The organism is Streptomyces sp. NPDC059909 (genome assembly GCF_042730885.1).
Lineage (GTDB): Bacteria > Actinomycetota > Actinomycetes > Streptomycetales > Streptomycetaceae > Streptomyces.
Genome location: NZ_JBHWKX010000023.1, coordinates 1 through 57,671, shown reverse-complemented (window position 1 = coordinate 57,671; position 57,671 = coordinate 1). Strand labels below are relative to the sequence as shown.

Below are 57,671 nucleotides of genomic sequence, written 5' to 3'. Positions count from 1 at the left end.
CGGTTGCGCTCCTCCGCGCGGGCGTCGTACTCACGCGAGCGGGCCGGGGCGGTGCGGCCGCCGCCGCGCTGCGGGGACTGTTTCGGAGCGCCCTTGGCGCCGCCGCGGGCGGCCGCACCGCGGCCCTTCTTCGGCCCTTCGGAGGAACCGCCCACGTCGTAGCGGCGCTCCTCGGGACGGGGCTTGCCCGCGCGCTTCTGCTTGTCGTCGCGCGAGTTACCGGCACCCCGGTAGTTGCCGCGTCCGCTGCTGTTACTGCCGCTGCTTCGCATCAAAGTTCCGTCGTCGTCTTGTCGTCGTCGTCTGTGTCCGGAGCGTCCGGATCGAACGACGGAACCCCTTCCTGCGTCTCGGCCTCGATCGCGTCCGCCTCCGGAAGGAAGGGAGCGAGCTCCGGGAGTTCGTCCAGACCGCGCAGGCCCATCCGCTCCAGGAAGTAGTTCGTCGTCCTGTACAGGATCGCACCTGTTTCGGGTTCCGCGCCCGCCTCCTCGACGAGACCCCGCTGGAGGAGGGTGCGCATGACGCCGTCACAGTTCACTCCGCGCACGGCGGAGACCCGCGAACGGCTCACCGGCTGGCGGTACGCGACCACCGCGAGGGTCTCCAGCGCCGCCTGGGTGAGGCGGGCCTGCTGGCCGTCGAGGACGAAGCGCTCGACGGCGGCGGCGTGCTCGGGGCGGGTGTAGAAGCGCCAGCCGCCGGCGACGAGGCGGAGCTCGAAGCCGCGGCCCTGCACGGTGTACTCGTCCGCGAGCTCGCGCAGCGCGTCGGCGACCGCGCGGCGCGGCTGCTCCAGCACCTTGGCGAGGTGCTCCTCGGTGGCCGGCTCGTCGACCACCATGAGGACGGCTTCGAGGGCGGGCTTGAGCGCAGGCTTGAGGTCGTCGCTCACGCCTTCTCCTCCGTTTTCTCGGGGCTCTCGGGGGGCCGGTCGAATTCGTCGGTGACCTGCGCGACGGCGTCGCCACCGGCCCAGGTGACGATCAGCTCACCGAGTGCGTCCTCCTGCTCGAGGACGACGGCCTTCTCACGGTAGAGCTCCAGCAGGGCGAGGAAGCGCGCGACGACGGTGAGGGTGTCGCCGACGCCCTCCGTCAGCTCGCGGAAGCTGACCCGTCCCCGGTCGCGCAGCATGCCCACGACCACCTCGGCCTGCTCGCGCACGCTGACGAGGGGCGCGTGGATGTGGTCCACGTACACCTGGGGCTTCGGCTTGGGCTGCATGGCCTTGACGGCGAGCCTGGCGAAGCCCTCGGCGCCGATGCTGATGACGACCTCGGGGAGCAGCTCGGCGTGGTGGTCCTCGAGGCCGACGGTACGGGGGTACCGCCGGGCCTCCTCCTCCAGCCTGGCGTTGAAGATCTCGGCGATCTGCTTGTACGCCCGGTACTGCAGCAGCCGCGCGAACAGCAGGTCCCGCGCCTCCAGCAGCGCGAGGTCCGCCTCGTCCTCCACCTCGGCGGCGGGCAGCAGCCGGGCGGCCTTCAGGTCGAGCAGGGTCGCGGCGACGACGAGGAACTCCGTCGTCTGGTCCAGGTCCCAGTCGGGCCCCATGGCGCGGATGTGCGCCATGAACTCGTCGGTGACCTTGGACAGCGCGACCTCGGTCACGTCCAGCTTGTGCTTCGAGATCAGCTGCAGCAGCAGATCGAACGGCCCCTCGAAGTTCGCGAGCCGCACGGTGAACCGCCCGTCGTCGGCGGCACCGGATTCGTCTGGGGACACGTCGGCGGACCCGCCCGGGGTCTGCTCGCCGACGAGACCCGTGGCGGCCTTGGTGGGCGCCACGCCCACCGCCCGGTGGGTCCCGCGGCCGTCGGTCCCGGCAACCTGTCCCAGCACATCAGGCGCGTGCCCGGGCGGGTCCACAACCTCGGCCGCACCGGCTGCGGCGCCGACCGGCGCGCCGACCGCCCGAGAGCCGTCAGCCCCGTACCCGGGCTCCTCAGGGTCCGTCCCGGAGACCACCGGACCCGGCGCCGAATCGGCCGGGAGGCCGGCGGCGGGGGCCGACGGCCGGGAGCCGATTCGCCCCGCCCCAGGCGTATCGGGCTCATGGCCGTGTTCCACCGCATCAGCAGATCTGACAGGCCCGGTCGTCGCGCCCCCGGGCTCCGCCGGAGCGGCCGGCGCCCCGGCCTCCGCCGTCCCGGCAGGGTCCGCGAGGAATCGCCCGGTTCCGGACGTGACTGCGGGTGCCCCCACGCCCTCGGGGCTCGGCAGGAAGGCGCAGGCAGCGCCTCTGGGCTCGTCGGAGACCACCGGACCCGGTGCCGCATCGGTCGGGAGGCCCACGGGGGCCGACGGGGCCGCCACGGGCGCGGCAGCCGTCTCGGGGGCCGGTGACTCCGCCACAGGCTCGGCAGCCGGGCGCGGCTCCGCCGGAGCGGGCGGCGCCTCGGGCGACAGGGTGGCGGGAGCCGACGGGTCCGCCATGGGCTCGGGGGACGTCTCGGGGGGCTCCGGGGGGAGTCCCGCGGCGTGGGGCCACGAGCGGGATCCGGACGTGCCCGGGCCGCGGCCCAGGGCGCGGCGGGGGCCGCGCGGGGCTGGGGTGGGGGCGTCGTCCGTCGGGGGCATCGTGGTCCAGGGTGCGGAAAAGAAGGGGCGCGCGCAGGCTACCCCGTCAGCGACCGCGCAGCCGCCGCACCAGGATGCTCGCGTCGCCCCGCGACTCCAGGTCCGCGAGCACGACCGCGACCGCCTCGCGGACGATGCGCCCGCGGTCGACGGCGAGACCGTGCTCACCGCGGAGCACGAGACGCGCGTGCTCGAGGTCCATCAGTTCCTCGGCCGAGACATAGACCGTGATCTTCTCGTCGTGGCGCTCGCGCCCGCTGGGCCTCCGGTTGGCGGCCCGCCCCCGGCGTCCCCGCGGCGCCGCGCCCGCCGCGGGGGCGCCGGAGCGCCCCTTCGCAGCGGCAGCGGACGCGGCGGCCGTGGCCGAGCCTGGCTCGCCCTCCGCAGCCGCGGCCGTGCCCCGGCTGCGGGACTCGGCGCTCTCCGCCTCCTCCTCCGCCGGGGAGTGCTCCTCCGGTGACCGCTCCTCCGCCTGCGCCGGCACGCGCGCCTCACCGTTCGCGCCGTTGGCGCCGCTCGTCCCCCGCCTCGGGGACGACGACTGCAGGCCCATGCCCCCGGTCGTACGGAACAGCTCGTCGGCCCCGGGCAGACTCACTCGGCGTGACACCGGGCGAGCACCTCCCTGGCGAGCTGGCGATAGGCGGCGGCACCGACGGAGTTGGACGCGTACGTCGTGATGGGCTCACCCGCGACCGTGGTCTCGGGGAACCGCACCGTGCGCCCGATGACCGTGTGGTACACGTGGTCGTCGAACGCCTCGACCACCCGCGCCAGCACCTCACGGCTGTGCACCGTGCGCGAGTCGTACATCGTCGCGAGGATGCCGTCCAGCTCCAGCTCGGGGTTGAGCCGCTCCTGGACCTTCTCGATCGTCTCGGTCAGCAGCGCGACACCGCGCAGCGCGAAGAACTCGCACTCGAGCGGCACGATCACCTTGTGGGCCGCCGTCAGCGCGTTCACGGTCAGCAGACCGAGCGACGGCTGACAGTCGATCACGATGTAGTCGTAGTCCTGCATCAGCGGCTTCAGCGCACGCTGCAGGGTCGACTCGCGCGCGACCTCGCTCACCAACTGGACTTCCGCGGCCGAGAGATCAATGTTGCTCGGCAGCAGGTCCATGTTCGGCACGGCGGTCTTCAGCAGGACCTCGTCCGCGGACATGCCCCGCTCCATGAGCAGGTTGTAGACCGTGAGGTCGAGCTCCATCGGGTTCACGCCCAGCCCCACCGACAGCGCCCCCTGGGGGTCGAAGTCGACGAGCAGGACGCGCCGTCCGTACTCGGCGAGCGCGGCGCCCAGGTTGATGGTCGACGTCGTCTTGCCGACGCCGCCCTTCTGGTTGCACATCGCGATGATCTTCGCGGGGCCGTGGGAGGTCAGCGGGCCCGGGATCGGGAAGTAGGGCAGCGGCCGTCCGGTGGGACCGATCCGCTCGCGGCGCTGGCGGGCCGCGTCGGGCGCGAGCGTGGCCGCGTACTCCGGGTCCGGCTCGTACTCGGCGTCTGGGTCGTAGAAGTGCCCCTCGGGCACCTCGTCGTAGTCGGCGAAGTGGGTGGACTCTCGGCCACTCTCGTTGCCGGCCATGGCGTTCACGTGTTGGCCGTCCATCATCTTCATCGTGTGGGCTGTCGTCGTCATGTGCTGGTGGGTCGCGAAGGTTCGGACAGCGACAGAGCCGACAGCTTCGAGCCCGGACGCAGAACCCTGGCCCTGCGCAGGCACTCCTGCTTGACCACCCCCGGGAGAAAATGTCGACTCATTCACAAGTCGTCTTACCTCCTTGGACGTGACCAGGAAAATTTATCGATAGGTCAGCGTGGCACCATGCCGACGGTTGGCGACTCTATGGCGTGTCACCGGTCCGCAGCAACACAATCCACCGGACCCGGCCCGATGTGTCGGCAACCGAACACCCCTCTGTCAAGGGTGCACAGCGGTCGGTCCGCGTGTTTCACGGGTGTGCGAAACGGTTAAAGAGTTACGTTCGAGGCGAGTTGAGCGCGTAGTGGGAAGTGTCCGGACACACATCCGGCCGGACCTTGCTCGACAAGGTCCGGCCGGATGCGTGATGTTGACGAGCCGTATTCGACGGATCCGTCGGTCGGCGTCTCAGCCGAGCAGCGAGCTCAGCTCGACGGACTCGAGGCCGTGGGCCTCGGCGACCTCCTTGTAGACGACCTGGCCGTCATGGGTGTTGAGGCCCTTGGCCAGCGCGGGGTCACGGCGCAGCGCCTCGACCCAGCCGTTGTTGGCCAGCGACACGATGTACGGCAGCGTGGCGTTGGTCAGCGCGTAGGTGGAGGTGTTGGGCACCGCGCCCGGCATGTTGGCGACGCAGTAGAAGACCGAGTTGTGGACCTGGAAGGTCGGCTCGGCGTGGGTGGTCGGACGGGAGTCCTCGAAGCAGCCGCCCTGGTCGATCGCAATGTCGACAAGGACACTTCCGGGCTTCATCTTGGCCACGAGCTCGTTGGTGACCAGCTTCGGGGCCTTGGCGCCCGGGATGAGGACGGCGCCGATGACGAGGTCGGCCTCGATGACGGCCTTCTCCAGCTCGTAGGCGTTGGAGACGACGGTCTTCACCTGGGTGCCGAAGATCTTGTCGGCCTCGCGCAGCTTGTTGATGTCGCGGTCGAGCAGGGTCACGTGGAAGCCCATGCCGACGGCGATCTGGGTGGCGTTCCAGCCGGAGACGCCACCGCCGATGACGACGGCCTCGCCGGCGTGGGTGCCCGGGACACCGCCCGGCAGCACGCCACGGCCGCCGACCGAGCGCATCAGGTGGTACGCGCCGACCTGCGGGGCCAGCCGGCCCGCGACCTCGGACATCGGAGCGAGCAGCGGCAGGGCGCGGTTCGGGAGCTCCACGGTCTCGTACGCGATGGCGGTCGTGCCGGACTCGAGCAGGGCGTCCGTGCACTCGCGGGAGGCGGCGAGGTGCAGATAGGTGAAGAGCGTCTGGTCCTTGCGGAGGCGGTGGTACTCCTCGGCGATGGGCTCCTTGACCTTCAGCAGCAGGTCGGCGGTGGCCCAGACCTCGTCGGCGGTGGGCAGGATCTGCGCACCGGCGGCGACGTACTCCTCGTCCGTGATCGAGGAGCCGACGCCGGCGTTCGCCTCGATGAAGACCTGGTGGCCGTTGCGCACGAGCTCGTGCACTCCGGCGGGGGTGATCGCCACCCGGAACTCGTTGTTCTTGACCTCGCGGGGGATGCCGACCTTCACGTCGATCACGGTCCTTGGCTCAGGGGGATTTCTGGTGCACTTCCATACTTACCCGGATGCGCCAGGCGCAACGGGAGAGACCGGGGCGACACCCGGCAGAGCCAGTCTAATGAAGGACTTCTCGCTGTCTAGCCTTGCAAAGCAAAATTCCTCGACGGAAGCACTACGGATTTCGTAGGCCGGAAGCGTCGGTCCCCAGCAGCTGCCCAGCAGCCGCCCGGTGCAGCCTGGCCGCCGCCGGGTCACCGAGCCGGTCCAGCGTGTCGGCCAGTCTGAGCTGCAGCGCCCCCTGGAGCCGTACGTCCCCGGCCCGCCGCGCCCAGTCCACGGCGTCCGCACAGGTCCGCAGGCATTCCTGGGGGCGCCCCGCGTACTCCTGGACCCGGGCCGCCTCGCTCAACGCCCGCGCGTATCCCGGCAGATCGCCCGCCCTGCGGTGGCCGGCCGCGGCCGCGCGCCAGTTCCGCAGGGCCTCGCCGTAGCGGCCGGCGTACGTGTGCACGGCGCCGAGGCGGCCGTAGAGCCTCGCCTCGTCGGCGAGCTCCCCGCGGGCGAGACGCTGCGAGAGGGCGCGGCCGTACCAGTCGGCGGCCCGCTGCCAGTCCCCCAGCTCCTGATAAGCCCCACCTACGGATTCCATTGCGCGACCGGTCGCGTACGGGTCATTTGCTCTGCGCCCGGCGTCCAGCGCTGCCCGGTATCGCGCCAGGGCGTCCTCGGTGCGACCGGTTCCGGCGTCCAGATCGGCGAGGTTCAGCAGGGCCGCGGCCTGCTCGCGGTGGAGCGCGCGACGCTCGGCCACATCGAGGACGAGCTGGTGCAGTCCGTACAGATCGGGCGCGACGGCCACGGTGCCGCGGTGGGCGACCAGGGCGCGTACGACTGCGGCGATCAGCCGGCGGGCCAGGGTGTCCAGCTCGCCGTCGGCGACCGCGAGCCGCGCCGAGGCGAGCAGCGCGGGGCGGCGCGCCAGCAGCCAGGCGTCCGCGGCCTGCGGATTCGGGAAGCGCAGCGCTTTCGGCAGCCCGGCGAGCCTGCGCCGGGCCGCGGAGCCGTCGGGTTCGGTGACGGCCCGGCAGGACTGCAGCAGCCGTACGGTCCGTTCGAGCATCCGGGCGCGGGAGAGCTGGATCTCGGCGGGACGGTCGTGCGTCGTCATCAGGTCGTACAGGAACGGGGCGAGGCAGCCGGGCACCTCGTACGTCTCCCCGGCCGTGCCCGCCCGCAGCAGGCCCAGCGCGACGAAGTCCTCCAGCGTCGACCGGGCCGCCGAGACCGAGCAGCCGGCCAGCGCGGACGCGGTGTGCGCGTCGGCGAGCCCGGCGGGCGCGAGGGCGAGCAGTCGCAGTATCCGGGCGGCGGGCTGCGGCAGGGACTCGTACGCGAGCCGGAAGGCGCGGGCCAGCGGACGGGCGCCGGTGGGCTGGTCGGGGTCGTCCGGCATCCCGCGCAGCTGCTTGGCAGCGTCGGCGACCGAGGCCTTGGGGCGGGCGGCGAGCCAGCCGCCCGCCAGGACCATTGCTGCGGGCTGCCCGCCGCACTGCTCCACGAGCGACTCGGCGGCCTGCGGGTCGACGGTGATCCGCACCTCGCCGGCGTAGCCGCTCAGCAGGTCGATGGCGGACTTCGCGTCCATGCCGCCGATCGTGCAGGGCCGGACGTCGGGGATTCCGGTGAGGGGGCCCTTGGCGACGGCCACGACCAGGCAGTCGGGATTGTCGGGGAGCAGCGGGTCGACCTGTTCGGCGTCGCCGGCGTCGTCGAGCAGGAGCAGACAGCGGCGTACCGCGAGGGCCTCGCGGACCATCTCGGTGAGCTCGTCCTCGCCGGCGCCGGGCGGGGCGTCGATCCCGAGGGTGTCGAGCAGCTCGCGCGCGGTGCGGTCGGTGGGGACGGGGGCGCCGCCCGGCTCGGTGAGCCGGGCCCTCAGCACGCCGTCGGGGTACTCGTCGGTCAGCCGCCGTGCCAGCTCGTCGGCGAGCGCGCTGCGTCCGGAGCCGGGCCGCCCGGCGACGAGCAGCACCCGGGCGCGGGGCGCCTTGCGCCCGGAGATGGTGTCCAGACCGGCCCGCTCGATGTCGGACCGCAGCGCCTTCAACTCACGCTGGCGCCCGATGAATTGCCCAACCACACCGGATACGGTGCCATGGCCGTCCGGCTCCGCGGGCCCGGGGCCCGGGTCGGCCCCCGGCCCGGCCGGCGACGGGTGGCCCTGGGGCGAGGGGCCGTTCCACTCCACCGCCTGCTCCCTCACGGGCCACGCTCCCAGTCCGTCGCCGAACGAGCCGAACCCACCGGGGTTTTCCGTGCGGGCGCTCAGAGCGTAATTCAGTCATCTCGCCGAACCGGGGCGGCCGCGACGGCGCGCGACACGCGTTTCCCCCGATCGGATCAGCCGATGTTCCCACCAGGGGCGGGTGCGGGTGCGGGTGGGCATGCCGCGCGGGCCTTCTCCCCGCCCCGCCCCTTCCCGAACCTGGGCACCGCCCCGGACCCCTGAAGGGTGGCTCCGTCCCCCGCCGGTCCGGCCCACCCGGCCGGCACCGGCCCGCATCACACCCGTCCGGCGCTTGAGGACGGACACACGGGCCGGCCGGACGGTACCGGTCACGCCTCAGGGCCCAGGCCGCCGGCTACGCCGCGAACGGCCTCGCCGGCCAGGGCGCCTCGGCCGGGCGGAGGGACTCCATGCCGTCGCCCGCCAGCGCCGCCGTGAGCGCGAGCACGCCCACCACCAGGCAGTTGTTGTGCAGCTCCCCGGCCAGCACCCCCCGCACCAGCTCCTCCAGCGGCACCCGGGCCAGCTCCATGTCGGCCTCCTCCTCGGCGACCTGGAAGCGCTCGCCCTCCGCCTCGGAGAGGTCACGGGCCAGGAAGATGCGGACAGCCTCGTCGCAGCCGCCGGGCGTGGTGTACACGTCGGCGAGCACGCGCCAGTCGACCGCCTTGACGTGCGCCTCCTCGTACAGCTCGCGCTGCGCGGCCGTCAGCGGGTTCTCGCCGGGGACGTCGAGCAGGCCGGCCGGGATCTCCCAGAGCTTCTGGCGCACGGGGTGCCGGTACTGGCGGAGCACGAGGACGCGTCCGGACTCGTCGAGGGCGAGCACCGCGACCGAGCCGGGATGGACCTGGTAGTCACGGCGCGCGACCGAGCCGTCGGGCATGACCACGTCGTCGGTACGGACACTCGTCTTGTTGCCCCTGAAGGGGGTGGCGGTCGCGGTGACCTGCCACTCCTCGGGGGTGTCCTTGATGGTCATGTACGTCCTCCCAAACGCCGGAACCGGGGCACGGAACCTCTCCCAGTCCGTACCCCGGTCCACCGTAATACCTTGTGGTGCCTTGCCTCAGTTGCCCGTCAGTTGCCCGTCTTGCGCTCGACGGCGGCCTTGATCAGGCCCGCGAACAGCGGGTGCGGGCGGGTCGGGCGGGAGCGCAGCTCCGGGTGGGCCTGGGTCGCGACCAGGTACGGGTGCACATCGCGGGGGTACTCGACGTACTCGACGAGCTTGTTGTCCGGGGACGTGCCCGAGAAGACGATGCCCGCCTTCTTCTCCAGCTCCGCGCGGTAGGCGTTGTTCACCTCGTAGCGGTGACGGTGGCGCTCCTCCACGTACGGCTGGTCGTCGTACACCTCGCGGACGATCGACCCCTCGGCGAGCTTCGCCGGGTAGAGCCCGAGGCGCATCGTTCCGCCCAGGTCGCCCGCGCCCTCCACGTACGCCAGCTGCTCCTCCATCGTCGAGATGACGGGGTGGGCGGTCGCGCTGTCGAACTCCGTCGAGTTCGCCTCCGGGATCTCGGCCAGGTTGCGCGCGGCCTCGATCACGATGCACTGCAGGCCCAGGCAGAGGCCGAGCAGCGGGATCCTGTTCTCGCGGGCGTACCGGATCGCGCCGACCTTGCCGCTGACACCGCGGTCGCCGAAGCCGCCGGGGATGCAGATCGCGTCCACGTCGCTCAGCTGCTTCGCCGCGTCGGCCGGGGTCTTGCAGTCGTCCGACGTGACCCACTTGATCTTGACGCGGGCGCGGTTCGCGAAGCCGCCGGCACGCAGCGCCTCCGTCACCGAAAGGTAAGCGTCGGGCAGGTCGATGTACTTGCCGACGAGCGCGACACTGACTTCGTGGTCGGGGTTGTGGACGCGGTCCAGCAGGTCGTCCCAGGTCGTCCAGTCGACGTCGCGGAACGGCAGGTCCAGCTTGCGCACGACGTAGGCGTCCAGGCCCTCGGTGTGCAGCACCTTCGGGATGTCGTAGATCGACTTGGCGTCGATGGCGGCGACCACGGCAGCCTCGTCCACGTCGCACATCAGCGAGATCTTGCGCTTGATCGCGGTCGGTACGTCTCGGTCGGCGCGCAGCACGATCGCGTCCGGCTGGATACCGATGTTGCGCAGCGCGGCCACCGAGTGCTGGGTCGGCTTGGTCTTCAGCTCACCGGACGGGCCGATGTACGGCAGCAGCGAGATGTGCACGACGAAGACGTTGTCCCGGCCGACCTCGTGACGGACCTGGCGGACGGTCTCCAGGAACGGCAGCGACTCGATGTCGCCGACGGTGCCGCCGACCTCGGTGATCACGACATCCACATCGTCCGTGGCCATGCGGCGGATGCGGTGCTTGATCTCGTTGGTGATGTGCGGGATGACCTGGACCGTGTCGCCCAGGTACTCGCCGCGCCGCTCCTTGGCGATGACGGTCGAGTACACCTGGCCGGTGGTGACGTTCGCGGAGCCGTCCAGGTCGACGTCGAGGAACCGCTCGTAGTGGCCGATGTCCAGGTCGGTCTCGGCGCCGTCGTTGGTGACGAACACCTCGCCGTGCTGGAACGGGTTCATGGTGCCCGGGTCGACGTTCAGATACGGGTCGAGCTTCTGCATCGTGACCCGCAGCCCCCGCGCCTTGAGCAGCGCCCCCAGGCTGGAGGCGGTCAGGCCCTTGCCGAGGGAGGAGGCGACACCCCCGGTGACGAAGATGTGCTTGGTCGTCGTGGCTGTGCTGTTTCGAAAAGCAGCGGGCGGCATGGCCAAGAGGGGGCTCCCGTGGTCGCGAGGTGGTCGTGCGTACCGGCGATCCCGCAGGTGGAGATCCTGAGACTTCCTGGGGTGCCGTCGCTGCGGTTCGGGGGTCAGCGCCCACCGGTCCACGGGCTACCAGGGTATCAGCGCCGAGGGGAGACTGCTTCCGGCCACACAGGGCATCATGGCCATCACGGGCTTCTCCGGGCTCACCCGCCGCTCACCCGTTCGGCGGCGCCGCATTGCCGGGAGCGTCGCGCGGATCACCTGGGTGCGTCGTATCCTGCTCGGACACTTGATTCGGAATCTCGCTGCCGAGCCGGGCCGGCGATCGGCACCACCCCCGCCCTTCACCCGGAACAAGAGCTCGTCAACGACCGATTGACCGATTGACACCCTTGACCGCAGTAAGCGCCACGCAGGGCGGACGTGGCCGTTCGACTGGAGATCCACGTGGCCGGGCGCATCGAGGACTACGCACTCATCGGAGACATGCAGACCGCTGCCCTGGTCTGCCGGGACGGCACGGTCGACTGGCTGTGCCTGCCCCGCTTCGACTCGCATGCGATCTTCGCCGGACTGCTCGGCACCGAGGAGCACGGTTTCTGGCGGCTCGGGCCCGCATATCCGGGCCACGCCGAGCCGCCCGCCGCGGACCGCCGCAGGTACCGGGGGGACTCGCTGATCCTGGAGTCCGAGTGGGACACGCCGCGCGGAACGGTCAGAGTGACCGATTTCATGCCGCCGCGTGACGGGGCGCCGCAGCTGATCCGGATCGTGGAGGGCTTGAGCGGCCGCGTCCCCATGCGTTCCGCGCTGCGGATGCGGTTCAGCTACGGCCGGGTGGTGCCGTGGGTGCACAAGGTCGACAACCGTACGGTCGCGGTCGCGGGCCCCGACTCGGTGTGGCTGGACACGCCGACGGAGACGTACGGCAAGGACCTGACGACGTACTCCGACTTCACGATCTCCCCCGGCGACCGGCTGGCCTTCACGATCAGCTGGCAGCCGTCCCACCGCGAGCCGCCCGCGCTGCCCGACCCCGAGGGATCGCTGGAGGCGACGGAGGACTTCTGGCGCGAGTGGGTCGAGCACTGTACGTACCACGGCCCCTACCGTGAGTCGGTGGTCCGCTCGCTGATCACGCTGAAGGCGCTCACGTACGCCCCGACCGGCGGGATCGTCGCCGCGCCGACCACCTCGCTGCCGGAGGAGATCGGCGGCGTACGGAACTGGGACTACCGCTACACCTGGCTGCGCGACGCGGCGATCACCCTCTCCTCGCTGCTGCGCACCGGCTACCGGGAAGAGGCCCGGGCCTGGCGCGAGTGGCTGCTGCGCGCGGTCGCCGGCGACCCGGATAACCTGCAGATCATGTACGGCATCGCCGGCGAGCGCGAGCTCGGCGAGGCGGAGCTGGACTGGCTGCCCGGGTACGAGAACTCCGCCCCGGTCCGGGTCGGCAACGGCGCCGCCAACCAGCTCCAGCTCGATGTGTACGGCGAGGTCACCGAGGCACTGCACCTCGCACACATGACCGGTCTGTCGCGCAACGACTACGCCTCGCTCCTCCAGCTCAAGCTGATCCGGTACCTGGAGGACCACTGGGACCAGCCCGACGAGGGCATCTGGGAGGTCCGCGGGCCGCGCCGCCACTTCGTGCACTCCAAGGTCATGGCCTGGGTCGCCGTCGACCGCACGATCAAGCTGATCGAGTCGGGCGACGCCGACGGGCCGCTGGAGCGCTGGAGCGAGCTGCGCGACGACATCCACCGCGACGTCTGCGAGAAGGGCTACGACAAGGAGCGCAACACCTTCACGCAGTCGTACGGCTCGAAGGAGCTCGACGCGTCCCTGCTGCTGATCCCGCAGATGGGCTTCCTGCCGCCGGACGACAAGCGGGTGATCGGCACGATCGAGGCGATCCAGCGGGAGCTGTCCACGCCGGACGGTTTCGTGCTGCGCTATCCGACGGCCGGTGACGAGGCGGGCGTCGACGGTCTCGAGGGCGACGAGGGTGCCTTCCTCGCCTGCTCGTTCTGGCTCGCGGACGACCTGGCGATGATCGGGCGCGTCGACGAGGCACGGCGGCTCTTCGAGAAGCTGCTGTCGCTGCGGAACGATCTGGGGCTGCTCGCCGAGGAGTGGGATCCGCGCCTGCAGCGACAGGTGGGGAACTTCCCGCAGGCGTTCAGCCACGTCCCGCTGATCGACACGGCACTGCGGCTGACGGCCTCCGGCGCGTACGGCGGCTGACCGGGGGCTCCGCCCCCGGACCCCGGCCCTGCCACGCGGGCGGGCCACGCCTGCGGTGCGCCGTGCGCCCGCCCCGGTGCGCCGGGGGGCCAGGCCGCCGTCGTGCGGCGAGTAGGCAGGGGCTCCGCCCCCGGACCCCGGACCTGCCACGCGGGCGGGGCCACGCCTGCGGTACGTCGTGCGCCCTCCCCGGTGCGCCGGTGGGGCCACGCCGCCGTCGTGCGGCCCGCCCGGCTGAACGCGGTGGGCCACCGCAGGTGCCGCGTGCGGCGAGTAGGCAGGGGCGCCGGCCCCCGGACCCCGGCCCTGCCGCCCTGGTGGGCCGCGCTGCGGCACGCCGAGCGCCCGCCCCGTTGAACGCGGTGGGCCCGCCGCCGGCGCGCTGGCGAGGGCTCGCCGCCGGTGCCGCGTGCGGCAGGTAGGCAGGGGCTCCGCCCCGGGGCCTCGGCCCTGCCGCGCGGGTGGGCATACACGTGGGCTCGCAGCAGGTGCGTCATGCAGCGGGTAGGTCAGGGCCCGGACCCCGGCCCTGCCGCGCGGGTGGGCCGCGCTGCGCCACGCCGAGCGCCCACCACCCCGCCCGTGCGCTGAACACCCGCTCAGGGCCCCTGACGGCGGGCGCGCATCGGGTGCCGCGTGCGGCGGGTAGGTACGGGCTCCGCCCACGTGGGGCCACGATTGCCCCCGCCCGGCTGTTCCGCCGGGACACGCCGCCGGTGCGGCACGAGCCGGTACCCCCGGCGCAGCGGCTGTGCTCCGCTGCCTGCCCGGCTGCGCGGGCGGACACTGCGCCAACCTTCGTAGACCGGCGATCCCCGCCGCCCGCCAGGGCGCAGGGCGATCCCCGCCGCGGTACGCCTTGCGCCCGCGCCTGGCTTCGGTCCTGCCGCCGCTGTCGCGTGCGGCTGTGGTCCGGCTCGGCGGCTGCACGGCTGCGGGGGCGGGCATTGCGTCGTCCTTCCGGAAGGCGCTCTCCGACCGTCCGTCAGCGCGCAGGGGCGATCCCGGCGCCCGGGCGGCGCCCAGGGCGCGGGGCGCGGAGCCCGTCTCTACGATGGGAGAGTCCTGTTCGCACCCCGGAAGGGGGCCCTCATGGCGCCCCGGACCCTCGCGGAAGCGGCCCTGACAGGACTGCGCGAAAGCCTCGGCGGTGACGTCATCATCCCGGGCGACCCCGGGTACGACGAGGCCCGCGCGCTCTTCAACGGGATGATCGACCGGCGGCCCGCGGTGATCGTTCAGTGCGAGTCGGCGGCGGATGTGGCCGCTGCGGTGCGCTTCGGCCGGGAGAACGAGCTGGAGCTTGCCGTCCGTGGCGGCGGTCACAGCGTCGCGGGCCTCGCCGCGAGCGACGGCGGTCTCGTCGTCGATCTGCGCCGGATGCACGCGGTCACCGTCGACCCCGAGGCTCGTACGGCACGGATCGGCGGCGGAGCCACGATGAGCCATCTGGACCGGGCCACACAGCCGTTCGCCCTGGCGACCACCGGTGGCCGGGCCTCCACGACCGGGGTGGGCGGCTTCACGCTGGGCGGTGGATCGGGCTGGCTGGAGCGGAAGTTCGGCCTCGCCTGCGACAGCCTCGTCGACGTCGACCTGGTCACGGCCGACGGGAGCGAGGCGCGCGCGAGCGAGGACGAGAACCCCGAGCTGTTCTGGGCGCTGCACGGCGGCGGTGGCAACTTCGGCGTGGCCACGTCGATCACGCTGAGGCTGCATCCGCTGCCCGCCATGTCCGTCGCGTTCCTGTTCTTCCCGGCCGAGCGGGGAGCCGAGGTGCTGCCCGTCTACCGGGAGGTGCTGGAGTCCGCGCCGGACGAGGTCGGCGGCGGGTTCATCTATCTGACCGGCCCGCCCGAGGACTTCATGCCTGAGCACCTGGTGGACCGTGCCGTGTGCCTGGTGCTGGTCACGTACGCGGGCACCGTGCCGGAGCTGCGCCGGGCCGCCGGGCCGCTGCTCGGTCTCGGCCACGCGGCGGAGGTCGTCACGGAGCTCCCGTACGCCGAGCTCCAGTGCATGATCGACGACCCGCCTGGCCTGCGGAACTACTGGTCGGCCGAGTATCTGCGCGCGCTGCCCGACCAGGCCGTGGACGCTTTCTGCGCCCGCGCGGACAGCATGATCGTGCCGTCCAACTCGCAGCACATCCTCTTCCCCATGGGCGGCGCCCTGGCGCGCGGGGACTCGCAGTACCCGGTGCCGTGGCGGACCGCCGAGTGGGTCGCGCACCCGTTCGCGATCTGGGACAGCCCCGCCGACGACGCACGCGGCAGGCAATGGGTGCGCGACGCCCGCAACGACGTGATGCCGTGGTCCATCGGCCTCGTCTACCTCAACTTCATCGGACAGGAGGGCGAGGACCGCGTCGTGGCCGGGTTCGGGGCCGAGAACTACGGGCGGCTCGCCGCGGTCAAGGCGCAGTACGACCCCGACAACCTGTTCCGGCTGAACCACAACATCCGTCCCGCGGCCCCGTCGCCCGACTAGACCCCGTCCTCCGGGTCGGGCCTCACCGCAGTGCCTCGATCACCTCGTTCGCCGCACGCTCGCCCTCGGCGGCTCCGCCCTCCATGAAGCCCTGGAAGTCGTAGCTGCAGTGCTCCCCCGCGATGTGGAGGGAGCCCTGGGGGGTGCCCTCGTACCCGGCGTAGCGGTGCAGATAGCCGACGGGCCAGTACGAGTACGCGCCCTGGGTGTACGGGTCGCGGTGCCAGGCGGAGAGCTGGGCCCGTCCGGTCCAGGCGCCCCTCGTCCCCGGGAAGAACGCGTCGATGCCGGTCAGCCTGCGGGCGGCGAGGTCGCGTACGTACGGGTCCGACTCGGTGGGGAAGGGCGTCGCGGGGGTCAGCTGCCTGGCGAGGGTGCCAGAGCCGTACTGGATGAGGATGCCGCCGGTACCGGGCTGGATCTTGGTGGTGTCCCAGGTCTGCTGGACATCGGTGTCGGTGAAGCAGTCCCCCGCCGACACGCCCGGCCAGGGCCCGGTGCCGCGCCAGGGCCTGGAGTCGAACTCCATGTTGAGTTTGGTGCAGGCACCCATGCGGGCGTCGCGCAGCAGATTCGTCATCCGCGGATCGAGCCCGGCCCCGGACAGGTCGATCTGCTGGAGTACGGGCAGCGGCAGGCACAGGATCGTGTGGTCGGCGGTGACGGTGCGGACGGCTCCGGCGCCGTCGAAGGTGAGGGTCCGGGTGCCGTCGCCGTTGGCCCGCACCGCCATGAGCCGACGGCCCATCAGCAGCGAGCCCGTGGGCAGCGAGGCGGCGATGGCACGCGGGAGTCGATCGTTGCCGCCGGTGATGTGGTATCGCTCGTTGGAGAGCCCCCAGATGTTGAAGTTGCCCGGATTGGGCTGATACCCCATCAGCAGGACCAGGGCGAGGGACGACTGCTCGGTGGTGTCGGCTCCGTACTCGACGTTGTACGCGACGTCGAAGAAGCGGCCGAGCGGCGATGCGTGCCCGCCGGGGACCCGTGACTCGATCCATTCGTACAGCGACATGGTGTCCAGGGCGGTGCCGGCCGGAGTGGTCCGGTTCCAGAACACCTCGCCCGCTTCCTGGAGGTCGCGGCGGAGGGGCTGGTAGACGGCCTTGAAGTCCTCGTCGGCCTGGTCGCGCGGATAGTAGCCGTCGTTGAACCAGAGGACCTCCTCGGCGCCGTTGGGCCCGCCGCCCAGGAAGTCCTCCACGGGGAGGCCGAAGCGGCGGCAGAGTCCGAGGATCGTCTTGTGGCTGGTGTCGATCAGCTCGCCGCCGATCTCGGAGGTCCGCCCGTGCGCCCAGTGCCCGCGCTGGGTCCACATCCGGCCGCCGACCCGGTCGGTCCTGGCCTCGTACACGGTGCAGTCGATGCCCGCGTCGCGGAGGGTGAGGGCCGCGGTGAGGCCGGCGATGCCGGCACCGACGACGGCGACGCGGGGCGCGGTGGCGCCCGCGGCTGTGGCGGCCCGTGCGGGTGCGGGGCGTGCGGCGGCGGCCGTGCCGACGGTGGCGGCGAGGCCCACCGCGGCGGCGCGGGCGAGCAGTTCGCGGCGGCTGCTGGTCGACGCCTCGGCGCGCAGGCCGCGCAGTTCGGCGACGGGTAGGCGCAGCCGCCGGGCATCGGCGTGGTCGGAGACGAGTCGCTTCAGCAGGTGCATCGGGTGGGTGCGTGCCATGGCGGGCTCTCCTCGGATCAGACGGTCGCGGGGGCGGACTCGGTGCTGCCTGTGCCTGTGCCTGTGCCTGTGCCGTTGCCGTTGCCGTTGCCGTTGCCGTTGCCGTTGCCGTTGCCGTTGCCGTTGCCGGTGTCTCGCTCGGCCGCGTCCTCGAGGACGATCCGGCCGATGATCTCGTACCGCTGCGGCTGCCTGGCTCTGAGGTAGCAGCCGAGGCCGATGCCGCCGAAGAACACCGCGCCCACGATCCAGGGGATCGCCTTGAAGAAGACCGAGTCGGCGGCGAGACCGGCGGCGGTCTCCATGTTCATCACCAGCAGGACCACCACGGCGGTCATGCCGATGCCGCCGAGCAGTGGGGCCGTGAAGGTCCTGAACCAGTGCCGGTCCTCGGGGTGGTTGGTGCGGAAGTAGCCGATGACCGCGAACGAGCAGAGTGTCTGGACGATCAGGATCGCCATCGTTCCGAGGATCGCGAGCAGCGTGTAGAGGTGCACGTACGGGTCCTGACCGGTCAGCCAGAACGCGGCGACGAGGGCGACGGCGATACAGGTCTGCACGACGGACGCGATGTACGGGGAGGCGTGCCGGGCGTGGGTACGGCCGAGCGCGGGGTGCAGGAAGCCCTCACGGCCGATCGCGTACAGATAGCGCGCGGCGCACTGGTGGAAGGCCATGCCGCAGGCGAACGAGCCGGTGAGCAGCAGCCACTGGAAGGCGTCGACGGCCCAGCCCCCGATGAACTCATGGGTGGGCGCGAAGAACAGGTCGAGCGGGCTGGTGGACGAGGACAGCTTCACCGAGCCGGCCAGTCCGTTGCCCGCGATCGTCATCCAGGAGACATAGATGTAGAAGATCCCGACGCCGATGACGGAGATGAGCGTGGCGCGTGGGATGACCCGCTTGGGGTCGCGGGACTCCTCGCCGTACATGGCGGTCGACTCGAAGCCGACCCAGGACCAGAAGGCGAAGAAGAGGCCGAGCCCCGCCGAGGTTCCGGTGAAGGCGTTCCTCGGGTCGACCGGTTCGACGGGGATGCCGTCGGGGCCGCCGCCCGCGATCAGTACCGCGGTGGCGACGGCGAACAGGACGGCGACCTCGGCGACCAGCATGACCCCGAGGGCCTTCGCGGTCAGGTTGATGTCGAAGTGGGCGAGGACGGCGGTGACGGCGAGCATCACGGCCGCATAGACGATCCAGGGGAGGTCCACGCCGAGCTGGTCCTCGACGGTGGTCCGGGCGAAGTACGCGAAGACCCCGACGATCGAGGCCTCGAAGACGATGTACGCGAGGACCGCGAGCATGCCCGACGCCATGCCGGCGATCCGGCCGAGGCCGTGCGAGATGAAACCGTAGAACGCCCCGGCCGCCGTGATCCGCTTCGCCATGGCGACGTAGCCGACCGCGAAGACGGTCAGGACGACGGTGGCGAAGAGATAGCCGGCGGGGGCGCCCGTGCCGTTGCCGAAACCGACGGCGATGGGGAGGTTGCCGGTCATCGCGGTGATGGGGGCGGCGGTGGCGACCGCCATGAACACGACGCCGACGAGGCCGACGGAGTTCGCCTTGAGCCGCTGGACTTCGGGAGTGCTCCTGCTGGACATGCGCCGTCCTTTTCGCTGGGCCCGATGTGGAGGCGCCAGGATTGTGGAAGGTGACACGCGCCACAATCGGCACGAGGTCCGGTAATTGCCGCCCTGGGACGACGAGTTGTCGGGTCGGAACGGGCCCCGGTGTGGTCCGTGACACGTGGGTGATGTTCTTGGAACGTGACGCCGGGTAGCGTCCGGCGACATGAACGGCGGCGTGGACAATCAGGGCGGCATCACCGTGCAGCGGGCACTGGAGCTGCCCGCACTCCGCGGCGGGCTCCCGGAGGTCGTGGCGGGCGCCGACCGGCTGAACCGCACCGTGCGCTGGGTGCACGCCGGCGAGGTGCCGAACATCGCGTCGCTGCTCAAGGGCGGGGAGCTGCTGCTCACCACCGGTCTCGGCCTCGGCACCCGGCCCGCCGAGCAGCGCGCCTTCGTACGCCGGCTCGCGGAGCGCGGCATCGCGGCGCTGGTCGTGGAGCTCGGCCCGCGGTTCACCCGGTTGCCCGCGACCATCGTCGAGGCGGCCAGGTCCGCCGGGCTGCCGCTGATCCAGCTGCACCGTGAGGTGCCGTTCGTGTCGGTGACGGAGGAGGTCCACACCGAGATCGTCAACCACCACTACGCGCTGCTGCAGCGGGCCGAGGAGGTGGCGCGCAGGTGCACGGAGGCGCTGCTCGGCGGTGGCGGGATCCCCCAAGTGCTGCGGATCCTCGCGGACTTCACGGCCAATCCGGTGTTCCTGGAGACCGCGGACGGGCAGCTGCTGTACGCCGCGGGCAGCGAGTCCGGGCCCGCCGCCGCCGACCCGCTCCAGGTGTGGGAGGGGCTGCGCGGCCAGCGGGCGGCGCGGGAGTCCGGTCCGCCGGCGGGGGCGGTGCTGGTGGACGTGCCGGGCGGGGGGCACGGCGCCGGTGCGGTACGCGCCCGCCTCGTCCTCCTCGCCGTGTCGTCGCCCCTGCTCCCGGTGCACCGGTTGGCGGCCGAACGGGCCGCGGGCGTCATCGCGGTGGTCCTCATGCAGGCCCGCCAGGAGGAGGAGCTGGCGGCGCGCGGTCGCGGCGACTTCCTGACCGATCTCGCCGAGGGCCGCATCACGGCGGAGGACGCGCCCGAGCAGGCACGGGTGCTGGGCTTCCGGCCGGGCGAGGGACCGCTGCTGCCGGTGGTGATGCGGCTGGCCCCCGAGCTGTCCCCTTCGGGCAACTGGTCGCTGCTGGCCCGCGCGGTGCTCGAAGAGCTGTCGTCGGTCGGCGTGCCGGTCCTGCTGGGCGTACGCCCCGTCGAGGGCCGCGTGCCGCTGCTGCTCGGCCTGCGCTCGGAGTCGGAGCGTACGGCGGTGGCGGACCGGGTTGCCGCCGCCCTGCGCACCGGCCTCGAGCGCGCGGGCCTGAAGCGGGCCGGCGCCCACCCGCCGGTGGTCGTGGTAGGCGTCGCGGGCGGCTGGGCGGCGGCGTCGGCGGGCCTGCGGCACGCCGCCGAGACGGCGACGGCGGCACAGGGCCTCGCGGAGCGGCCCTGGTACGACGCGCGCCGTCTCGACATCGACCTGCTGCTGTGGCGGCTGCGCGACCATCCGGACCTGGCGGCCTTCGTGGACCGGGCGATCGGCCCGCTGCTCGACCACGACCGCACCTCCCGCCCGCCCCTGCTGCCCACCCTGGAGACGTACCTGGCGCACGCGGGCCGCAAGGCGGAGACGGCGCGCGAGCTCCACCTCAACCGCCAGACGCTCTACAACCGGCTGGGCCGCATCTCGGAGTTGCTGGGCACGGACCTGGACGACCCTCAGTCGGTGCTCGCGCTGTCTCTGGCCCTACGAGCACGCCGCCACGCCCATTGACGGGGGTTCGCCGCCCTATCGGGCCCCGCTCCGGGTCAGCCGAGGAACAACCATCCTGTTCTGCTGGAACAGCCGCAGCGCTCCTGCGTGCGCGACCTCGTCGCGTCATGCCGACTAGCTCGGACTTCGGTTGAGGCCGCCCGTCCGACCGACCGCCCGGCGCGATCATCCCCCGAGGCCCGGAGGTTGCGACGCCGGAACGAACGCCACCCGGAACATCTTGGGCCACCACTTGCCGGTCAGCAGGAACTGACGGGTTCCTGGAATGGCCGCGATCCCGTTCAGGACGTCCGCGTGCCGCCTCTCGGCTGCGCTGATCAGGGCCGGAACGGCAATGTCTCCTGTCACGCGGCCGGAGTCGGCGTCGATCCGCACGATGCGGTCGGCAAGCCAGACATTGGCGTAGACGGTGTCACCGACGCATTCCAGCTCGTTCAGCCGCCCCACACGCTGCCCGCGCAAGGTAACGGCGACCTCGCCCCTCTTCCTGAGAGTCTTCGGGTCCCGGAACACGAGCAGGGAGGAGCCGTCGCTCGTCACCAACCTGCCACGGTGCCGCTGGTGGCACACCCCCCACCCTTCACCTTCGTAGGGAACCCGGCGCAACTCGGCCAGTGTGCTTGCGTTCCGTTCGATCGCGATGCCGTCGCGCCAGGTGAGCTGCCAAAGAGTCGCGCCCATGACCGTGATTCCCTCACCGAACAACGGCGCGGGCAGCTCGGAGAGCCGTGTCGGCCGGGCGCCGGGCCGACCAGACCTGATCGTCGACCGGCCGGCCATCCCCGTGCTCTCGTAGAGCATGCCGTGTGCCATCTCCAGGCCCTGCGTGTAGGCCTTCGGATCGTGTGACAGGGTCTCGATGACCTCGACCCGCAGCTGCTGGACCCGTTCCGTTGCCGTCCCGGACTTGCTCTGCCCGTGGTTCACAACATCGTGGCCTCCCTGGCACGAACGGACGAGCGTTCCGCCGGCCAGAGCAACCGTCGCCACCAGGACCACTGACGCAAGCCGCATGGCCCCACACTCGCACGGCGGCCGGGCCCGGAGGACTGACAGCGGGAACGGCTCACCGGCAGTCGCCCCCATGGCGCAACCGCCGACCGGCGATCTCCCGGACAGCTACTGCGCTGTCCGGGAGATCGCCGGTGCCACGTCCCGGTCGTCGGTCAGCCGCGGTGGCCGGCAGAACGCCGCCGCTTGATGATGACGAGCGTTCCACCACCCAGCAGCACCAGGCCGCCTGCGGCGGTCAGCAGCGCTACGGACGCGTACGACGAACCGGTGTCAGCCAGCGAGGAGTTCGAAGAGCCGTTGTCATCACCGGAGGATCCGCCACCACCGGATTTGTCGTGATCCTTCTTGTCGTCATCACGGGAGTGGTCGTCGTCGTCATCGTGATCGGACTCGTCGTCGTCATCGTGATCGGACCCGTCGTGATCGTCGTGACCGCTGCCGGGGCGGCCGTGGTCGTCGTCATCGTGTCCTGGGCGGCCGTGGTCGTCCCCGTCACCGTCCCCGGGTCGTCCGTGGTCGTCACCGTCCCCGTCCCCGTCGCCGTCGCCGTCGCCGTCGCCGTCGCCGTCGCCGTCCTCATCCTCGAGCACGGCCACCCGTGCGGAGAGGGTCGGCCCCGCGTTCTGTCCGACGAGCTGGAAGTCGTGGAGGCCGGGGGGCTGGTCCTCGGGAATGGTGACCTCCGCTTCCACAACGCCGTTCTCGTCTGCGGTCCAGGTTCCGAGCTCCACGATCGGCCGCGGGGTCGACGTAGAGGTGGGAGTGGGTTTCGGCTTGGACGTGGACTCGGGCGTGGGGCGGGCCGCTGCCAAGGACTGCGGGACCGCCAACGACCTTCCGAACGCGGCGGCACCCGCTGCTGCGGCGGCAGTGTCAGGGCCCACGAAAACAAGGCGGCCGAGGACCACCTCGCCGTCCTCGAAACCGGTCCCCCGGAAGGTCACCTCCTCACCGGGGTCCAAGGTGACGTCGTCGACGACGACGTCCGCGCCCGGGGGGTAGGGCTGGGCGAACGCCGGCTCGGCGGCGATCAACGGAGCAGTGGCAATGAAGCCTGCTGCGGTGGCGGCCATGGCGGCTCGCCATACGGTGCGTCTGGGCATGGTTTGTGGCTCCTTAGGTGACGCTCTGACAAGCGGTGGTCGTTGTTGCCGTCCATGGCGCGGGACGAAGGGTTTGGCAGGAATCTTCTTCAAAGGGCGACATGGGAGTTCGCCGTCCGAACCACCTCTACCGACACTCGCGTACGTCACTCCGTTCGACTCGATCGGCACTGCCGCGCGGCCTCCGGCACCGCCGGAAGTCCCAGCCGGGGACCTCCGCGCTGCGGATCGCCTGACCGCAGTGGCATCGGAACGATCAAGTACTGGGATCCGTAGACGTGGTCGGCCCTGCCCAAACCGCCACACCACGGTGCTCGGCAGGACGGTGTACCAGGTGCACCCGTATGGCCGAGCGCGGGCGACACCGGCCGTGGCGTCCCGAGGAAGCGCGGGTATTCCGCATGGGTTCGTCCGGCGAGGCGGGCGGCAGAGCACGGAGCCCGGGAAGATACTTCCGCCATGCCCCGTTCCCCGGTCTCGACAACCGCAGGACGCATTTGGACGCCCTTTCGCGTCCTCTTCGTCTGCACGGGAAATCTGCACCGCTCGCCCCTGGCGGAGCGCCTGCTGAAGGCCCGGCTCGCCGCGCTTCCCGGAACCTTCCGAGTGAGCAGCGCCGGCACGGCGGCCAGAGCGGGAACAGCCATGGACCCTGTGGCGGCCGCCCTCCTCGTCGGGCTGGGCGGAGATCCCAGTGGCGCGCGCGCCCGCCGACTCACGGCGGCACTGGTGGACGACTCCGACCTTTTGCTGGGTGCTGCCGCAGAACACCGCGAGGCGGCCGTGCGACTGTCACCTCTGTGGTCGCTGCAGCGGGCCTTCACCTTGCGTGAGTTCGCCCGGTTGCTGAGACCGGAGGACGCCGCGGGTGTGGCGGAACCCGCCGAGCGGGCCGTGGCGCTGGTCAAGGGTGCCGCGGAGAGGAGGGGAGGAGGCGCCTGGGCCGACGACGATGTGGCCGATCCGTACGGAGCGCCCGTGCAGGTGGCGCGGCAGGCGGCCGTGCGGATCGCCGAGTCGGTGGAGAGGATCGCCGCAGCGGTCCTGGCCCCGGCACCCTGACCGTGCGGTTCTCCGTGCGCCGCCGCGCGGCATGGGCGCGACCCCGGGCGGGCGTAACGCGGCGCGGCGCAGCGCGCCGAACTAGTCACCACATGGACGGGACGGCCGCACCGTGGCCTGCAGAGGTCGCACCAACCACTGGCGCAGTATAGTCGGGTGGCGGTCCGAGGGGCGCTCCAGCAGGTGCAGCACGACAGTGCGGGTGGTGCCCGCGGGCAGCTCCAGATCGAAGGTGTAGACCGGGTGGCCGCGTTCGGTCGCCTGGCTCAACAGGGCCCGTCCTCCGTCCAGAGTCGCCGTGACCAACTGCGCACCTTCGGTCGCGTAGTACGAAACCAGGAGTCGGTTGTCGCCGGGCCGGGTCCTGTAGGGCGGGGCGTCGACCCGCTGGGTGACATAAGTGGGAAGTCCCGAGCCGGGTGCCCTGTTCGTCAGGCGCACGGTCACGGTGACCTCACGGCCGGCGGCGGTGCACCGGCCGGGCACCCAGTCCAGGCGCCGGTCCAGGTAGTAGTCCAGTTTGGTGCCGGCCGCGTTGTTGACGACCAGTCCGGCGAACGGATCGGAGCCGTCGGGCAGGGTCCCACCGAACGGTCGCGATCGCAGCTCACGCTGCTCGGACGGATGAGCACTCCACACCTTGACCCGCCCCTCCTGCAGGTGCCCTCGCAGCGCGGCGAACAACGCGGGACGTCGCTGCGGATCGTCGGCGGCTCCCAGCAGCACGTCCGCAGTGGCGCGGGCCACGTCGATGAAGAACTTCTTGCGGTCGTTGATGTCCGGGTAGGTCGCATAGCTGGTGCGCTCGGTGAGGTCCAGCACGTTGGCTGCCGTGATCGCGGTGCCGTCGGGCAGGCGGGCGGGACCGGAGGCGGTGAGCAGCCCGGCAAGCGCGCTGGGATCGAGGGCGAATGCGCCGTCCAGCCTCTGCCCTGTGTGCTCCCGCCAGACGGCGGTCCAAATGCGGGCCGCATACGGGAAGTGCGGACTGAGGTTGGAGTTGACCCAGACACTCGTGGGGGCATTACGGCCGTACAACGCCGCGTACTCGGCTCCCAGGTCTACCGCCGCGCGGGCTTCTGCCAGCTCGGTGTCGTTGCCGAAGCGCTCGAAACCCAGTTGCCCCCGGTCCGCGGTGAGGATCGCGAACGCCCCGGGCAGCCCGCCGGTGCCGCGCGCCTCTGCCGTGTTCTCGAACACCATCATGTAGCGCCGTGGGCCCTGCTCTCCCAGCATCGACGGCATCAGGCGCGCCGCCGCGGCGGCGTCGACCGCGGCGGGGACGATCCGGTCGAGCTGTTCTACGAGCCGGGTCCGGGCCCGCTCAAGTGCGGGGAGCCAGGTGCTGCGGGGCAACCCGGCGACCTGGGTTCGCACTTCGGATGCGGTGCGCGAGGCCCGGTCGAGGGCGGGAGCGGCGCGACGCAGGCCGGTGAGGTTCAGGTGGCCGCCGCCCGTCCCCGTACCGGCGGTGAGTTCGACGGCCGTGTGCACCAGGGGGGAGAGCACGTCGCGGGTCAGCCGGTCGGCTGCCGCCGCGGAGCCGCGTACGGTGCGCAAGGGGCCGCCGACGATGGGCAGATGCGCGGCGGGGTACCAGACCGGGCCGGTGGTGAGGCGATGTGCTCTGGCAGCATGCAGGGCGGCGACACGCACGGCGTCCCCCGGAGTTCCCGCCCCCGACGAGGTGTTTGTCGCGGCCGGGACTGCTTGCGAGCCTGCGGCGATCCGGTGTCGCAGCGGCTCCAGGGCCCGCTGGGCGGCCAGCAACTCATTGCGGGCGAGCATGCTGGTGACCAGGATCCAGGCGACGCAGGCCACGAGCACCCCTACGACGGCACAGGCCAGCACCATGGGACGACGATGCCGCATCCATCGGACCAACGTGCCGGCGATGCGCGGTTCGGAGCGTTTCTCGACACGCGGCACCCGCTTCTCCCTTCCCATGTCCTGTGGCAGCGGTTCGGCGACGGGCGCCTCAGTAGGCGCCGTCCCCGCGCAGTACGACAGGCAGAGTCCGGACGAGGATGGTCAGATCCATCCGGATCGACCAGGCGTCGACGTACTTCAGGTCCAGGCGCAGGGCGTCCTCCCAGGCGAGGTTCGACCGGCCGCTGATCTGCCACAGGCCGGTGAGGCCCGGCCGCACGAGGAGACGGCGGCGGGCGGGCCCGGTGAAGGCGGAGTCCTCGACCGGCAGCGGTCGAGGGCCCACCAGCGACATGTGGCCCATCAACACATTGACCAGTTGCGGAAGCTCGTCCAAGGAGTAGCGGCGCAGCAGGCGTCCGGTGGCGGTGACGCGGGGGTCCTCGCGAATTTTGAACAGGTGCCCGTCGGCTTCGTTGCGCACGGCCAGTGCCGCTCGCATTCCCTCCGCTCCGGCCCGCATGGTGCGCAGCTTCAGGACGTGGAACTCCTTGCCGTGCCGGCCTGTACGCCGCTGACGGAAGAGCACGGGCCCCGGAGAGTCGGCCTTGATCGCGGCGGCGGCCACGAGCAGCACCGGGACGAGCAGCAGGAGCAGGACGGCGGCCCCCGCCACGTCCATGGTCCGTTTGACGGCACGGGCTCCGCGCGGCGACTGGCGCCGCTGAGCGGAGTGGTGACGAAACGTCAGTGCAGCGGGAACCGGGACGGACTCGCCTTCAACCGAACGAGGGAAACCTGACCAGCCTGCTGGCATATTCATGCACCTGACGTCTGAAATGGATCGAAACGGATCAATGAATACAAACACGATGTCGATGTAAGTTTCGGCAATGACACTGCGCTTGCGGCCGTCGACCCCTGCGACGGCGGCAGCCGAGAGGACCTTCATGCGTGCCGTAGTGACGGGCGGGACCGGATTCATCGGCTCCCATCTGTGCGAGCGCCTGCTTGCCGCAGACCACGTCGTGTTGTGCGTGGACAACCTCCTGACGTCCAGCATGGACAACATCGAGCATCTGCTCGGTAACCCGCGCTTCCAGTTCGACCACTGCGACATCAACCGGGGACTGAACGTGCCCGGACCGGTGGACGCCGTGTTCCACCTGGCGTCGCCGGCCTCGCCCGCGGACTACCTGAGGCTGCCCCTGGAGACGCTGCGCGTGGGATCGACCGGCACCTGGCACTCCCTGGACCTGGCTGCCGCCAAGAACGCCCGCTTCCTGCTGACCTCCACCTCCGAGACGTACGGAGATCCCCAGGTCCACCCGCAACCGGAGAGCTACTGGGGGCACGTCAACCCGGTGGGGCCGCGTTCCGTCTACGACGAGGCGAAGCGGTTCGGCGAGGCACTGACGATGGCGTACCGCAGGACCCATGGCGTGGACGCCAAGATCGTGCGCATCTTCAACACCTTCGGCCCCAGGATGCGTCCCGACGACGGGCGGGCCATCCCGACGTTCATTCGCCAAGCACTGCGAGACGAGCCGATCACGGTCACCGGAGACGGCAGCCAGACCCGGTCCCTGTGCTATGTCGACGACATCGTGGACGGTCTGCTGCGCATGCTCGCCGGCAGCCACGGCGGTCCGGTCAACCTGGGCAACCCGCACGAGGTCTCCATGCTGGAACTGGCCCAGTGGATCAGCAAGCTCACCGAATCCTCCTCCGAGATCGTGCTGGTCCCCCGACCGCAGGACGACCCGGAAAAGCGTCGTCCGAGCATCACCATGGCGCGCGAGCTACTGGACTGGAATCCCACGACTCCGGTCGAACACGGTCTGCGCGAAACCATCACGGACTTCCGCCGACGCATGGCCTTCGGCGAGTTCACCGAGCAGAAGCACCACCGGGCCGCTTCCCCGCTGAATGCCGCGGCCCGTCGATGACCGCCCCGACGAGCGCACAACGCGTGGGGGAAACAGCCACGGTCCCCGTTGTCGGGTGCCTGGGCGTGCCCATCGCCGCACACACCCGCGAGAGCGCGGCCCGCGGGGTCGTGCACCTTGCCCACCGGATCCGGGAGGCACGCCGCGCGGACCGGCTGCGGCGTAGGAACGGAGCCCGCGCCGCCGATGCCCCTCGCGGGGCTGATGTGCATCTGTGCAACGCCTACACCCTCGCCCTCGCCGACCGTGACCCGGAACTGCTCGAGACGCTTCGCTCGGCGGCGCTCAACCTCCCCGATGGACAGCCGGTGGTCTGGGCCAACCAACTCCTGCACCGCGGCGCGGCTCTGCCGCCAAGGCGCGTGTACGGACCGGACCTCCTGCTGGACGTCTTCGCCCTGAGCCAGCACACCGAGCTGAGCCACTATCTCCTCGGCTCCACACCCTCGGTGCTGGACGCGCTGCACCGGGAACTGCGACGGCGCTACCCCGGGGCACGGATTGCCGGCACCTGCTCGCCGCCCTTCCGCCCGCTGACCGCCCGGGACCTGCAACAACGGGCGGAGGAGATCCGTTCCGTCGCGGCGGACATCGTCTGGGTCGGACTCGGCACCCCCAAGCAGGACCGCTGGGCCGCCGAACTGTGCGCCGCACTCCCCGTGGTCGCCGTGGCGGTAGGCGCGGCCTTCGACTTCGTCGCCGGTACCAAGCGGCAAGCACCGACGTGGATGCAGCACAGCGGTCTGGAATGGCTGTTCCGCCTCGGCTGCGAACCCCGCCGCCTCTGGCGCCGGTACCTGTTCGGCAACGCACGGTTCGTGCAGGGGGTGGTGCGCCAGGCCACTCGCCCCGTACGAGTCGACGGCCGTGCGGTCCTTGCGGGAGCCGATCGCCTGAATCCGGCCCGACTCGTCGGTCAGGGGCCGGAAATTTCCGGCGGGATTCCTAAGGTACGGCCATGACGATCACTCCGGAGACCCCTCGACGGGGGGATCTGCAAGAGCACGAGCACGGAAATCGGGCACGACTGCCGAAAGGGCAGCCGGTCCCGGCTGTCCAGGATTCCGGATCGCAACGCGTACTTCGTCCGGCGACTCGGCCGAGGCCCACTCCGTCGTGACCTCACCTCCCGCCTGCGCCGACGTCTACGACGACACGAGCGTAGCCCGACATGGTCAAGTGCCTCCTCGTCCGCGACGGCGTGGACGAGGAGGCACTTCGGGACCCGCCCGCGCCCGCCTTCGTGAAGGTGGCGGTCAACGCTACTGGTGCGCCCAGTCGGGGCTGCTCCAGGCCGTCGAGAACGGTTCAGCCCACCGGCGTCCTTCGGCCTCGTCGCCAGGGAACGTCGCTGACTTCCGCACACCCGCAGACAGCACCGGAGCCGCATCACATGGCAGTTACACAACTCACCCGGCGGATCAAGCTGAAGACCACGGCAACCGTCGTCCCGTGGGTGACCAGGATTCGCCCGGGCCGCGATCTGGAACGGTTCGGCAGCGCCTACGGAGGATGGTGGGTTCCCACCGGTCTGATCACCGAGGAATCCGTCGTCTACGCGGCAGGCGTCGGCGAGGACATCACTTTCGATCTGGCCCTCATCCAGCGCTTCGGGTGTGAGGTCTGGGCAATGGACCCGACTCCCCGTTCGGTCGTGTTCGCCGCAGGAATCACCGAACCACGATGGCATTTCCTCCCCCTCGGGTTGTGGAAGGAGGACGAAGTACTGCACTTTCATCCGCCCGCCGATCCCGCGCACGTGTCTCACTCCGCAACCGAGGTGCGCGGTCGCGGACCGGGATTCGAGGCCCAGTGCCACACATTGAACACGTTCATGAAGAAACTGGGACACCAGCAAGTCGACCTGCTGAAGATGGACATCGAAGGAGCCGAGGAACCAGTGCTCGACCGGATGCTGGCCGAGGACACACTGCCACGAGTCCTCTGCGTCGAATTCGACACTCCGCAAGGCCCCTCGGCCCTGCGCCGACGGCTCCGCCGACTGGAGGGCGCCGGTTACGTGGTTCGCCACGTGGAGGGACGCAACTACACCCTGACTCGCATCTGATGGCTCTCGACACGGCTCCAGCGAGCGGCTCCTCACACGTCCCCTCGTCGTTGCGGGTCGCCATCGTGCACAGCTTCTACAGCTCGGCCACTCCCAGCGGCGAGAACCAGGCCGTGACGGACCAGATGGCAGCACTGGCCCGGGCCGGTCACGAGACACACCTTGTGGCCGCGCACACGGACGAACTCAGTCGATCCCCGTACTACCCGCTGCGGGCCGCTGTCACCGTGAGTACCGGGCGTGGCAGCTCCCCCGAGGCCGGCCTGCGGAGGCTGCGTCCCGACGTGGTCCACGTGCACAATCTCTTCCCCAACTTCGGAAAATCCTGGCTACGGCGCTGGCACGGCCCGATCGTCGCCTCGGTGCACAACTACCGGCCACTGTGCGCCGCCGCCACGCTGTACCGGCAGGGCACGATGTGCACCCTCTGCCCCGACGGCGACCGATGGGCCGGGCTGCGGAACGGTTGCTACCGCGGTTCGCCCGTGGCAACCGCGCCACTGGCATGGGCCGGGCGCCACGGAGCCGCCGCCAATGCGCTGCTGCGTCGTGCGGACCGCGTGGTGATGCTGTCCGAGACCAGCCGCCAGATGTACATCCGTGCCGGCATCGAGCCACGACGACTGGTTCTCGTGCCGAACTTCACCACGGACACCACAACCTCCGACTCCGACTCCGACGGTTCGTTCCCGCCCCGCACCACCATGACCGACAGGGCCTGGGTCTTCGCCGGCCGGCTGAGCCCGGAGAAGGGCCTCATGGAATTGCTGGCCCGCTGGCCGGCCGACGAACGGCTGGATGTGGTGGGCGACGGCCCCCTGCTCGACGACTGCCGCCGGGCCGCGCCACGGACGGTTCGCTTCCTCGGAGCGCTCGACCATGCCGAACTCCGGCAGCGTCTGCCCTCCTGGCGAGGTCTGGTCTTCTCCAGCCGCTGGCTGGAGGGCGCCCCGCTCATCTATCCCGAGGCACTCGCCGCCGGGCTTCCGGTACTGGCGTTCACCGGTTCCGCCGTCGCCGACTCGGTACGGGACGAGGGCACGGGCAAGGTGGTGGACTGGAGCGAGCCGCTGGACGCCGTGCTCAGCCGGGCAGCCCGTCACTTCCCCTCGCTGCGCGACCACTGCCGGAGCGTGTTCCAGCGTCGCTACACGGAGCGTGTCTGGGTGGAGCAAATCAAGAACGTGTACGCCGCAGTCGTCGCCGAACGGGGTGCACGATGACCCCCGGTCGGCTCCGGAGGATCGCGGTCGTACAGCCGTACATTCCCGGCTATCGGACAGAGCTCTTCCAGCGCCTCAGCGATCGCCTCCGGGCGGCGGGCTGCGCCTTGGACGTGCTGCACGGCCCTCCGCCGCCCAGTCACGCGGCGCGGCAGGATGCTTCCTGGTTCCCGGGAGCAGTCGAGTTGCCCGTCCGCCAGTTCAGCCTGCCCGGGGGGCGCTCGCTGGTATGGCAGCGGGTGCAACGCCGGGTGGCTTCTGCCGACATCGTCGTGGTGGAGCAGGCTCTGCACAATCTGGACACCTACCCACTGCTCTTGAAGCAACGACTGGCACGGGTGACCGGCGCGTCTCCGCGAGTGGCGCTGTGGGGACACGGCCGCACCTACACCAAGCCGGTGAGCCGTCTGGAGACAGCCGCCAAGGATGTCGTCTCACGTTACGCTTCGTGGTTCTTCGCGTACACGGAAGGCGGAGCCGCGCACCTCGCCGACCGCGGATATCCCCGCGAGAGAATCACCGTGCTGCACAACAGCGTGGACACCATGGCGCTGGCCGGCGTCCGGGAGCGCGCGGCAACACCCGGTACCCCGGAGTGCGCCGAAGCGGCAGCACTGCGCAAGCGCTACCACCTGAGGCCGGGACGTACGGCGCTGTTCCTGGGCGGTCTCGACGCCTCCAAACGGATTCCGCTCCTTCTGGACTGCGTGCGGCGCGTGACGAGGACCTTCCCGGATTTCCGTCTGCTGGTCGCCGGGGACGGCGTGGACCGGCCCTTGGTGAGCGCTGCGGCCGCCTCCCCCGACAGCCCGGTGGTGCCGTTGGGACACACGACGGGACGGCAGGTCGGTCTACTCGGCGCTGTCTCGGACATCATGCTGATGCCCGGAAGAGTCGGCCTCTGCGCCGTGGACTCGTTCGCACTGCGGACACCGATCGTGACAACGGCCTGGCCATGGCACGCGCCGGAGTTCGAGTACCTGGAGGACGGACGCAATGCGCTGGTCACCCGGGACGATCCGGAGACCTACGCGATGACGGTGCAGGAAGTACTGAACGACCGCACCCGTCTGGAATCCCTTCGCGCGGCCTGCGGCCGGGATGCCACCGCCTATACGGTCGACGGCATGGCGGAGCGTTTCTGCGCTGGTTTGCTGAACATGCTCGGAAGAAGTGCGTGAGCCGAACTGGGGAACGTAACAGAAGACCACGGTCCGGTGCCTGCGCTACGCCCGCCGGCCTCTGTCTCCACGGCCCGGGGCCACGGAGACAGAGGGCGCACCGGCTCATTGGTTCTGCGGAGTGAAACGGCGAGATGGACCGTCGACACCTGTGTCATCACCACGGACCTCCCCATCCGCTGCCGTACGTTGACGTCCGTGACTGTGCACGACAACTTGCGGGTTGCCCGCGATACTCTCTTCCGCTTCCCTGGGGTGCAGCGGGCCGTCCGACTCGCGGCGATGAACGGCTGTGTCCCCAACGAGGTCTGGAAGCGACTGCACCCCACGGGTGTATGGACGCTGCGCGCTCCCGACGGCAGCTCTTTCCGCTACGCCAGCGATATCGACGACATCCTGGCCCGCAGCCTCATCTGGACGAACATGCGTCACTGGGAGGAGACCACTCATCCGGTCATCTTCGACCTAGCCCGCCGAGCCAGGGGGTTCGTCGACGTCGGCGCATTCTCCGGCATCTACACCCTGCTGGCCTGCCAAGCCAATGAGCGGCTCCGCGCGGTGGCCGTCGAGCCCAACCCCAACTCGATGCGCAAGCTGCGCCGCAACATCGAAGTAAACCATCTCCAGGATCGGGTCGTCCTCGTCGAGAAAGCGCTGTCCAACGCCCACGGCAGGGCACGCCTGGGGATCCCGGCCGACACCACCGCCGCCTCCCTGCTGGCCGAAGAGCCCGCTGACCGAACAGTGGAAGTAGAGGTGATCACGGGGGACGACGCAGTAGGGGACCTTGCGGTCGATCTGGTGAAGATCGACGTGGAAGGGCTGGAGCCCGAGGTGCTGCACGGCATGAGTCGTACCATCTCCGCCCACCGTCCAACGATCATCGCCGAGTGCCTCGACAGGCCCGCCCTGGACAGGCTGCGCGAATCCGTCCATGAACTCGGGTACCGGCGGATCCGCCACCTCGGCAGGAGTGGGCCTGCGCCGGTTCCGGCCGGCTTTGTTCCTCCGCCCCGCTACGCAAACTTCCTCGTGGACTGAGTCGGATGCCGCTCCGGCGTGTCCAGGACCCCGTCAACAGCGAGGAGCAGTAGTGAGTCCACTGGTGGTTCTGCACCTCAACAATGAACTCGAGTTGACGTCGCGCAGCCGTTTCACGGGTGCCTTCCGAAGGCTTGAGGCCGATGGACACCTCACGCACGTGCCGGAAGCACCACGGGCTGACATGGCCCGTGGCGGTCGCGAGGCGGCACTCGCCACGCTGGAGCGCACGGTCGTCGAGTCCCGCCCCGATGTGGTCTTCGTGCAGTCCCCGCACGGTTTCCCCTTCTCGTACGAGGACGTCGTTCGTGTGCTGCGGACGGCGGGGTCGCCCGTCGTCGTCTACCAGGAGGGCGACGCCTGGGGCGGCAACAAACGGCTTCCCCCGTCCAGCCACTCATGGCTCCGTGCAGCGGATGTCGTGTTCAGTGTCGCAGGAGGCGCACAGCTGATCATGCTGCAGGCCATCGCCCGGGTGCCGGTGCGCTACGTGCCGCACACGCTGCCCCTGGACTGCTTTCCTGAGCAGGACCGCCCCGCTCCGCCCGGCGACCATGCCGCCTTCGACGTGGTGACAATCGGTAACAGCGTCACACGGGCGCGCGTGGTACCGCGACTGCCGGGAGCTTGGGAGCGGGTCCGCGTTGTCCGAGGACTGCGGCGACTGGGCTGCCGCTTCGGGGTGTTCGGAGCCGGCTGGCACGGCCCGCACGCTCTCGGCCCGATCCCGTTCGAGCAGCAGATCGCGGTGCTGCACACCGCACGGATCAGCGTCGGGTGGGACCACTACGGACACTACCCCGGCTACTTCTCCGACCGGCTGCCGATCTGCGGGGCCGCCGGGCGCGTACACGTCGGACAGGCACGGCCAGGGATGGGGTGGCTGCCCGGTCCACGGGACGGACTCCACCTCGTACGCACACCACGGGAAGTGAAGGTCCGTGTACGAGAGTTGCTGGCCCAGGAACAGCGTGAGCTGGACTTGTCCGGGGAGCGACTGCGTCGCTGGGTCGGCGCACGGCTGACCGATCTCCAGTCCCTCCAGTTCATGTTGGGCGACTTCCTGCCGCTTCCTCCTCCTCCCAGCGACCCGTGGCAGCGGATCTCGGCCTGGGAGGATTGCGCGGGGTGAGGACCGACAGCGAACCGGCCGGACAGGGGGCCGGCCTGCCGCTGGACAAGCGACCGAACGGCCAACTGGTCCTTTCTGGAGCGCTGTGGAACTACTCTGCGGCCATCGCGGCATCGTTCATCCAGCTCGGTTATACCGCGTACACCGGACGCACTGTCAGCGCTGCCGCGTTCGGTGCATTCGCCTCTGCCCTGTCCATCGCCCAACTCATGGGCTACTTCGCCAATGCCGGGCTCGCCAACACCGTGCTCTGCTCGAGCAAGCTGTCACGCGACCTGCTGATGGCCACGCTCCGGCTGGGCATGCTCAGCGGAATCCTGAGCTTTGCCGTGGTGGAAGCGACGGCCCCGCTCTGGGCCGAGCTGTGGAATGCTCCTCAGGCTGGTGCACTGTTGCGGTTGCTGGGCTGCCAGTTCCTGGTTCTTCCCGCGGCGGCGGTAAGCACGGCCGGCTTGCGGCGGCTCCTTGAACAGCGGGCTGCGGTACTGGTCGAGATCGCGGCACAGTTCGCCGGGCTGCTCACCGGCGCGCTGTTGCTGGCCAACGGCTGGAACCCGATGGGGCTGGCCGCCGCGCCGGTGGCCACTCAGCTGTGTGTCGCGGTTCTCGCCGGCGCCTTGGTCGCCCGGCGCCTGCCGCCGGGGGGCGGCCGACCCACGGGACGGCCGGTCTGCCTGCGCGAACTGGCAGGGACTTCGGGGTTCGTTGCAGCCCACCAGCTCGCCCAGTACGTGACCAATACCGTCCCGTTGTGGGCTGTCGGGGCGCTGATCGGCCCGGCGGCAGCCGGGTACTACTCACGCGCGACGCTGTTCACAGGGTTGCTTCTCACTATGCTCGCCGCCGGGTTGACCCGCGTCACCACCCCCGCTCTCACCAGAGTACGGACGAACACCCTACGAGGTGACGGCACGTCCGGCTCCCATGCGAACGAAGGCCACGCAACCCACGTTCCGGCACCCCAACGCAACGAGCCTCCTGCCTTCCGCCGGGCGGTGACCGACGTGCTGCTCGTCGCCTCCGCACTGTCCTTCATGCCGTTCGCATTCCTCGCCGGGATCGGGCCCGATGCGCTGATGCTCCTCCTGGGACCAGAATGGACGACCGCCGCCCGGTTGGTTCCCCTGCTGTGCGTCTTCTCCGCGGCTGCCCTGGTGTACGCGGTCGCGCTCTCGGTGGACACGGTGTGCGGTTCCCATCGGCGATTGGCCGTCGCCCAGGCAACTGTGGCTGCCGTGACGGGCGCCGGAGCGCTGGTGGCCGGTGCCGGCGACAGCCTCATGCTGATGTCCGTTTCGGCCCTCGCAGGACAGCTGGGCGGTCATGCGGTCCAAATGTGGAAGTGGGGCGAGAACGTCGTCGAGCGGCGTCGACTACGGGTCGGCTACGGGGTGCACGCCGCCCTGGGGCTCGTGCTGTACGCGGCAGGAGTTGCCGTCTCCCAGGTCGCCAGCGGTCGGTCGTCCCCGGCCACCTGGCTCATGCTGCTGTCCGTCGCGCTCGTCGCGGCACTCTGTTGCCTGCTGCGGAGACATCTCCCGCTGTATCAGATCATGGCCGCTCGCGGCCTGTTTCCGACGTGCCGACGTTCCTGGGGATCGATCATCAGCGGACTCGGGCGCGGTCACCGCAACCCGAGTGTCAAATTCCGCCCATTTCCCGATCGCCTCCGCGGAGAAAAACCACATCGCACTGGAGCATCTGGCCGGTCCGGCGATCGGTGAAACCCGGCACGACGGCCATCAGGGTCAGGCCGTACCGGTTCTGCACCAGGTTCAGCGCCTGTTCGAACAACAGGCCTCCCTCGTACAACGGGACACACGAGACTTCCAACTGCAGCCCGCAGCAACGTCCCACGAAGTCGCCGGCGCCGCGCAGTACGGCCTCCTCATATCCCTGCACGTCCAGCTTGAGGAAGACGTTGTCCTCCGGCCCTGCCACCTGAGGCCACAAGACATCGAGGCGATACTGCTCAGCCTCCTGGCGGCCCACGTAGCGGGAGTCCGGGCACCCCTCTGTATGCCGGGGCAGCATGGGCAGCACGGAGCTGCTCAATCCATTGTTGCCGGCCACGTTGACGGTGACGGTTGTTCTCTCGTCGCCGAGCGCGTGCGGCAGAGCGGTCCACAGCGGGTCCGCATGTGCTCGACGGCGAAGGGCGTCGAAGGGGCCGCGCAAGGGCTCGAAGGAGACGATCCGGCCCTGGTAGCCGAATCGTCGCAGCATCTCCCCGTACTGTCCGCGGTTCGCTCCCACGTCAAGTACCACATCGGCACCGGAATGGCGCATCAACTGCACCGTGCGGTAGTCGAAGGAGCATTCTGGAAACCTGTTCACATCGACGCCGAAGCGTTGCACGGCTCTGCGGGCCTGGTGAAGAAGAGTCACCCGCCCATTGTGATCGCCTTTGGTGGTCTTTACCGGCAATTGCGAACTTTACACGCCGTGCCTCTCGCGCCGCCCGGTCGCCCCTCAGCACTTGGCGCGGGGTGCACTGCGGTGCAGTTCCCACGCCGGCCCGGGGCGGGCGGTGGCCGCTGGACGGGGCATGGTGGCCATGGGATCCCGCCTGCCGGACGGTGACTTACGCATAACGCTGTCAGCTGCGCAGATTCGGGCCTGCCACATGCTCAGCCCCAGCAGTACCGCCTGCTCGGGAAAGGCCGAGTAGGAGACAAACAGCACCAACTGGCCGATGACAGCCAGACGCAGAGCCAGCGTCCCGGGACCTCCCCTGACGAGCCACCGCCAGACCACGAAGTAGAGGACCAGCAACGCCACCACTCCGGCCAGGCCCAGCCGCAGCATGACGTGCAGGTAGTAGTCATGAGGGGAAACCGTGACGAGGCCGCCCGCGAAGTACCGCTCGTAACCGGAGCCGAAGGGCGCCCCGATCAGCCACTGGGCCGGCGAACGCGGCGCGTTCAGCAGATCCTGCCAGCCGATCACCCGCCAGGCGAACGTGCTGTGCGTGCCCTGTGTCTCTCTGAAGGAATCGGCGAGAGAGCCACCGATCGCGCCGAGAGCGCCGGCGGAAAAGAGCAACACCGTCAGGCAGAGCACCAGAGCCCCCGCAGTCGCGGACGCCATGCGTTGCCCCGCACGCGCGGGACGCAGTCCCCACCACGCGACCGCCATGGCCGCGGCAGCCACCCAGATGGTGCGGTGCTGCAGCAGCACGACAAGGACAAGAAGCAGTAAGGCCGCCAGGGGCCTGGCACGCCCGCGCCACACGCCTTCCTTCTCGCCACGGTCCGCAGTCCCGCCATGCTCCGGCGTGCGGGAAGGCGCCGGTCCAGGAACCGAGGCGCCAGGCCTGAGCGGGCACAGCAGCAATGCTGCGGCCTGCGTCAGGACAAGCGCCGCGGCGGCGGGTACCGGTCGGGAGTCGACCGCGACGCCGCCGACCGCTACCTGGGTGTTGGCCGCATGCAGTCCGCGGCCCGCCCAACCGATCAGGCTCAACAACGCATACGCGGCTGCGGTGGCCAGCCATGCCCGGGTGACGACCCGCCCCAGTGGGGCGCTCTGGGGCACGGTGGCGATGTACAGGGCGATGGCAAGGAAGTGCCAGAAGTAGACCCGGGAGTCGTTGCCGGCTGCCTGGAGGCCGAAGGTGGCGATCCCTCGCAGGGTCGACCATCCGGCAAGGACGACCAACGCCATAACGGGAAACAGTCCGGCATGGGCCGAAGGACCGCGACGCGACACTCGTACCAGGGCGACACACAACGCGCAGGCGGTCAGGACGTCGGCCGGGTAGATGCGGACACCGATGTCGAGAGCGGCCGACTGCCCGCCGACAGCGACGGCCCAGATCTGGATGCCCAGCAGCAGCCCGATGGCGATCGCGCAGTGCCGGGTGAAGACCCACAGCAGCAGCCCGACGAGCGGCAGTGCCGTGAGCAGCGTCAGCAGAGTGTGCGGGTCAACGGGAAGGTGTCGCACCGTGATCCATTCTGGGGTGTGGAAAGCGCGCGGAGAGAGCAAGTCCCGCAGCCGCCCGCACGATCATTGGTCCGTCCGGCGAAGTGTCCGAGTAATCACGGATCCGCTCGAACGAGCGCGTGTCGATGGCGTGGCAGGGTTCGTGGCCGGCGCACGGTGGACCGCAGGGCGGTCTTCAGGTACGGGGCGCAGAAGACCAGCGGGGCCCAGGGGCCGAGGTGACGGTGGCAGTACCGCCACCAGGATCCCGGCGGCTGCTCCCGCACCGAGACCAGACGACGCAGCGCGGTGCGCACCCCGATGCCTGGCTCGGCCGAAGTGCCTTGTGCGAGCGGCGGGTGGCCCTCGCAGGTGCCCACGTGACCGGGGGCGAGCAGCACCGGGATGCCGGCCCGGCCGGCGCGGAGCCCGTAATCGATGTCACCCATGCGGTGAGGAAAGGCGGGGTCAAGGTCCCCCAGGATCTGCCTGGCGAGGGCGGTGACCAGAACCGCGTTGCCGTTGCCGGTCGCGCACGGCTTGGGCTGGTGGACATCCGGCTCGATCCGTTCCAGATACGGAGAGTGCAGGTGGGCACGGACGAATCGATAGCCGCTGTAGGTGGTGCGAGTGCCGTCGCCGGAGCGCATGGCACCGACGGCGACGGCCGGGCGACCCAGTGGTGCGGCGGTGTGAAGCAGCGCGGCAAGCGCTCCCGGGTCGAGGACCACGTCGTCGTTGAGCCACAACACGTGGGCCGCGGGGTCGGCGCGGGCAGCGGCGATTCTGGTGCCGGTCCCCCAGTAGACGTCCGCATCCACAGTGACCACGTCGGTGTCCGGGAATGCGGCCCGCACGTCAGCGGCCGTTCCGTCGACGCTGCCGGCATCGACCAGATGAACGGTGAAGCGGATGCCGGCGGGAAGGCCGGTCTGGGCATGCAGGGAGGAGATGGCCTCAAGGGTTCTGTCACGACGGTTGTGGCAGGTCATCAGCACGGCGACATCGCGCGGAGCGTCGCCGGGCGCGACGTGGTCAAGGTGCACCGCGTCACCGCACGGCCGGAGCGGGGACGCTGGGCGGAGGTGCCTGGCCACCGGTCCCGGTGGTGTGCCCAAGCCCGCTGAGCTCCGCGTCGACCATCAGTCGGGCCAGTTCCGGGGCGCGCATCGCCGGACGCCAACCGAGATCCCGTTCCGCCTTGGAGGCATCACCGACCAGGTGATCGACCTCGGTCGGTCTCAGGTATCGCTCGTCGAACCGCACGTGGTCGCGCCAGTCCAGGCCGATGTGAGCGAAGCACTGTTCGACGAAGTCACGCACGCTGTAACTGGCGCCTGTAGCGATCACGTAGTCGTCCGGGGCATCTTGCTGCAGCATCAGCCACATTGCCTCGACGTACTCCGCGGCGTAGCCCCAGTCCCGGCGGGCATCAAGATTGCCGAGGTGGAGGACATCCTGCAGGCCGGCCTTGATCCGGGCGGCGGCCACGGCCGCCTTTCGGGTCACGAACGTGGGGCCGCGGCGCGGGGATTCGTGGTTGAACAGGATGCCGTTGACGGCGTAGAGGCCGTACGCCTCCCGGTAGTTGCGGGTGACCCAGTACGCGTACACCTTGGCCGCCCCGTAGGGCGAGCGCGGGTGGAAGGCGGTGCCCTCGTGCTGGGGCGGCTCCGCCGCACCGAACATCTCCGAGCTGGACGCCTGGTAGAAGCGGCACGGAAGGCCCGTTCGCCTGATGGCCTCCAGCAGCCGTGTGGTACCCAGACCCGTGGTGTCCCCGGTGAACTCGGGTTCGTCGAACGACACCCGCACATGCGACTGGGCGGCCAAGTGGTAGACCTCGTCCGGCTGGACCTGCTCCAGCAGACCGGCGATACGGGTCCCGTCGGTGAGGTCGCCGTAGTGCAGAAAGAGCCGTGTTTCGGGGTCGTGCGGATCACGGTAGAGATGCTCGATGCGCTGAGTGTTGAAGGTGGAGGCGCGGCGGACGATTCCGTGCACCCGGTAGCCCTTCTCCAGCAGCAGTTCTGCGAGGTAGGAACCGTCCTGGCCGGTGATGCCGGTGATGAGCGCCGTCTTGACTGTCACACGCACTCCTTCGCTGGGGGTGGGGGGGTGCCGAAAGCGGACGGAAACCTCCTGTGCAGGCGGGCACCCCGACACCTTGATCAGTGTAGGGACAACTTATGCGCTTTTTGCGGATTGTGGCGTTTTGCAATTTTTGCCCCATAGATCCGTAAGGTGAGGACTGCCCTCACTGGATCCGATCGGGGACGGACACCTTGGACCTACGCGACTACCTTCGAGTCCTCACTCGCCGCTGGTGCGCCATCACCGCGCTGACCCTGCTCGGTACGGCGGCCGGCGCGCTCGTCACCTACACCGCGGTCCCCGAATACCGGGCCGACGCGAAGCTCTTCGTCAGGTTGCAGGGCGGAACCGACGCCGACACGGCTCAGCTCGCCCAGGGAAGTCTCTTCACGCAGGCTCGTGTGCAGTCGTACGCGGAAGTCGCGTCAAGCCCTCTGGTGACCCGACACGTCGTGAAGACGCTGAAGCTCGGTATGTCACCGACTCAGCTGAGCCGCAGGATCAGCGCGACGGTGCAGCCGGACACCGTGCTGCTCCGGCTCTCCGTCACCGACACCCGGCCGAAACGGGCAGCCCGGATCAGCAATGCCGTTGCCGAGCGCTTCGCCGAGGTGGTCCGAAACCTCGAGCGCCCGGTGAGCGCCTACGAGTCCCCGGTGAGACTCAGTGTCACCGAGCCGGCCGCAGTGCCCTCCGCTCCCATCTCCCCACGCCCCGCCGTGAACCTCGCCCTCGGACTGCTGGCCGGGCTCGCCGTCGGAGTCGGTTTCGCCCTGGTGAGGGAAGCGCTGGACACCACGGTACGCAGCACCCAGGCTCTGACCGAGTTCCTGGCCGGGTACGGCGGCCCGTCCGTACTCGGCAGCATCGTGTACGACTCACAGGCCACCACCCATTCGGTGGCGGCGCGCGACGACATGCACGGCCTCCGCGCCGAGAACTTCCGGCAGCTGCGCACCAGTCTGCAGTTCGTGGACGTGGACCGGCCGCCCAAGGTGATTGCGGTGACCAGCCCGCTGTCGGGTGAGGGGAAGAGCAGTGTCGCCGTCAACCTGGCCGCGACACTGGCCGAGACCGGCGCCTCGGTGTGCCTCGTCGACACCGATCTGCGTCGTCCTTCCACGGCCCGCACCCTGGGGCTGGTCCGGGACGCGGGGCTCACCACCGCGTTGATCGGCCAGGCCGAGGTGGAGCAAGTGCTGCAGTCGGCGGGCTCCTTCTCCGTACTGACCAGCGGCTCGGTTCCGCCCAATCCCACCGAGTTGCTGGGCAGCACTCAGCTGACGACCGTGCTGCACGCCCTCGCCGAGAAGTTCGACCACGTTGTGGTGGACACCGCTCCCGTACTCCCGGTCGCGGACGCGTCCGTCATCGCCTCCGCCGTGGACGGCTATCTGCTGGTGGTGCGTGCTTCACGCACGAGCCGCGCTCAGGTCGCGGAGGCTCTCCGCGCACTGCGGCACGTCGGCGCCTCCGTGCTCGGCACGGTCCTCAACATGGCGTCGTCGAAGGAGGAGCACGGCACTTACGGCTACGCCTACGAATACCGGCCGCAGACCCACGCACCCAGCCGCTTCACCCGGTGGGGCGGACTGGTACGCGGCGGCAGACCCGCACCGTCCACCGGCACCGCTCCGGCTCTCCCGACACCCGGCGGAGAACGGGACGTCCAGGTCGCCGGCGCTGAGGAGGCGCCCGATGACGCGCCGAGCCCGGTGACCGCCGAGCGGAGCGCTCAGCGGTGAGCGCCGTGACCTCGGAGCGGTCCGTGGAGACGGCCCGCCCCCTTGACCGCCTGGCGCGCGTCTTCGTGGCCGGAAGCCGTGGACTCGTCGGCTCGGCACTGCGGCGACACCTGGTGCGGGAGGGTTTCACCGATGTGATCGGCCCCGGCTCCGCGGAACTGGACCTGCGCGAGCGCGGTGCCGTGCTCGACTGGTTCGCGGCCATGCGGCCCGACGTGGTGGTCCTGGCCGCCGCGCGAGTGGGCGGGATCAGAGCCAACGCCACCCAACCCGCCACGTTCATCTCCGACAACCTGCGCATCCAGGTCAACGTGCTGGACGCGGCCCTGGAGCAGGGCGTGGAGCGCCTGCTGTTCCTGGGCTCCAGCTGCATCTACCCGAAATTCGCCGACCAGCCCATCCGGGAGGAAGCACTCCTGACGGGTGCGCTGGAGCCGACCAACGACGCCTACGCCATCGCCAAGATCGCGGGGATCCAGCAGGTACAGGCGGTACGGCGGCAGCACGGCCTGCCATGGATCTGTGCCATGCCGACCAACCTGTACGGCCCCGGGGACAACTTCCATCCACAGCACTCCCATGTGCTGCCGTCGCTGATCCGACGCTTCCACAAGGCCCGGCAGACCGGAGCGCGACGGGCGGTGAACTGGGGTACGGGGACGCCCCGCCGGGAATTCCTGCACGTGGACGACCTTGCGCGCGCATGTCTGCACCTGCTGGAACACTACGACGCAAACCAGCCGGTCAACGTCGGCACCGGCACGGACCTGACGATCCGGGAGACCGCGGAGCTGGTGGCGGAGGTCGTCGGCTACCAGGGGACCATCGAGTGGGATGCGGAGCAGCCGGACGGCGCCCCTCGCAAGCTCCTCGACATCTCCCGGCTCACCGCGCTGGGATGGGCGCCGCGCATCGGTCTGCGAGAGGGTCTGGCACAGACGTACGCGTGGTACAGGGAACACCTCGGGTCCGGTGCCCTGCGTCGCTGACCGTCTCGCTCCGGCCGGTCGCGAGCGGAGGCACAGTGCGCCCCCTCCCCCACCGAGGGAGCGCGAGGACGAATGCGCCGCGGCGGGGGCAGCCGGCGGTCAGGGGCGCCCGGGCCGCGGAGGTCGTGACTGGGTGAGCTCGTCGTAGATGCTCAGCACCTGCGCGATGGTCTCGTCCTCCGTCGGCCACGTGGCCGCCTGGGCCGGGCCGGCCGTTGCCAGACGCCTGCGGCGGTCCGGGTCGGCCAGGAGGCCGGTGACGGCCCTGGCGAGTGCGGCGGGGTCGCCGTAGGGGACGAGTTCCGCGGCCTCGCCGACGAGTTCGGGGATGCCACCGACGCGGGTCGCGACGAGCGGGACGCCGAGGCGGAGCGCCTCCTGGGCGAGGAGGGAGCGGGCCTCCCAGCGGCTGGGGAGCAGGGCGAGGTCCGCCGCCGCGAGCAGGTCCGTGACGTCGTCGCGGCGCCCGATCAGCCGCACCGGGAGACCCTCCGCGTCGATGCGCCGCTGCAGCAGCTCCCGTTCGCCCCCCTCCCCCGCGATCGCGACCAGGGGCACGGGGTCGAGTCCGCGCCAGTCGCGGGCGGCGTCGAGAAGGGTGGCGTACCCCCGGTCCGGTTCGAGCCTCCCGACCGCCATGAGCAATGGCCGGTCGACGGCCCCCAGTTCCGCCCTCGCCTTGTTCTCGTACGAACCCACCGGGCGCCGCGGTCCCGGCACCGACACCGGCGAGAGCCGGGCGTCCCGGGCTCCCCGGTCGCGGGCCCGGTCGACGAGCTCGGACGACGTTCCGAGCACCACCGCGGCGGCCCGCACCGCCCTTCGCTCCAGCAGCCGCAGCACCTGGCCCCGCGCACCTCCGGCGGGCGCCCGGGTGTGCCAGGTGACGACGAGCGGCGCCCGGCGCTGCCGGCCGAGGGCGAGCCCGGTGCGTACCGCGGCGTCCAGTCCGTGCGCGTGCACGACGTCCGCCGCGGCGCACACCGCCCGCAGCACGGCGACCGCGGCCGGGTCGCTGCGCCGCGGCACGGGCACGAAGTGCGCTCCGGCGCCGAGGAAGTCGTAGTCGTGCTCCAGGGACGCGGGCGCGCACACGGTCACCCGCACTCCCCGCGCCACGAGCCCGGCGGCCAGTGACCTGACGTGAGCGCTGCTGCCCGCGCTGCCGCCGCCCAGCACCTGGACCGTATGCAGCTGTGTCACGCGCCAAGGATGCCAGTCCGTACGCACGTTCCGGCACCGCCGAGGCGTCCTTGCCGTGTCCGGCGCCTCAACTGTGCGGTCGGGATCACTCACATGGGTGAGCGCGCGAGGTCCGTGACGCGGTCGCCGTACACCGTCGCCGCAATCAGCGCCGCCGCGTGGGCGGCCAGACCGACTCGGCCGTTGCCCGCGGCGATGGCAGCCCCCAGCGCCGCGCCGAGCGCGTGCGCACCGGCGTCGCCCATCATGGTGCTCTCGCCCAGGTCGTCGCCGGCGACGGCGGCCGCGGCGCCCATCGGCGCGGCGGCGAGCGGCCCCCGCAGCAGCCCGGGCGCGCCGAGCCCGAGCACCGTGAGCGCGGCTCGGCCCGGCCGTACGTCGACGAGGTTCACGAAGTGCGCGGTACCGGCGATCACGACCCCCGCGAGCACCTTGTCGACGGGCCGCTCCTTCAGTGCCGCCCCCGCGAGCAGCCCGGCGGCACCGATCCCGAACAGCTTCACGGCCCCGCTGGTGACCTCGCCCTGCCGCAGGGCCCCGAGGTGGGCCCTGAACCCCCGCCGGTCGTCCCCGGCGGCATCGTCGTACGCCCCACAGGCCCCGGCCGCCAGCACCGCGGCAGCGGTCCCGGGTGCGCCTGCGGCCACCGCGCCGAGCGCCGCGCCCACGGCCACGGCGGGCCCGGCGCACAGATCGACGGTGCGCCCGGCGTAATTGGTGCGCTCCCAGCGCGCGTGCCCGCGCGTGCGGTCCCGGAGTGTGCGGTACGTGACTTTCGTGACGCCCACGGCGGCCCCGAAGGCGATGACCCTGCTGAACGCTCCCATGATCGTCACCCTGGACCGGGGTGCGCTGAGCACCGGCGGGTGGGGTCAAGGGCCGTGGCGCGCGACAACCCACCCCACGGGAGAGCCGCCACCCGAAGCAGGAGGGGGCGTGCAGGTTCGGCCCCGCAGCGGTCGGCAGTGAGTGCCGGGTTCTTCACGGTGCACGGAGGTCCGCCGGCCCGAGGAGTCGAGCCCGGAGGGCCTCCGACCCACCCACCGGCGCACTGCGCCGCACCCGGTACGGGTGCGTCAGACACACCCCTCACCGACGCACGCCGTCCGTGGCGGAGGATCCAGGGGGCGGCACCCCCTCAGGCCTCGGCCCGCGCCGCGGCCAGCAGCTCCTCCGCGTGGGCCCGCGCCGTCTCCGAGTCCTCCTGCCCGGCGAGCATCCGGGACAGCTCCCGCACCCGGTCCTCGCCCTCGAGCACCGTGACTCCGGACCGCGTCACGGACCCGTCGTTCGTCTTCTCGACGAGCAACTGCCGGTCCGCGAACGCAGCCACCTGCGGAAGGTGCGTCACGACGACCACCTGCGCGGTCTTGGCCAGCTTCGCCAGCCGCCGCCCGATCTCCACCGCCGCCTTGCCGCCGACGCCCGCGTCGACCTCGTCGAAGAGATACGTCGGCACGGGGTCGGTCCCCGCGAAGACGACCTCCACCGCGAGCATCACGCGCGACAGCTCACCTCCGGACGCGCCCTTGGCGATGGGCCGGGGCTGGGCGCCGGGGTGCGGGGCGAGCAGCAGCTCGACCTCGTCCGCGCCGGACGACGAGTACGCGACGGTACGTCCGTTGACCTCGATCCCTTCCGGGTCCTCGGACTGGCGGATGTCGATGGTCACGCGCGCGTGCGGCATCGCCAGGTGTGCCAGTTCCGCCGTGACCGCCTCCGCGAACCGTGCCGCCGCCTCCGTACGCGCGTCGGTCAACGCCTGGCCCAGCCCGGAGAGTTCGGCGCGCAGCGCGTCGCGCTCCGCGGTCAGCTCGCCGATCCGGTCGTCGTCGCCCTCCAGCTCGGTGAGGCGCCCGGCGCTCTCCTCGGCCCAGGCGAGTACGGCGTTGATGTCCTCGCCGTACTTCCGGGTCAGCCCGCCCAGCGCCGCCCGTCGTTCCTCGACCGCTGCCAGCCGCAGCGGATCGGCGTCGAGGTTGTCGGCGTAGCCGGCGAGCTCCCCCGCCACGTCACCGAGCAGGATGGAGATCTCGCCCATCCGGTCGGCGAGTGCGGCGAGCGCCGGGTCGTGGGAGCGTACGGCGTCCAGGGCCCTCCCCGCGCCTGCGACGAGCGTGGTCGCGTCGACGCCCTCGGGGTCTTCGGGGTTCCCGGCGAGTGCGGCGTGGGCGAGAGACGCGGCGGAGGCGAGGGCCTCGGCGTGACCGAGCCGCTCGGCCTCGGCGGCGAGCTCCACGTCCTCGCCGGCGCGCGGCTCGACGCCCGCGACCTCGTTCAGCCCGAAGCGCAGCAGATCGGCTTCCTGGGCGCGCTCGCGGGCGCGCGTGGTCAGCTCGGCGAGCTCGGCGGAGACGGCCTTGAGTCGCCGGTACGCGGCCACGTACTTGGCGTGCGGCCCGGCCACGGCGTCGCCCGCGTACCGGTCCAGGGCCTGCCGCTGCCGCGCGGGCTTCAGCAGCCCCTGCTGGTCGGTCTGCCCGTGCACGGCGACGAGCTCGTCGGCGAGCTCGGTGAGCATGCCGACGGGCACCGAACGCCCGCCGAGGTGGGCGCGTGAGCGCCCCTCCGCCGAGATCGTCCGGCTGATCAGCAGCGCGCCGTCGTCGAGTTCGGCCCCGGCCTCCTCGGCCCGTACGGCCGCGGGGGCGTCGGCGGGCATGGTGACCCGCCCCTCGACGACCGCCGACTTGGCGCCGATCCGCACGAGGGCGGGGTCGGCGCGCCCGCCGAGCAGCAGCCCGAGGCTGGTGACGACCATGGTCTTGCCCGCACCGGTCTCGCCGGTGACCGCCGTGAATCCGGGCGACAGCTCGACAACCGCGTCGTCGATGACCCCGAGCGACCGTATCCGCATCTCCTCCAACACGGAGAAGACCTTACGAGGTCGGGGCCCGGATGTGCGACGGCCCCCGCCCCTCGCGTACGGACCCGCAGGTCGGCGCCCCCACCATCACCCGCCGGTGTGTCCCGCACACCACCGGTACGGGCACGCGCGTCCAGCCCGTCCGGACGGTACCGGCCACCCACCAAGCCCGCCCGCAGGGCGCGTACCGGCGCCCGGGCCCGCACCCGGACCGGGACCCAGGCACCCGGACCCGGGCGCACCGCCCACGTCAGCGCGGCGCGCCCCGCCACCCCGACACCGGCAGGGCGAACTTCGCGACGAGCCGGTCCGTGAACGACGCGTGGTGCAGCCGGGCCAGCCGGACCGGCACGGCGCCCCGCCTGACCTCCACCCGCGCCGCGGGCGGCAGCTCGACGGCGCGGCGGCCGTCGCACCACAGCACCCCGTGCGGCGTGCCCGACTGGACCTCCACCGCGAGGACGGACGTCGGCGACGTGACCAGCGGCTTCGCGAAGAGGGCGTGCGCGCTGATCGGGACCATCAGCAGGGCCTCGACCTCGGGCCACACCACGGGACCGCCCGCCGAGAAGGCGTACGCGGTCGACCCGGTCGGGGTCGCGCACACGATGCCGTCGCAGCCGAAGCCGGTCACCGGCCGCCCGTCGATCTCCAGGACGACCTCGAGCATCCGCTCGGCCGAGACCTTCTGGACGGCGGCCTCGTTCAGCGCCCAGTCCCGGTGGACGATGTCACCGTTGCTCCGTACGGCGACGTCGATGGTCATCCGCTCCTCGACCTCGTACGCACGCGTCACGACCCGGTCGACCACCTTGTCCAGGTCGTCCCGCTCGGCCTCCGCGAGAAAGCCGACCCGCCCGAGGTTGACGCCGAGCATCGGCACCCCGGAGGCACGGGCGAACTCGGCACCGCGCAGCAGCGTCCCGTCGCCGCCCAGCACAATCAGCAACTCGCAGCCGTCGAGGACCTCTGGCGTGGCCTCGGGCACCGTCTCCACGGTCGCCGGCAGGGGCAGGTCCGCCGCCTCGAAGGCGAGCACCCGCACGCCGAGGCCCGCGCGCAGCAGGCCCTGGACGACGAGTTCGGCGCTGCGGATGGCCGCGGGCCGCCCGGTGTGCGCCAGCAGGAAGACGGTGCGTGTCCGTGTCTTCGTGCTCGTGTCGCTCGTATCGCTCGTATCGGTCAACGCGGCCCCTCCGCCACTGCACGATCGACGTCCGCCGGGTCGAGTTCCGGTGCCCCGGCCCGGAGCCACAGAAAGTACTCGACGTTGCCGGAGGGTCCCGGCAGCGGACTCGCGGTCACCCCCAGCACGCCCAGGCCGAGCTCACCGGCCTGACGCGCCACGGTGCGTACTGCCTCGGCGCGCAGCTCCGGGCTGCGCACCACTCCGCCGCTGCCGAGCCGCTCCTTGCCGACCTCGAACTGCGGCTTGACCATGAGGACGAGATCGGCGCCGGGCGCCGTGCAGCGCACGAGCGCGGGCAGCACGAGGCCGAGCGGGATGAAGGACAGATCTCCGACGATCAGGTCCACCGCCTCCCCGTCGATCGCCTCAAGGGTCAGCTCACGCACATTCGTACGATCCTTGACCGTCACGCGTTCATCACTCTGAAGAGACCAGGCGAGCTGGCCGTAGCCGACGTCGACGGCGACGACGTGCGCCGCTCCGGCCCGGAGCAGCACATCGGTGAAGCCGCCGGTGGACGCGCCCGCATCCAGTGCCCGCCGTCCCTCGACCTTCAGCCCCTGCGGCACGAAGGCGGCGAGCGCGCCGGCGAGCTTGTGGCCGCCGCGCGAGACGTACTCGGGGTCGCTGTCGTCCTGGGCGACGACGATGGCGGCGGCCGTCTCGACCTGGGTGGCGGACTTGGTGGCGGTGTTGCCGCCGACGGTCACCCGCCCTGCCGCGATCAGCTGGCTCGCATGCTCGCGCGAGCGGGCGAGCTTGCGGCGTACCAGCTCGGCGTCGAGACGGCGGCGTGCCACTCCTGCCACGTTCGGTTCAGCTCCTGTGGTCGTACGAGTCGTCGGGGCGGCCCGAAGGGCCGCGATGAGGGGTGGTGGTCGGGTGACCGGTGGGAGACGCAGGCCGTGCGTCGAGCGCGGTCAGCGTGTCGCGCAGGGCCCGATGTACATCCTCGTACACCTCCACGTGTCCGTCCGGAGGAAGGTGGTCGGCATCGGCCAGCCGCTCCAGATGCGCGTCGACCTCGGCATTGCCGGTGGGGGCGCGCTCGACACCGAGGGGGGCGGGCGCGGCAGGGTCGTACGCCTCGGCCGCCGGCGCGGCCTCCTCTGAGGCTTCGGGGGTGGGGCCCGGGATCGAGTCGCTCATGCCCAGACGTTACCGCGAAGCCCTGGGGTACCGTCGGTCCCGATGGCGACCACGGAGGAGTGCCGCAGCGCACTCGACAGACTTTCGGACAATCTGGCGACGGCGGACGGAGAGGTGCGCAGCGCGACCGCGCTCGACCGTTCCCTCAGCTGCCACATCACGGATCTGGACATCACCTTCACCGGGCGTCTCACCGCGGGCCGGATCCAGGTGCTGGACATGCTGGACGGCCCGCCGCCCGACAAGGCGGAGATCCGGCTGGCGATGGCCGGTGACGACCTGGTGGCGATGGTGGACGGGCAGCTGAACTTCGCGAAGGCCTGGGCCTCCGGCCGGGTCAGACTCGAGGCCGGCTTCCGCGATCTGCTGCGTCTCAGGGCGCTGCTGTAGTCACTGCCTCCGCGGACGACGCCGGCGCCGCACCGGGGCGACGGCGCCGCGCCAGCGGCACCACCAGCGGCGTACCCGTCTCCGGGTCGTCGATGACCTGCGCGCGGACACCGAAGACCTGCTCCACCAGCTCGGCGGTGACGACGTCGCCGGGAGCGCCCTCCGCAGCGATCTTCCCGCCGCGCATCGCGATCAGATGGGTCGCGTAACGGGCCGCCTGGTTCAGGTCGTGCAGCACGGCGACGAGGGTGCGGCCCTGCGTCTCGTGCAGCTCGGCGCACAGGTCGAGGATCTCCAGCTGATGCTGGATGTCGAGGAACGTGGTCGGCTCGTCGAGCAGCAGCAGCGGGGTCTGCTGGGCGAGGGCCATCGCGATCCAGACGCGCTGGCGCTGGCCGCCGGAGAGCTCGTCGACACAGCGGTCGGCCAGTTCGGCGACTCCGGTCGCGGCCATCGACTCCTGGACGACCCGCTCGTCCTCCCGGGACCACTGGCGCAGCAGGCCCTGGTGCGGATAACGGCCGCGGGCGACGAGGTCACCGACGGTGATGCCGTCGGGGGCGATCGACGACTGCGGAAGCAGGCCGAGCGTCCTGGCGACCTTCTTCGCGGGCATCGAGTGGATGGTCTGTCCGTCGAGCAGCACCCGGCCCTGGCTGGGCCTGAGCATCCGCGAGAGCGCCCGCAGCAGCGTGGACTTGCCGCAGGCGTTGGGGCCGACGATCACCGTGAACGAGTTGTCGGGTATCTCGACCGAGAGGTCCTCGGCGATGACCCGCTGGTCGTAGGCGAGGGTGACCGATTCCGCGGTGAGGCGCTGCATGGACGTACTCCTGGGGTTCTTCTCGGTCGGGTGCGGGCCGGCGCCCCGCTGTGGCTCCGCGTTCGTACGCTCGGACCGGGCGCTCATACGCGGCCCGCCTTGCGCTCGGTGACCAGCAGCCACAGCAAGTAGACGCCACCGAGCACACCCGTGACGACGCCGACGGGCAGTTCCCGGTCGCCGAACGCGGAGGTGGCGACCCAGTCGGCGGAGAGCAGCAGGGCCGAGCCCATCATGGCGCTCGCCGCGATGTTCGGCCCCGGAGAGCGGGTCAGCCGGCGGGCGAGCTGGGGCGCGCTGAGCGCGACGAAGACGATCGGCCCCGCCGCGGCGGTGGCGACCGCCGTGAGCAGCACGGCCGAGCCCATAAGGACGGCCCGGGTCCGCTCGACGGCGATGCCGAGCGCGTACGCCGCGTCGTCGCCCATCTCCAGCATCCGCAGCGGCCTCCCGTAGGCCAGGCACAGCGGGACGAGCACCGCGCAGACGGCGAGGAGCGGCCAGAACTGGCTCCAGTCGCGGCCGTCGAGCGAGCCGGTCATCCAGACCACGGCACGGGTGGCGTCGACGAGGTTGGCCTTGGTGAGGAGGTAGTGGATGGCACCGGTGAGCATGGCGGCCACGCCGATGCCGACGAGGACCAGCCGGTAGCCGTGCACTCCGCGCTTCCAGGCGAGCAGATAGACGGCGACACCGGTGGCCAGACCGCCGACGATCGCGCCGCCCGCGACGGCGAACGCGCCACCCTGGAAGACCACGATGACGATCAGCGCGCCGACCGTCGAACCCTGGCCGAAACCGAGCACGTCCGGGCTGCCCAGCGGATTGCGCGCGAGGGACTGGAAGACCGCCCCGCCCACCGCCAGCGCCGCGCCCACCAGCAGCGCCACCAGCACCCGCGGCAGCCGCACGTCCTGGACGATGAACTCCTGTGCGGGCGTGCCGTTCCCGAGCAGCGTGGCCACGACCTCGCCGGGCGCCATCGGGAAGTCGCCGCTGCCGACGAGCACGACACCGGAGGCCAGCGCGGCGGCCAGGAGCAGCACGGCGACGAGGGCCGCCCTCGGGTCGACGCGGACGGAGAGCCCGCCGGGGGTGCGTATCGCTTTCACGGCCTTCACAGCTGCGCCATCCTCTTGCGGCGTACGAGGTAGATGAAGACGGGCCCGCCGATGAACGCGGTGACGACGCCGACCTGCAGCTCGGCGGGGCGCGCGACGATCCGGCCGACGACGTCGGAGCCCAGCAGCAGCACGGGCGAGAGCACCGCCGCGTACGGCAGGACCCAGCGCATGTCGGGGCCGGTGATGGCCCGTACGAGATGCGGGACCATCAACCCGATGAAGACGATCGGCCCGCAGGCGGCGGTCGCCGCGCCGCACAGCAGGGTGATGGCGACCATGGCCACGACCCGGGTGCGGGTGAGATGCGCTCCGAGCGCGCGTGCGGTGTCGTCGCCCATCTCCAGCGCGTTGAGCGGCCGGGCGATGAGCAGCGCGAGCACCACTCCGGCGCCGATGAACGGCGCGACCTTGCCGATGGTCGCGGGGTCGGCCGATGCGAGCGAACCGACGGTCCAGAAGCGCAGCCGGTCGAGCGCCGCCGAGTCCAGCAGCTGTACGGCGTTGACGTAACCGTAGAGCGCAGCGGTGGCCGCGGTCCCGGCGAGCGCGAGCCGTACGGGCGTCGCGCCCCGGCTCCCGCCGAGCACGTACACGACCACCGACACCACTCCGGCGCCGAGGAACGCGAACCACACGTAGTCCGTGAGGGAGGTGACGCCGAGGAAGCTGATGGCGGACACGACGGTGGCCGCCGCGCCCGCGTTGACCCCGAGCAGCCCCGGCTCGGCGAGCGGGTTGCGGGTCAGCGCCTGCATCACCGCACCCGCGAGGCCGAGCGCCACGCCGACGAGCAGCCCGAGCACGGTCCTCGGCACCCGCACATCATGGACGATCACGTCGTTGCCGGTACCGGAGTTGTGGAAGAGCCCGTGCCACACATCGGCGACCGGGACCGACTTGGCGCCGATCGCGATGCTCGCGACACAGACCAGCAGCAGGACGCCGACGGCGAGCAACAGCCCGGCGGCGCGCAGCGCATGGCGCCGGCGCGGCTCGGGCGTGGATGCTGCGGACGTCGGTTCCGCGCTCGGTTCGGGGGGACTGTCGACCAACACGCGGTTAGGTTAGCCTACCCTGCCACAGCGTCTCGATGAGGGAACCCGCGCAGGGCGGCGCCTCACCAGCCCAGCTTGGCCAGTGCCTTGCCCGCCTCCGGCGTGCCCGCCGCATCGCCCGCATACGTCCACGCCGCCGCGCACAACGCCCGCAGCCCGTCCAGCGCTTCGCCGTCCCCCTCCAGCGCGAGCGCGTCCCCGCGCACGGTCGCCGTCCAGCCCCCGCAGCCGAACCCGTCCTCCGACAGGGAGCCGGCCACTTCGGGCTGCCCGGTCAGCAGCCCTCGCAGATCGGCGTCCACATAGGTCGGACGGTGCTTCGGCTCCGCGGCCAGCAGCTGCGCAGGGTCCGTCACCCCGGTCAGGACGAGCAGCGAGTCCACGCCGCCGTTGAACGCGCCCTCGATGTCCGTGTCCAGCCGGTCCCCGACCACGAGCGGACGCTCGGCGCCCGTCCGCAGAATCGTCTCGCGATGCATCGGCGGCAGCGGCTTGCCGGCCACCTGCGGCTCGGCGCCCGTCGCGATCCGGACGACCTCCACGGCGGCCCCGTTCCCCGGCGCGATCCCCCGCGCGCTCGGGATCGTCAGGTCCGTGTTGGACGCGAACCACGGCACCCCGCGCGCGATCGCGTAGCACGCCTCGGCGAACCGCCCCCACGCCAGCCCGGGCCCGCCGTAGCCCTGCACCACGGCAGCCGGGTCGTCGTCCGCGGACTCCACGGGCTCCAGCCCGCGTTCGCGCAGTGCGACCCGCAGCCCGTCACCGCCGACCACCAGCACCCGCGCCCCCGCCGGGACCTGGTCGGCGATCAGCCGAGCGACGGCCTGCGCCGAGGTGATGACGTCCGCGGCCTCGGCCGGCACTCCGAGCTCGGTGAGGTGGTGCGCCACCGCCTCGGGCGTCCGCAGCGCGTTGTTCGTGACGTACGCGAGATGCATCCCGGCGCCGCGCGCCGCGGCGAGCGCGTCCACCGCGTGCGCGATGGCCTCACCGCCCGCGTAGACCACCCCGTCGAGGTCGAGCAGAGCCGTGTCGTACGCCGCGCTCAGCGCCTGCGCGCTGCCGCTCGGCCTGGTCCTGCCCTGCTCGCCCATGCTGGTCCGCTCCTCATTTCGTGGCTTTTATCGATCGCCCGATCCTCCCCCGATCATCGCGCATCGCCGCAGCCACATACGATGCATCAATGAACACGAGAGGTCGGGCGGCCGAAGGCGGTCTGCACATGATTCCCTTCCGCGGACTGCGCTACGTCCCGGAGCGGGTCGGCAGCCTCGCCGCCGTGACCTCACCGCCGTACGACGTCGTCGTACGCCCCGACGGACTGCACCACCTGGAGTCCGCGGACCCCCACAACATCGTCCGGCTGATCCTCCCCCAGGCCGGGAGCCCGGCCGCCCGCCATGAGCTGGCCGCCGAGACCCTGGACCGCTGGCTGGCCGAGGGCGTGCTCGCCCCCGATCCCGAGCCGGCGCTGTACATCTACGAGCAGCGCCGAGGAGACACCCTGCAGCGCGGCATCATCGGCGCGCTCGCCCTGTCCGCCCCGGACGAGGGCATCGTGCTCCCCCATGAGGACGTGATGCCCCATGTGGTGGCCGACCGCGCGGCGCTGATGCGCAGCACCGCAGCCAATCTCGAGCCGCTGCTGCTGACCTACCGCAGCGACGGCGCCGCGACCGGGGCCACCGCCGTCATCGAGCGGATCATCCATGAGCGCGCCCTGCTGGTGACGACCACGGAGGACGGCTTCAGCCACCGCCTCTGGGCGGTCACCGACCCGGCGGACCTGGCGGAGATCGCCACGGACCTGGCCCGCCACCAAGCCCTCATCGCCGACGGCCACCACCGCTGGGCCACGTACCTCCGCCTGCGCGACGAACGGCCGGCTCCCGGACCGTGGAACTACGGCCTGGTCCTGCTGATCGACACGGCCCGCTACCCGCTGCAGGTACGGGCGATCCACCGCCTGCTGAACCGCCTCCCGGTCGCGGACGCCCTGGCCAAGGTCGAGGGCCTCTTCCGGGTACGGGACATCGACGGGCCTCTGCCGCACGCCCTCGAGGCGCTGGCCGCTGCGGCCGCCGAGGGCAACGCTTTCCTGCTCGCGGGCGACGGACGCTTCCACCTCCTGGACCGCCCCGACGCGGACCTGCTGGCGCGTACGGTTCCGGCCGGCCGCCCGCACGCTTGGCAGCAGCTCGACGCGACCGTCCTGCACGCCGCGCTGCTGGAGAACGTCTGGCGCATCCCGGACTCCCCCGAGGACATCACCTACATCCACGACACCGAGGCCGCGGTGACCCAGGCCGAGCGCCGCGGCGGCACGGCGGTGCTGATGCATCCGGTACGGGAGGACGTCGTACGGGACCTCGCGCGGCAGGGCGTCACGATGCCGCGCAAGTCGACGTCGTTCGGCCCGAAGCCGGCGACGGGCCTGGTGCTGCGGAGCCTGAGCATCAACTGACGGCTGGAGGCTGACGGCTGACGGCTGACGGCTGACGGCTGACGGCTGGAACCTCGGACAGTACGGAAACGCCGAAGGCCCGGCACCCCCTCGCTCGCGGGTGCCGGGCCTTCGCTGTGTGTGCCGGTGCGGCGGGATCAGGCCTTTTCGCCGTCGCCCTCTACGTCGCCCTTCGCGGGGGTGTCGGACTCGTCCACGTCCCGCGCGGCGGCGTCGTGGTCCTCGTCGTCCTCGTCGGTCAGGGCATCGACGAACTCGACCCCGTCCAGCTCGGCGAGCCGGTCCGAAGCGTCCGTGGACCCGTCCTTGTCGGCCTCGACGGCCTTGGCGAACCACTCACGCGCCTCGTCCTCACGCCCGGCGGCCAGCAGCGCGTCGGCGTACGCGTAGCGAAGGCGTGCGGTCCACGGCTGCACCGAGCTCGACGCCAGCTCGGGACTCTGCAGCGTGACGATGGCGGCGTCCAGCTGGTCCATGTCCCTGCGCGCCCCGGCGGCGACGAGCCGCATCTCGACCTGTCCGGCCTTGTCGAGCTTCTGCACCTCGGGCTCGCCGGCCATGGCCAGCGCCCGCTCGGGCCGGCCGAGACCGCGCTCGCAGTCGGCCATCACGGGCCACAGGTCGACGTTCCCGGTCATACGCCGAGCCGCGCGGAACTCCGCGAGTGCCTCGGAGTACTTCTGCGTCGCATACGCGGCGAAGCCGGCGGCCTCGCGTACGGCGGCGACACGCGACGCGAGCCGCAGCGCCACGCGCGAGTAGCCGTAGGCACCTTCCGGGTCCTCGTCGATGAGTCGCGCCACCATCACGAGGTTCTTGGCGACGTCCTCGGCGAGCGTCTTCGGCAGGCTCTGGAGCTCCTGCCGCACGTCCTTGTCGATCTCGTCGCCCGTGACGTCCTCTGGAATCGGCAGCCGCTTGATCGGCTCCCGGTCCCGGTCGCGCCCACGATCGCGGTCCCGGTCGTCCCGGCGCCCGTACCCACCACGATCGTCCCGCCCACGGTACCCACCGCGGTCCCGGTCACGGTCGTCACGACGGGGCCCCCGCGGAGCACGGTCATCGCGGCGGAAACCGCCACGGTCGTCGTCGCGGCGCGGAGCACGGTCGTCCCGGCGCGGAGCACGGTCGTCGCGACGGAAACCGCCACGGTCGTCGTCCCGGCGCGGAGCACGGTCGTCCCGGCGGAAACCACCACGGTCGTCGTCCCGGCGCGGAGCACGGTCGTCCCGGCGGAAACCACCACGGTCGTCGTCCCGGCGCGGAGCACGGTCGTCCCGGCGCGGACCACGGTCATCGCGACGGAAACCACCACGGTCGTCGTCCCGGCGCGGACCACGGTCGTCCCGGCGCGGAGCACGGTCATCGCGACGGAAACCGCCACGGTCGTCGTCGCGGCGCGGACCACGGTCGTCCCGCCGGAAACCACCACGGTCGTCGTCCCGGCGCGGACCACGGTCGTCCCGGCGCGGACCACGGTCGTCCCGGCGGAAACCGCCACGGTCGTCGTCCCGGCGCGGACCACGATCGTCCCGCCGGTCATCCCTGCGGTCGTCCCGTCGGTCGTCACGACGCCCATAGCCACGGTCGTCGCGGGGGAAACGGCCTCCGCGGCTGTCGTCCCGCCGGTCGTCACGACGGCCGTAACTGCGGTCGTCCCGGGGGAAGGAGCCGCCGCGCTCACCGCGTCGGTCGTCACTGCGGTCGTCGCGGCGGAAACCGCCTCCGCGGTTGTCGTCCCTACGGTCGTCACGGCGGTCGTCACGACGGCCGTATCCACCGCGGCTGTCATCCCGGCGCGGCCCGCCTCGGTAACCGCCCCGGTCGCCACCACCGTCCCGGTGGCGCTGCTCGCGCTCCGGACGATCGTCGGAGGAGTTGGTGGACATCGGCATGGCTCCTGTCTTCGGGTACCGCATTCATTCTCGCGCAGCCGGCCATCCGACGCGCTTCGGAAAATCTAGGAAAAACAAAAGGACCCGTGGTCCCAGCTGAACGCTGGGACCACGGGTCCTGAAAGATTGTTCGGCGGCGTCCTACTCTCCCACAGGGTCCCCCCTGCAGTACCATCGGCGCTGAAAGGCTTAGCTTCCGGGTTCGGAATGTAACCGGGCGTTTCCCTAACGCTATGACCACCGAAACCCTATCGGGTTCGAGCGAACAAGCACACTCTTCAATTAAATAAGTGGATCTGGTTCGACCGGTGCGACTGTTCGCAACCCGGGAACCACACAGTGGACGCGAGCAACTGAGGACAAGCCCTCGGCCTATTAGTACCGGTCAACTCCACCAGTTACCTGGCTTCCATATCCGGCCTATCAACC

The 57,671-nt window shown here is 71.1% G+C and carries 45 protein-coding genes, 1 rRNA gene and 2 pseudogenes (1 of these 48 running past the window's edge); 16 read left to right on the top strand and 32 right to left on the bottom strand.

Annotation, left to right across the window (positions count from 1 at the left end; all coding sequences use genetic code 11):
* The 9 genes and pseudogenes from ACFV9O_RS17820 to ACFV9O_RS17780 all read right to left on the bottom strand — a co-directional run.
* Positions 1-272 carry the start of a pseudouridine synthase gene (locus ACFV9O_RS17820; protein WP_385418582.1) on the bottom strand. Its footprint begins 781 nt before the window's first position, so the window shows 272 of its 1,053 coding nt (coding positions 1-272); it begins with the start codon at positions 270-272; its stop codon lies beyond the left edge, outside the window.
* Complete coding sequence (scpB, locus tag ACFV9O_RS17815) at positions 272-844, bottom strand: SMC-Scp complex subunit ScpB (protein WP_351233085.1); 573 nt, start codon at positions 842-844, stop codon at positions 272-274. Before scpB ends, ACFV9O_RS17820 begins: the two co-directional genes overlap by 1 nt.
* A gap of 47 nt (positions 845-891) precedes the next feature.
* Positions 892-1,971: a segregation and condensation protein A gene (locus ACFV9O_RS17810; RefSeq protein WP_385418579.1), complete on the bottom strand. Its 1,080-nt coding sequence runs from the start codon at positions 1,969-1,971 to the stop codon at positions 892-894.
* 658 nt (positions 1,972-2,629) lie between these two features.
* Positions 2,630-3,181 (bottom strand): hypothetical protein, encoded by a 552-nt coding sequence (locus tag ACFV9O_RS17805; protein ID WP_385418727.1) that lies wholly within the window; start codon positions 3,179-3,181, stop codon positions 2,630-2,632.
* On the bottom strand, positions 3,178-4,308 hold the full coding sequence (locus ACFV9O_RS17800) for a ParA family protein (RefSeq protein WP_385418577.1): 1,131 nt from the start codon (positions 4,306-4,308) through the stop codon (positions 3,178-3,180). The genes ACFV9O_RS17805 and ACFV9O_RS17800 overlap by 4 nt, the downstream gene beginning before the upstream one ends.
* A 387-nt stretch (positions 4,309-4,695) precedes the next feature.
* Positions 4,696-5,811 carry an alanine dehydrogenase gene (gene ald / locus ACFV9O_RS17795; protein WP_385418725.1) on the bottom strand — a complete coding sequence of 372 codons (1,116 nt, stop codon included), beginning with the start codon at positions 5,809-5,811 and terminating at the stop codon, positions 4,696-4,698.
* Positions 5,812-5,958: 147 nt separating this feature from the next.
* Positions 5,959-8,065: pseudogene (locus tag ACFV9O_RS17790) on the bottom strand (tetratricopeptide repeat protein); the annotation flags it as partial.
* A 379-nt stretch (positions 8,066-8,444) separates the two neighbouring features.
* Positions 8,445-9,071 carry an NUDIX domain-containing protein gene (locus ACFV9O_RS17785; protein WP_385418575.1) on the bottom strand — a complete coding sequence of 209 codons (627 nt, stop codon included), beginning with the start codon at positions 9,069-9,071 and terminating at the stop codon, positions 8,445-8,447.
* A 98-nt stretch (positions 9,072-9,169) separates the two neighbouring features.
* Positions 9,170-10,837 (bottom strand): CTP synthase, encoded by a 1,668-nt coding sequence (locus ACFV9O_RS17780; RefSeq protein ID WP_385418722.1) that lies wholly within the window; start codon positions 10,835-10,837, stop codon positions 9,170-9,172.
* 447 nt (positions 10,838-11,284) lie between these two features.
* On the opposite strand from ACFV9O_RS17780, the gene ACFV9O_RS17775 reads away from it, so the two are divergent.
* Complete coding sequence (locus ACFV9O_RS17775; RefSeq protein WP_385418719.1) at positions 11,285-13,087, top strand: glycoside hydrolase family 15 protein; 1,803 nt, start codon at positions 11,285-11,287, stop codon at positions 13,085-13,087.
* Between the two features lie 1,092 nt (positions 13,088-14,179).
* A complete protein-coding gene (locus ACFV9O_RS17770) occupies positions 14,180-15,577 on the top strand; it encodes an FAD-binding oxidoreductase (protein ID WP_385418573.1) in 1,398 nt (465 codons plus the stop codon).
* Between the two features lie 22 nt (positions 15,578-15,599).
* On the opposite strand, the gene ACFV9O_RS17765 is transcribed toward ACFV9O_RS17770, so the two are convergent.
* Together ACFV9O_RS17765 and ACFV9O_RS17760 are read right to left on the bottom strand one after the other, a co-directional pair.
* A complete protein-coding gene (locus ACFV9O_RS17765) occupies positions 15,600-17,249 on the bottom strand; it encodes a flavin monoamine oxidase family protein (RefSeq protein WP_385418570.1) in 1,650 nt (549 codons plus the stop codon).
* 17 nt (positions 17,250-17,266) lie between these two features.
* Positions 17,267-18,853: an APC family permease gene (locus ACFV9O_RS17760; RefSeq protein WP_385418567.1), complete on the bottom strand. Its 1,587-nt coding sequence runs from the start codon at positions 18,851-18,853 to the stop codon at positions 17,267-17,269.
* A gap of 190 nt (positions 18,854-19,043) precedes the next feature.
* Here ACFV9O_RS17760 and ACFV9O_RS17755 point away from each other — a divergent pair, with 190 nt between their 5' ends.
* Positions 19,044-20,684, top strand: a complete 1,641-nt coding sequence (locus tag ACFV9O_RS17755; RefSeq protein WP_385418564.1) for a PucR family transcriptional regulator — start codon at positions 19,044-19,046, stop codon at positions 20,682-20,684.
* A 165-nt stretch (positions 20,685-20,849) separates the two neighbouring features.
* Here ACFV9O_RS17755 and ACFV9O_RS17750 read toward each other — a convergent pair whose 3' ends face one another.
* Together ACFV9O_RS17750 and ACFV9O_RS17745 are read right to left on the bottom strand one after the other, a co-directional pair.
* Positions 20,850-21,683 carry a glutaminyl-peptide cyclotransferase gene (locus ACFV9O_RS17750; RefSeq protein WP_385418561.1) on the bottom strand — a complete coding sequence of 278 codons (834 nt, stop codon included), beginning with the start codon at positions 21,681-21,683 and terminating at the stop codon, positions 20,850-20,852.
* Positions 21,684-21,850: 167 nt separating this feature from the next.
* Complete coding sequence (locus ACFV9O_RS17745) at positions 21,851-22,801, bottom strand: hypothetical protein (protein WP_385418557.1); 951 nt, start codon at positions 22,799-22,801, stop codon at positions 21,851-21,853.
* A 459-nt stretch (positions 22,802-23,260) separates the two neighbouring features.
* On the opposite strand from ACFV9O_RS17745, the gene ACFV9O_RS17740 reads away from it, so the two are divergent.
* Positions 23,261-23,863, top strand: a complete 603-nt coding sequence (locus ACFV9O_RS17740) for a low molecular weight phosphatase family protein (protein ID WP_385418554.1) — start codon at positions 23,261-23,263, stop codon at positions 23,861-23,863.
* A gap of 81 nt (positions 23,864-23,944) precedes the next feature.
* Here the strand turns inward: ACFV9O_RS17740 and ACFV9O_RS17735 are convergent, their stop codons facing one another.
* Together ACFV9O_RS17735 and ACFV9O_RS17730 are read right to left on the bottom strand one after the other, a co-directional pair.
* A complete protein-coding gene (locus ACFV9O_RS17735) occupies positions 23,945-25,717 on the bottom strand; it encodes a DUF4012 domain-containing protein (protein ID WP_385418551.1) in 1,773 nt (590 codons plus the stop codon).
* 124 nt (positions 25,718-25,841) lie between these two features.
* Positions 25,842-26,438, bottom strand: a pseudogene (locus ACFV9O_RS17730) (sugar transferase); the annotation flags it as partial.
* Positions 26,439-26,682: 244 nt separating this feature from the next.
* Here ACFV9O_RS17730 and ACFV9O_RS17725 point away from each other — a divergent pair.
* From ACFV9O_RS17725 to ACFV9O_RS17690, 8 genes are all read left to right on the top strand, one after another.
* Positions 26,683-27,681, top strand: a complete 999-nt coding sequence (locus ACFV9O_RS17725) for a UDP-glucuronic acid decarboxylase family protein (RefSeq protein WP_385418548.1) — start codon at positions 26,683-26,685, stop codon at positions 27,679-27,681.
* Between the two features lie 65 nt (positions 27,682-27,746).
* A complete protein-coding gene (locus tag ACFV9O_RS17720; RefSeq protein ID WP_385418545.1) occupies positions 27,747-28,643 on the top strand; it encodes a WecB/TagA/CpsF family glycosyltransferase in 897 nt (298 codons plus the stop codon).
* 494 nt (positions 28,644-29,137) lie between these two features.
* The gene (locus ACFV9O_RS17715) at positions 29,138-29,749 is read left to right on the top strand and encodes an FkbM family methyltransferase (protein WP_385418542.1); all 612 of its coding nucleotides are present in this window, start codon (positions 29,138-29,140) and stop codon (positions 29,747-29,749) included.
* On the top strand, positions 29,749-30,972 hold the full coding sequence (locus ACFV9O_RS17710; RefSeq protein ID WP_385418539.1) for a glycosyltransferase family 4 protein: 1,224 nt from the start codon (positions 29,749-29,751) through the stop codon (positions 30,970-30,972). Before ACFV9O_RS17715 ends, ACFV9O_RS17710 begins: the two co-directional genes overlap by 1 nt.
* 185 nt (positions 30,973-31,157) lie before the next feature.
* Complete coding sequence (locus ACFV9O_RS17705; protein ID WP_385418536.1) at positions 31,158-32,153, top strand: glycosyltransferase family 4 protein; 996 nt, start codon at positions 31,158-31,160, stop codon at positions 32,151-32,153.
* A gap of 198 nt (positions 32,154-32,351) precedes the next feature.
* Positions 32,352-33,194, top strand: coding sequence for an FkbM family methyltransferase (locus ACFV9O_RS17700; protein WP_385418534.1), 843 nt, complete (start codon positions 32,352-32,354; stop codon positions 33,192-33,194).
* Positions 33,195-33,378: 184 nt separating this feature from the next.
* On the top strand, positions 33,379-34,326 hold the full coding sequence (locus ACFV9O_RS17695) for a hypothetical protein (RefSeq protein WP_385418532.1): 948 nt from the start codon (positions 33,379-33,381) through the stop codon (positions 34,324-34,326).
* Entirely contained in the window at positions 34,323-36,050 is a 1,728-nt protein-coding gene (locus ACFV9O_RS17690; RefSeq protein ID WP_385418529.1) for an oligosaccharide flippase family protein, read from the top strand. Before ACFV9O_RS17695 ends, ACFV9O_RS17690 begins: the two co-directional genes overlap by 4 nt.
* Here ACFV9O_RS17690 and ACFV9O_RS17685 read toward each other — a convergent pair.
* The 4 genes from ACFV9O_RS17685 to gmd all read right to left on the bottom strand — a co-directional run bounded on the left by ACFV9O_RS17685 (position 35,968) and on the right by gmd (position 40,344).
* Positions 35,968-36,714: an FkbM family methyltransferase gene (locus tag ACFV9O_RS17685; protein WP_385418528.1), complete on the bottom strand. Its 747-nt coding sequence runs from the start codon at positions 36,712-36,714 to the stop codon at positions 35,968-35,970. The genes ACFV9O_RS17690 and ACFV9O_RS17685 overlap by 83 nt on opposite strands.
* Before the next feature lie 84 nt (positions 36,715-36,798).
* On the bottom strand, positions 36,799-38,274 hold the full coding sequence (locus ACFV9O_RS17680; RefSeq protein ID WP_385418525.1) for an O-antigen ligase family protein: 1,476 nt from the start codon (positions 38,272-38,274) through the stop codon (positions 36,799-36,801).
* Positions 38,275-38,369: 95 nt separating this feature from the next.
* Entirely contained in the window at positions 38,370-39,299 is a 930-nt protein-coding gene (locus ACFV9O_RS17675; RefSeq protein ID WP_385418523.1) for a glycosyltransferase family 2 protein, read from the bottom strand.
* 4 nt (positions 39,300-39,303) lie between these two features.
* Positions 39,304-40,344 (bottom strand): GDP-mannose 4,6-dehydratase, encoded by a 1,041-nt coding sequence (gene gmd / locus ACFV9O_RS17670; RefSeq protein ID WP_385418520.1) that lies wholly within the window; start codon positions 40,342-40,344, stop codon positions 39,304-39,306.
* A gap of 194 nt (positions 40,345-40,538) precedes the next feature.
* Here gmd and ACFV9O_RS17665 point away from each other — a divergent pair, with 194 nt between their 5' ends.
* Entirely contained in the window at positions 40,539-42,092 is a 1,554-nt protein-coding gene (locus ACFV9O_RS17665; protein ID WP_385418517.1) for a polysaccharide biosynthesis tyrosine autokinase, read from the top strand.
* Positions 42,093-42,097: 5 nt separating this feature from the next.
* On the top strand, positions 42,098-43,081 hold the full coding sequence (locus ACFV9O_RS17660; RefSeq protein ID WP_385418716.1) for a GDP-L-fucose synthase family protein: 984 nt from the start codon (positions 42,098-42,100) through the stop codon (positions 43,079-43,081).
* Between the two features lie 99 nt (positions 43,082-43,180).
* On the opposite strand, the gene ACFV9O_RS17655 is transcribed toward ACFV9O_RS17660, so the two are convergent.
* From ACFV9O_RS17655 to ACFV9O_RS17630, 6 genes are all read right to left on the bottom strand, one after another.
* On the bottom strand, positions 43,181-44,284 hold the full coding sequence (locus ACFV9O_RS17655) for a glycosyltransferase family 4 protein (RefSeq protein WP_385418515.1): 1,104 nt from the start codon (positions 44,282-44,284) through the stop codon (positions 43,181-43,183).
* An 89-nt stretch (positions 44,285-44,373) separates the two neighbouring features.
* Positions 44,374-45,111, bottom strand: a complete 738-nt coding sequence (locus ACFV9O_RS17650) for a hypothetical protein (RefSeq protein WP_385418512.1) — start codon at positions 45,109-45,111, stop codon at positions 44,374-44,376.
* A 311-nt stretch (positions 45,112-45,422) separates the two neighbouring features.
* Positions 45,423-47,141: a DNA repair protein RecN gene (gene recN, locus ACFV9O_RS17645; protein ID WP_385418713.1), complete on the bottom strand. Its 1,719-nt coding sequence runs from the start codon at positions 47,139-47,141 to the stop codon at positions 45,423-45,425.
* A gap of 259 nt (positions 47,142-47,400) precedes the next feature.
* A complete protein-coding gene (locus ACFV9O_RS17640) occupies positions 47,401-48,336 on the bottom strand; it encodes an NAD kinase (protein WP_385418509.1) in 936 nt (311 codons plus the stop codon).
* A complete protein-coding gene (locus ACFV9O_RS17635) occupies positions 48,333-49,148 on the bottom strand; it encodes a TlyA family RNA methyltransferase (protein WP_385418506.1) in 816 nt (271 codons plus the stop codon). The genes ACFV9O_RS17640 and ACFV9O_RS17635 overlap by 4 nt, the downstream gene beginning before the upstream one ends.
* 7 nt (positions 49,149-49,155) lie before the next feature.
* Positions 49,156-49,488, bottom strand: coding sequence for a hypothetical protein (locus ACFV9O_RS17630; protein ID WP_385418503.1), 333 nt, complete (start codon positions 49,486-49,488; stop codon positions 49,156-49,158).
* Positions 49,489-49,530: 42 nt separating this feature from the next.
* Here ACFV9O_RS17630 and ACFV9O_RS17625 point away from each other — a divergent pair, with 42 nt between their 5' ends.
* Entirely contained in the window at positions 49,531-49,878 is a 348-nt protein-coding gene (locus ACFV9O_RS17625; RefSeq protein WP_385418501.1) for an SCP2 sterol-binding domain-containing protein, read from the top strand.
* Here ACFV9O_RS17625 and ACFV9O_RS17620 read toward each other — a convergent pair.
* The 4 genes from ACFV9O_RS17620 to ACFV9O_RS17605 form a co-directional block, all read right to left on the bottom strand.
* On the bottom strand, positions 49,862-50,701 hold the full coding sequence (locus ACFV9O_RS17620) for an ABC transporter ATP-binding protein (RefSeq protein WP_385418498.1): 840 nt from the start codon (positions 50,699-50,701) through the stop codon (positions 49,862-49,864). The genes ACFV9O_RS17625 and ACFV9O_RS17620 overlap by 17 nt on opposite strands.
* Positions 50,702-50,784: 83 nt before the next feature.
* Positions 50,785-51,822 carry a FecCD family ABC transporter permease gene (locus tag ACFV9O_RS17615; RefSeq protein ID WP_385418495.1) on the bottom strand — a complete coding sequence of 346 codons (1,038 nt, stop codon included), beginning with the start codon at positions 51,820-51,822 and terminating at the stop codon, positions 50,785-50,787.
* Positions 51,819-52,877, bottom strand: a complete 1,059-nt coding sequence (locus tag ACFV9O_RS17610) for a FecCD family ABC transporter permease (RefSeq protein ID WP_385418710.1) — start codon at positions 52,875-52,877, stop codon at positions 51,819-51,821. The genes ACFV9O_RS17615 and ACFV9O_RS17610 overlap by 4 nt, the downstream gene beginning before the upstream one ends.
* Positions 52,878-52,942: 65 nt before the next feature.
* Positions 52,943-53,977, bottom strand: a complete 1,035-nt coding sequence (locus tag ACFV9O_RS17605) for an HAD-IIA family hydrolase (RefSeq protein WP_385418492.1) — start codon at positions 53,975-53,977, stop codon at positions 52,943-52,945.
* Positions 53,978-54,066: 89 nt separating this feature from the next.
* Between ACFV9O_RS17605 and ACFV9O_RS17600 the strand changes: the two genes are divergently transcribed.
* Positions 54,067-55,347, top strand: a complete 1,281-nt coding sequence (locus ACFV9O_RS17600) for a DUF1015 domain-containing protein (protein WP_385418489.1) — start codon at positions 54,067-54,069, stop codon at positions 55,345-55,347.
* A gap of 137 nt (positions 55,348-55,484) precedes the next feature.
* Here the strand turns inward: ACFV9O_RS17600 and ACFV9O_RS17595 are convergent, their stop codons facing one another.
* The 3 genes from ACFV9O_RS17595 to rrf form a co-directional block, all read right to left on the bottom strand.
* On the bottom strand, positions 55,485-56,261 hold the full coding sequence (locus tag ACFV9O_RS17595; protein ID WP_385418707.1) for a hypothetical protein: 777 nt from the start codon (positions 56,259-56,261) through the stop codon (positions 55,485-55,487).
* Positions 56,153-57,112 (bottom strand): hypothetical protein, encoded by a 960-nt coding sequence (locus tag ACFV9O_RS17590; RefSeq protein ID WP_385418704.1) that lies wholly within the window; start codon positions 57,110-57,112, stop codon positions 56,153-56,155. The genes ACFV9O_RS17595 and ACFV9O_RS17590 overlap by 109 nt, the downstream gene beginning before the upstream one ends.
* A 258-nt stretch (positions 57,113-57,370) precedes the next feature.
* Positions 57,371-57,487 (bottom strand): 5S ribosomal RNA (rrf, locus tag ACFV9O_RS17585).
* Between the last annotated feature and the right edge of the window lie 184 nt (positions 57,488-57,671).

Excerpts from the sequence above, each read along its gene's own strand:
- scpB (WP_351233085.1), bottom strand. The coding sequence starts at position 844 with ATGGTGGTCGACGAGCCGGCCACCGAGGAGCACCTCGCCAAGGTGCTG.
- ACFV9O_RS17785 (WP_385418575.1), bottom strand. The coding sequence starts at position 9,071 with ATGACCATCAAGGACACCCCCGAGGAGTGGCAGGTCACCGCGACCGCC.
- ACFV9O_RS17780 (WP_385418722.1), bottom strand. The coding sequence starts at position 10,837 with ATGCCGCCCGCTGCTTTTCGAAACAGCACAGCCACGACGACCAAGCAC.
- ACFV9O_RS17770 (WP_385418573.1), top strand. The coding sequence starts at position 14,180 with ATGGCGCCCCGGACCCTCGCGGAAGCGGCCCTGACAGGACTGCGCGAA.
- ACFV9O_RS17765 (WP_385418570.1), bottom strand. The coding sequence starts at position 17,249 with ATGGCACGCACCCACCCGATGCACCTGCTGAAGCGACTCGTCTCCGAC.
- ACFV9O_RS17760 (WP_385418567.1), bottom strand. The coding sequence starts at position 18,853 with ATGTCCAGCAGGAGCACTCCCGAAGTCCAGCGGCTCAAGGCGAACTCC.
- ACFV9O_RS17755 (WP_385418564.1), top strand. The coding sequence starts at position 19,044 with ATGAACGGCGGCGTGGACAATCAGGGCGGCATCACCGTGCAGCGGGCA.
- ACFV9O_RS17745 (WP_385418557.1), bottom strand. The coding sequence starts at position 22,801 with ATGCCCAGACGCACCGTATGGCGAGCCGCCATGGCCGCCACCGCAGCA.
- ACFV9O_RS17740 (WP_385418554.1), top strand. The coding sequence starts at position 23,261 with ATGCCCCGTTCCCCGGTCTCGACAACCGCAGGACGCATTTGGACGCCC.
- ACFV9O_RS17735 (WP_385418551.1), bottom strand. The coding sequence starts at position 25,717 with ATGGTGCTGGCCTGTGCCGTCGTAGGGGTGCTCGTGGCCTGCGTCGCC.
- ACFV9O_RS17725 (WP_385418548.1), top strand. The coding sequence starts at position 26,683 with ATGCGTGCCGTAGTGACGGGCGGGACCGGATTCATCGGCTCCCATCTG.
- ACFV9O_RS17710 (WP_385418539.1), top strand. The coding sequence starts at position 29,749 with ATGGCTCTCGACACGGCTCCAGCGAGCGGCTCCTCACACGTCCCCTCG.
- ACFV9O_RS17695 (WP_385418532.1), top strand. The coding sequence starts at position 33,379 with ATGGCCCGTGGCGGTCGCGAGGCGGCACTCGCCACGCTGGAGCGCACG.
- ACFV9O_RS17650 (WP_385418512.1), bottom strand. The coding sequence starts at position 45,111 with ATGGGAGCGTTCAGCAGGGTCATCGCCTTCGGGGCCGCCGTGGGCGTC.
- recN (WP_385418713.1), bottom strand. The coding sequence starts at position 47,141 with ATGCGGATACGGTCGCTCGGGGTCATCGACGACGCGGTTGTCGAGCTG.
- ACFV9O_RS17630 (WP_385418503.1), bottom strand. The coding sequence starts at position 49,488 with ATGAGCGACTCGATCCCGGGCCCCACCCCCGAAGCCTCAGAGGAGGCC.
- ACFV9O_RS17625 (WP_385418501.1), top strand. The coding sequence starts at position 49,531 with ATGGCGACCACGGAGGAGTGCCGCAGCGCACTCGACAGACTTTCGGAC.
- ACFV9O_RS17620 (WP_385418498.1), bottom strand. The coding sequence starts at position 50,701 with ATGCAGCGCCTCACCGCGGAATCGGTCACCCTCGCCTACGACCAGCGG.
- ACFV9O_RS17605 (WP_385418492.1), bottom strand. The coding sequence starts at position 53,977 with ATGGGCGAGCAGGGCAGGACCAGGCCGAGCGGCAGCGCGCAGGCGCTG.
- ACFV9O_RS17600 (WP_385418489.1), top strand. The coding sequence starts at position 54,067 with ATGAACACGAGAGGTCGGGCGGCCGAAGGCGGTCTGCACATGATTCCC.